Source organism: Mesorhizobium sp. P2_E6 (assembly GCF_056403835.1).
The window spans coordinates 162154-217902 of the sequence record NZ_JBFUEQ010000012.1; the positions used below are offsets into that span (position 1 = coordinate 162154).

A 55749-nucleotide genomic window follows, 5' to 3' on the forward strand; every position below is an offset into this window, starting at 1 on the left:
GGCCGGGCTGTGGATGTGGCCGGCATCGCCGGCGAGGAACACCCGGCCGATGCGGAAATTCTCGGCGACTCGATGATGCACGCGGTAGGTCGAGAACCAGTTGACCAGATGAACCTTGACGCCGGTGTCACGCTCGACATCGGCGCGGATCGTCTCGAAGGTGATCGACTCGTCGGCCTCATGCGCTTTCGGCACGATGCCGATCAGACGCAGGGAGCCCGATTGCCGGACCGGCATGACGATGGCGAAGCCATAGGAGCTGATGACAGTGTCCATGCCATTGCGTGTGACGTCGCCGCGACCGTCGACGTCGGCGACGTAGAAGGACTGTTCGTAGGTGCCGCCGGGAAAGCCGATGTTCAGCCCGTGGCGCACGGCGCTGCGAGCGCCATCGCAACCGGCCAGGTAGGCGGCACTGACCGTTTCAGTGCGGCCGTCCCTATTCAAGGTAACGACGACAGCATCGCCCTTGTCCTCCAAGGCGACCAGCTCCGTGTCGCGCTCGACCTCGACGCCGGCACGTTCCAGGTGCGTGATCAGCACGCGCTCGTGGATGTCCTGCGGCAACGCGAAAGCGAACGGGTAGGGGCTGATGCCGCGGCCGAAGTCGGGTGAGCGGCAACCTGGCTGCTATGCCGGCCGGCGTGTGCACGGTGAGCTGTTCGATCCGCACGCCGGCGGCGAGCACGTCCTCGACGATGCCGATCTGCCGATGGAACTCCAGCGTCCGTGCCTGGACGGCCAGCGCACGCGAGGTTTCGCCTGGACCGGACGCCTTGTCGAAGATGCGGACCGGCACGCCGAGTCGCGTCAACCAGAGCGCGAGCGTCAGCCCGGTCGGCCCGGCACCGGCAATGAGGACCTTGGTCTTTGACATGCTCATTTTTCTTCTCCTTGAACAGTGCGGACTTTTTCGCCAGCCGCATGGTCTTGCGATTTCGGGGCCGAAAAATCCCGATTCGTTTCTGAAAATTTTCCGATGTTTGGTTGAGTTGGTCGTCTGCTTGTGCAGGCATCGCCACCGCCTCGAGCTATCGGCGCGGCAAGGATCGCGGCACGGCGGGCCGGGAATGTTGCCTTGAGTGGACAGCCTCAGCAGAGCGTCGCTTGACAGCGCCAAGGGATACCCCGGTCAGTTTCATCGAATGCGCATCGAGCAAAGTCGAAACGAAGATGATCGGCCGATCCTGCAAGACGCCCATCTTTTGGGGGCGACGAGAATTGGGCCGGAAAAGGCTATCGAAGCGATTGCGCAAACGTTTCGATGGCCCTATTGTTTCCCAAAATCCGCCAAGACCAATGAGAGCGGACTGGAACGCATCATCAGGGAGGAGCGCTTGCCAGCACTCCGTTTGAGTCACCATGCCGACAATGGCTGAGGTCGCGCGCCGCGCAGGCGTGTCGGTTTCGACCGTTTCGCATGTTATCAACCGCACCCGCTTTGTCTCGCCGCAGAAGGCGCAGCTCATCAATGATGCGATCGCCGCCATGGGTTATCAGCCCAACGAGCTGGCGCGATCGTTGAAAGTGGCCTCGACCAACAGTGTGGGCTTGGCGATCTCGGCGATTTCCAACCCCTATTTCACCGACATCATCTGCGCGGTGGAGGCCGAATGCGCGCGCCTTGGCCTCATGGTCTTCCTCTCTGATACGCAGGAGGATCCCGACCGCGAGCTTTCGGTGGTGCGGGCCTTCCACCAGCGGCGGGTCGACGGCGTCATCCTGGCGCCGTCGGGCGCGCCGCAGCGGGCCATCGACTATCTGGCAGAGAAGAAGCTGCCCTGCGTGCTCATCGACCGCTTCGCCGACGACCGCTTCGACCAGATCGGCGTCGAGAACCAGTCGTCGATGCGCGCGCTGATCGATCACGTCGCCTCTTTCGGCCACAAGCGCATCGGCTACATCGCCGGCCAGCCGGATCTGGCGACGACGCGCGAACGCATCGACGCCTTTCGCGAGTCGCTGGCCGCCAATGGACTCGAGTGCCTGCCGCACTATGTCTCGCCGGAGAACGTCGACACGGCGGGCGCAACGGCATCGACCCACGCTATCCTGTCATTGCCTTCGCCACCTACGGCATTGGTCACCGGCAACAACATGACGACGATCGGAGCGGTGCGGGCGATCCGCGAACGAGGCCTTTCGATCCCGGCGGACCTTTCGCTTGCAGGCTTCGACGATTTCGAATGGGCAGACTGCTTCGAGCCGCGCCTGACGCTTGTCGCGCAGCCCTGTACCGAGATCGGACGACAGGCGGCTGCCTTGCTCTGCGCCCGCATCGCATCCACCGGTTTGGAGCCGCAGGCGGTGCGGCTGCAGGCCGCGCTGCAGGTCCGTCAATCCTGCGCGAGGCCGGCATGAGTGCGCCGCTGCTGTCGGTCACCGGCGCGGTCAAGCGCTTTGGCGGCGTCCAGGCGCTGCGTGGCGTCGACTTCGACCTCAAACCCGGCGAGATCCATGCGCTGCTCGGCGAAAACGGCGCCGGCAAGTCGACCCTCATGAATCTGTTGTCGGGTGTCTATGCGCCGGACGAGGGCACCATCCAGATCGACGGCAAGCCAGTGCGCTTCAACAATCCGCGTGAAGCGCAGGCGGCCGGCATCGCCACCATTTTCCAGGAGCTCGACCTGGTGCCAACGCTCGACGTGGCGGCCAACCTCTTCCTCGGCCGCGAACTGATGCGGCCGGGCGGCTTCCTTGACGTGCCGGCGATGCGCAGCGAGGCCCGCAAACGGCTCGAAGCCATAGAGCTTGCCATCGATCCCGCCAGCATGGTGGCGAACTTGTCGATCGGCCAGCGCCAGGTGGTGGCGATAGTCAAGGCGCTTTCCTACGCCTCGCGCGTGCTGATCATGGACGAGCCGACGGCAGCGCTGACGGTGGGCGAGGTCGAAAGGCTCTTCGACATCATGCGCAAGCTCGCCGCCAGCGGCGTCGGCATCGTCTATATCTCGCATCGCCTGGAAGAGGTGCCGCAGATCGCCGACCGGGTTACGGTGATGCGCGACGGTCGCGTCGCCGGCGTCACCGAGCCACATGCGCCGCAGGCCGAGCTGGTGCGCCTTCTGGTCGGGCGACCGCTGGATGAGCTTTATCCCGAGCGCGCCAGGGAGGCTGGCAAGACGCTGCTCAGCCTGCGCAATGCGAGCTTCAGGCTCGCCCATGAAAGCGCTGGATGGCAGCCGCCGACAGGCATCTCACTCGACGTCAAGGCGGGTGAGATCGTCGGGTTGGCCGGCATCATGGGGGCAGGGCGTACCGAACTCTTGAGCGCGCTCTACGGCACCGGCCTTACCGGCCGCTGGGAGGGTGATGTCGCGGTCGACGGCCGCCCGGTAAAGCTCGATTCCATCAAAGCCGCACGCGACGCCGGCATCGCCTTCGTCACCGACGATCGGCGCGGCAGCGGCTTGATGCTGAGGATGGCGGTGGGCCTCAACCTGGTCATGTCGGTGATCCGACGCATCTCACCCTTCGGGCTGATGTCGGCGCGCCGGCAGGCGGACGCGGTGAAGCAGTCCTTCGGCCAGTTCGATATCAGGCCGAAGAATCCTGACATCGCCGTCGGCGCGCTTTCGGGTGGCAATCAGCAGAAGGTGGTGCTCGCCAAGGAGATCCTCGGCAATCCCCGGCTGCTGCTGCTCGACGAACCGACGCGCGGCGTCGATGTCGGCGCCAAGGGTGAGATCTACACGCGGCTGCGGCAACTGGCTGCACAGGGCCTCGGTATTCTGGTCGCTTCCAGCGAGATGCCGGAGCTGATCGGCCTGTGCGACCGCATCGTGGTGCTGCGCCAAGGGCGCAACGTGGCGGAATTCATCGGCGGCGTCGACGAGCACACGGTGCTTGACGCGGCAAATGGCAGGGAGGCCTGATGTCTGAGCAGAAGATTTCGGCGGCAAGCGGCCCGGTGGCCGCAGCACCGGTGCATCGTGATCCGCTAGCCTTGGTAGTGCGCTTCCAGAGCCTGATCGGCCTCGTCGTCGTGGCGATCGGCGGCGTCATCTTCTCGCCGCGGCGGCATGGCGAAATCTTGTTCCTCAATCCCGACAACATCGCCAACATCGTTCGCGCCGTGTCCGAGACCGGCATCATCGCCATTGGCATGACCTTTGTCATCATCACCGCTGGCATCGACCTTTCTGTCGGCGCTGTGCTCGGGCTCTCCAGCGTCGTCACGGCATCGATGATGATCTCGGGCGGCTTCGGGCTCATCCCCACCATCCTCGCGGTGCTCGTCATGGGCATCGTCTTCGGCGTCATCCAGGGCACCATCTCCAGCCGCTTCCGGCTCGAGCCGTTCATCGTGACGCTCGCCGGCCTGCAGGCGGCGCGCGGACTGGCGTTGGTCGTGTCGGGCAATCAGTACATCAACATTTCCTATGGCGACGGGCCGGGGCTGGCGCCACCGGTGTTCGCGGTGCTGGGTGAGCGGCTGTTCGACAACACCGTGCCTGTGGCGACGATCGTGTTCATCGTCTTTGCCGCGATCGCCACGATCGTGCTCAACACCACACGTTTCGGCCGCTATGTCTTTGCCGTCGGCGGCAACGAGCGCGCGGCGCGTATTTCCGGCGTGCCGGTGTCGATGGTCAAGATATCGGTCTACGCCATCACCGGCTTTGCCGCCGCACTTGCCGGCATCGTGCATGCCGGCCAGTTCAATTTTGGCAGTGCCAATGACGGCATGGGCTACGAGCTTACCGCGATTGCCGCCGTGGTCATCGGCGGCACCAGCCTGTTCGGCGGCGCCGGCTCGATGGTCGGCACCGTCGCCGGCACCATTATGCTCGGCGCGCTCGCCAACATCCTTCAGCTCAACAACATCACCCCCGCCATGCAGCTGCTCGCGACCGCCGCGATCATCGTGCTGGCGGCAGTGCTTCAATCCCTCGTTCGTCGCCGCGAGGGTTTGGGTCGTTAGGAGGTTGGCGGCAGGAAGTCGAAGTCAACCAAGGTCTGGCCCCGGCCCGACGAGGAGGAGAGTGAGTATGAAAACCACAAGACAAAGGCGTGCCCTCAAGGCCGCGCTTCTGGCAGGCGCTGGCCTGTGCATCGCGGGAGCCGCCCAGGCTGCCGATCCCATGGTCAAGGCCTGCGCCAAGGACGGCCAGTTCATCATCGGCTTTTCGCAAGCCAACAATGCCGAACCCTATCGTCAGCACGTCAATGACGAGCTGACCGCGGCGGCCAAGGAAGTGCCGGGCTTCACGCTGCAGATCGCCGACGGCGCCGGCAACGTCAACACGCAGACCTCGCAGGTCGACAATTTCATCACCCAGAAGGTCGATTTGCTGTTGATCTCGCCCTTCGAGGCGGCACCGCTGACGCCGGCGGTCAAACGCGCCATGGATGCCGGCATCCCGGTCATCGAACTCGATCGCAAGACGGTCGGCGATCCCGGCAAGGACTACACCGCCTTCATCGGCGGCGACAATTACAAGATCGCGCTCGAGGCGGGCAAGTATACCGCCAAGACCTTGCTGCCCGATGGTGGCGAAGCAGCCGTGCTCGAAGGACTGCCAAGCTCTACGCCCGCAGTCGAACGGCTGAACGGCTTCAAGGATGGCGTCAAGGAGAATGCCAAGATCCAGGTCGTCGCCGAACAAGCCGCCGACTGGGTGCCGGACAAAGCCCAGACCGCCTTCTCGGCCATGCTGCAGGCGCACCCCGACATCAAGGTGCTCTATGCCTCGAACGACATGATGGCGGCTGGCGCGCTGCTCGCTGCCAAGGGTGCCGGCAAGGACGTCAAGATCATCGGCACCGACGGCTTGCCGGGACCTGCCGGCGGCATCGAGGCGGTGGCGAAAGGCGACTGGGCCGCGACCTTCACCTATCCGACCGGTGCCAAGGAAGCGATCGAGATGTCGAAGAAGATCCTGCTCGATTGTGCCTCATCGGTGGATTCGACCGTCACCGTCGACACCACCGCGATCACGCCCGAGAACGCCAAGCAGCTCGCCGGCAAGTAAGCTCTTGTAGACTGTCCAGGGCGGGGTCCAGACCCCGCCCTGCGCGCGTTCGCAACCCTCACCGGCAAGTCGACCGGCTCTGATCGCGGTGGGCAAGAGTTCGCTGGATCACACGGGGCGCGTGACGTCACGGACGAAGATAGCGATATCGCTACGACGACTGTCCGGAGGAAGGGTGTGTGTCACCCCTTCTGCCTCGTCAGCCGCTCCAGCGCATCCACGATCAAATCGCAGAATTTTTGATGGTCGAGCTTCATCGCAACGGTGTGGCGGAAGTCGACCTGCTCGCTCGCCGTGCCGCCGAAATGGTGCATGCCACCCATCTTCTCGAAATTGCAGACCGTCATGCCCTTGGTCCAACGGCCGGCAAGCTCGACGCGGATGTCGGCCTTCTCGGTGGTGAAGACGGTCGGGTCGATCATCGCCGCGACGCAGCACGCGTCATGGATGGCAGGATACTCGATCTGCAGGAGGCCCCCATGCGTGGTCGCAATGAACTCCCAGATATCGAGGATGAACTTGGCCATCGGGCCGCCGACGGCGCGCACCCTGTCCTGAAGTCCCTTGGTGGCCAGCGCCTGGTGCGTGAGATCGAGCCCCACCATGGTGACGTCCCAGTTGGCCCGGAACACCACGTCGGCGGCTTCCGGGTCGGCATAGACGTTGAACTCCGCCGCCGGCGTGATGTTGCCTCTGGTATAACTTCCCCCCATCGCGACGACCCCTTTCACCCGCTCGACGATGCGGGGGTCCTTGCGCACGGCAAGTGCAATGTTGGTGTACGGACCGACCGGCACCAGCGTGATCGTCTTCGGCTCATGCGTCATGACTGTGTCGATGATGAAGTCGACGGCATGGCGCTTGTCGAGTTCGAACGAGGCGGGCGGCAGTACGGGGCCGTCGAGCCCGGTTTCGCCATGGATCTCGATGGCCAGCACCTGATCGATGAGGAGCGGACCGGGAGAGCCCTTCGCCACCGGCACCTTGATGCCGTAGGCGGTGCATACCGAAAGGGCATTGCGCGTGGTGTTTTCGACATTGTGGTTGCCCGACACCGTGGTGATGCCGAGGAGATCGATCCGTGGATTGCCTGCCGCCAGCAGGATGGCGATAGCGTCATCATGCCCAGGGTCGCAGTCCAGTATGATCTTTTCCATGTGGCACCTCTTTTGCCGGCCGAGCCTGTCGGGACAAGAGACTGCCGCACCTACGCCGTCAAGCGTCTGGCGCTCAGCCGACCCAGCGTAGAGTTTCCAAACAGGCGCTCACACCGTCCAGAAATAGCGCACGATGTGAAAGAAGACCGGGGCAGCGAAGACCAGGCTGTCGGTGCGGTCCATCATGCCGCCATGACCTTCGATCAGATGGCCCCAGTCCTTGACGCCCTGGTCGCGCTTGATGGCCGAGGCGACCAGTCCACCCAGAAAACCCATCGAGCAGGCGACGAAGGCCACGGCTGCCGCCTGCAGCGGCGAGAACGGCGTCACGAACGACAGCAGCGCGCCGAGCAGGCTCGCCGACACCAGTCCGCCGATCAGGCCTTCCCAGGTTTTCGAAGGCGAGACGTTCGGCGAAAAACGGTGTTTTCCGAACAGCTTGCCGAAGATGTATTGCAGCACGTCGCTGCCTTGCACGACGATGATCAGGAAGGCGATCAGCAACAGGTTGCGGCCTTCGAAGCCTGGCACATTGAGGGTTAGCAGCGCCGGAACGTGGCTGACGCAATAGACCGAGATCATCACCGCCCATTGCTGGGCGGCGATCCGCTCGAGAAAGCGTTCGGTGTCGCCATGCAGCGCGGTGATGGCCGGCATCAGCAGGAAGCAGTAGACCGGAATGAAGATGACAAAGAGCCCGTACCAGGCGGTCCACACCAGCCAGTATTGAAACGGTATGATGATGCCGAACATGCCGAGCAGCACCCAATGGTCGCTGCGGCTTGTATGCGTCAACGTCACGAATTCGCGCAGCGCCGCAAACGAAATCAGCGCGAACAGGATGGTCATGCCGTCGCGGCCGAAGAAGAAGGCGACCGTTATCAACACCACCATCACCCACCAGGCGTTGATGCGCTGGGTGAGGTTGACCAACGTTGAACTGAGCGGCTTCGGCGCCCGCGCCGAAAGTATGGCGGCGACGATGCTGGCGGTGGTCAGCACCGCCAGCAGGCCGATGATCAGAATGGAGATTTCGTGGCGCATCAATCGTCTCGCTCGGGGCGCGGGTTGAGCGCCAGAAGCGTGGCGTGGGCGCGCTCGAGAAAGGCGCGGCGTTCTTCGCCTGGAGCCACAGCCACCGGCGCGCCGAAGACGACGCGGCACAGCAGCGGCACCGGCAGGAACTGGCCCTTGGGCAGCACGCGCGACATGTTCTCGATCCAACAGGGGATCAGCTCGACCTCAGGCCGTGCCATCGAAAGATTGTAGAGCCCCGAGCGGAATGCCAGCAGCGGCTCTTCGGTCATGTTGCGCGTGCCCTCGGGAAACAGGATCAGCGAATGGCCCTGGTCGAGAACGGACAGCATGATCTCGATCGGGTTTTCTTCGGGTCTCGTCCATTGCCGGTTGATGAGCACCGACGACAGCATGTCCTCGGCGATGAAGCGGCGCAGCCGCGACTTTCCCCAGTATTCGCCGGCGGCAACCGCGTGAGTGACGGCGCGCTCTTTCTCGCTCAGGCAGGCCGACAGCAGGATGAAGTCGCCGTGGCTGGTGTGATTGGCGAAATAGATGCGCTGCCGGTCGGACGGCAGGCTGCCATTCCAGATCGGACGCACCCCGGTCACCACCCAGGCCAGCGCCGAGAGGCCGACGGAGGTTACCGTCTGCAGCAAGGTGAAGGTCGTGAGCGAAAGCTTGCTCATCGCGGCGCCCAAAACCCCGCCGCCAGAAGCGCTGCGGCAAACAGGGCCAGCCCGGCGCGCTGCTTGAACAGCAAGCGACGGGTGCCGGCCATGCGGTCGTCGAGCGGGCGTGTCGTGGAGGGCGAAGTTTTCAGGCGCATGCGCGCCAGTATGTCATCCACCGCGGCGCCACCGGAAGCCTCGTCGTGGCTGGCCATCAGCCGGAACAACAGCGCGTCGAACACCAGGAGCGCCGACAGCGCCAGCACGGCAACCGCGCTCGCGGCTGTGACCGACAGCGCAATGGCCGCAGGCAAGGTCTCGAAGGCGCCGCGCGTCGAAGCAGCCAAAGGCGCAAGGATATTTGCCGCCACCACAGTCGCAGCCGGCCATGCGGCTTGCTTCATCAGCATGCGGGCGAAGCGATCGGCCCGTTCCTGGTCGGCATTGCCCGTCATGCCGCCCGTTCCTCGGCCTCGGCAAGATGAACCGGCCGGCCGGTCGCCATCAGCATCTCGCGGGCAAGCTTCGGCGTCCTGGCCCTGCCGGTCGCCACCAGCCATTCGGCGACAACGCCGGCGCTGCGCTGGAAGCCGAGCGCGCAGCAGACCAGCACGGTGCCGTCGCGGCGCGCGCTCTCCAGCGCGCTGGCTGCCTGCTCAAGCATCGTCACGGGCGGCGGCAACAGGTCGATCATCGGAAAGCTGATCCAGCGGCAATCTGCGGCCGCCGGCTTTTCAAGTTCGGCGGCGAGGTCGATCACTGTGCCGAAGCCGCTGGCCTCGCTTGCCGTCGGAAAGCGGCCGAGAAAGACACCGTCACTGACGGCCACGAACGGCGGGAGATTACGCGTCCAAATCGCGGCATTCACCCCAGCGCCCAGCCGGTAGGGCCAAAGCAGGACGCAGCTTGCCAGGGACACATGACCTTCCGCAGTTTTCTGGAACACCTTTGCGCCGGCCCCGGCATAGCCGAAGGCGACGATGGCCAGTGCAAGTGCCGGCCAAAGCAGGATGAGTGCCGTGGCGGAAAAGAAGGCGCCAAGCGCGGCTCCGGCCAGCGCAAGGACGGCGCCCAGCGCATAGAACAGCGCCAACCGGCGCGCCTTGGTATCGCTGGTCAGCCGGGCGCCTGAAAACGGCAACTCGCCGGCGCGCGGAAACAGCCACAGGGCAAAAAAACCGAGCAGCGCGCCGGTCGGGATGTCGATGAAATGATGTTGCCAGGTCGTCAGCACCGAGGCGCCGATCAGGAAGCACCAGCCATGCCAGAGCGGCAGGAGGAGGCCGCCGAGCCGGTGGCGCCAGTGATCCCAGATGATCACCAGCAGTGCGATATGCAGTGACGGCGCCTGGTTGAACGGCTTGTCGAAACCGCCAAGCACGGCAAACAGGAAACCCGGCAGGCCGCTCGTTGCAGGCCGCACGAACGTCAGCGTCAGCGGGAAGAGGATGAAACAGGCAACGGCGACGATCTGCGCGGTGAGATAACGTCCGGCCAGGCGGTCGACCCCTTGCCTGGTGTCGTTGAGCAGCAGCGACAGGCCGTAGAACAGGTTGATCGACCAGTAGGGCACGATGGTCCAGGCGAGGAAGGGGATGCTGTGTTCCCAGGCGAACACGATGCTGCCGACGTCGTCGCGCCGCGACGCCAGCCAGTTGGCGAAGCCGTAGCTGAGGTAGAAGAACGGCGCCAGGAAGGCCAGCCAAAGGGCTGCCCTGACGACCACCCGGCCATAAGGTTCTGCGCGCACCGTGGATGCAAGCGATGACGCCATCCTGTTCAGCGGCGCCGTGCGACCGAGACGGTGAAGATGCCCCATTGGTCGATGCGCTGCTCGAGCTTGTCGAAACCGGCGGCTTCGACGAGCTGGTCCATCTCGCCTTGCGTGCGCCGGCGCATCACCCAGGCCTGGCCGCCGCGATGCGAGGTCAGGCTGCGGGCGATCATCTCAAGCTGCGGATGCCAGGGCTGGTTGGTGTAGAGCAACAGGCACCCCGGCTGCATGGCGTTGGCCAATCCACCGAGCGAGCGGGCGATCATCGCGTTGTCCGAGAACAGTTCGTAGAGGCCGGAAACGATGGCGAGGTCGGGCGCCGGATCGATCGAGGCGAGCATGTCGGCATCGAAAGCGTCCGCGCGCTGAAACGAGACGCTCGCCGGCAATTGCCGTTCGGCGATCAGCTTGCGGCCAAGCTGGACATTGAGGTCGGAGTAATCCTGCAGGCGCACGCTCGCCGGCTGTTCGGGGCTTTTCACGATGGCGTCGAGAACATAGCGGCCATGGCCGGCGGCGATGTCGAGAATGTGGGCTGGCCGCCCAGTGGCCTTGAGCGCCGCCAGGCAAGAGCCGATCAGCTCTTCGAGATGCAGCTTGCGCTGGCGGATGCCGCGCCAGCCGATGGCTTCCAGGAAGATTCGGTCGACGAAGCGGCCAAGCGGCGTAAGACCGCGCGCGTCGTTCTCGTAGACATAATCCAGCGTCGAGCCGGAATCGAAGCCGGTGGTGACGCCCGCCTTCATGCCCGACGAGACCCAGGCGCCCATGCGGATGGAGGCACGGCTGAATGCCCAATAGAGGCCCTTCGGCGACAAGAGGTCGAGCGGCGACGCAAGCCTGTCGGCCTCATCGCGCGTATACCCGGCGATATCAGCCTGCTTCAGGTCGACAGGCGCATCCGGCGAGGCGAACTGCTTTTCCAGGAACGGCCGGATCAGGTCGAGGGCCTGCGCCCGGTCGCGTTCGCCCAGCGTGTCGTGGAAGAACCCCGGCAACACGTGGCGTTCCTTTGTGCGGCTGCCGAGATTGACGAAAAACGCGTGCTGCGGGCCGTGGCGCACCACCCAGTCGCTGCCGGAAAGCAGAAGCTGCGTCGGCACGGTGATGGCGCGGGCGTCCGCAACGATGCGTGCTGCGTGCTGGTAGAGTTCGACCAGGATGTTGGAGGCGATCGGCCGCGTGATCAGCGGATCGCTCTCGAAGGACGCAATGCGCACGGGATCGTGGGTCAGGAACTTCGCCTTGACGTAGGAATTGACGAAGAAGCGGCCCTTGATGTTCTGCCAGAACGCGATGCCTTCCTTGGCGAAGGGCACGTAGAGTTTGACCGAAAAGGCTGGTGAAGCCAGCACCATGGCGCGCAGTTTCGGTGCATAGTCGTGCACCCAGGCCGCAGTGAGCACGGCGCCGAAGGATTGCGCGATCAGTGCAATATCCTGCGTGGCGAAGCCATCCCGGGCGGCGATCTCGCGCATGAAACAGTCGATGTCGCGCACCAGGGCCGAGAAGGAAGGGGCATAGCCGCGCTCGCCGGACGAGCGGCCATTGCCGCGGGCATCCCAGGCATAGAAGGCGTGGTCCGGCATCCGCAGTTCGTCGACGAGATGGGCCATGCGACCGCCATGCTCGTGGCCGCGGTGGAAGAGCACGACCGCGCCCTTGGCATTGGCGGAAGCTGCCGGCCAGAAGCGGTAGAAGATCTCCGTCCCGTCATGGCTGCGGAAGACACGCTCTTGCGCTTGCCGCTCAAAGCTTTCCGCGGCGATCGGTTCGTGCATCATGGTCTCTCCCTCGGGCGGCATGGCGAAGCCTCGATGCTTAGCTGGCGCTGCCAATAAGGCCAGCGCGTATCCGGTTTATGGCGGTCAACAGTGAAAGCGTTGCCATGGCCGGAAACACAAGCGGCGCGATGGAAGCCGGCCAGAGCCCGGCGGCGCACAACACTGCGACCACGCCCAGCGCCAGAGCCCTGTCGCTCTTGCCGAACGGCCCGGCATAATTTCGCCCGATCCCGGCAGCGATGCCGAGCACGCCGGCGAATTCGGTCAGCACGGCGGTGAGGGCGAAGGCGACGACGCCCCATGGGCTGAACTGTGGAAAGACGGCGAAAGGCAGGATCAGCGCAAGGTCCGAAACGACGTCGCAAAGCTCGTTCAGATACATGCCGAGCGTCGAAGCCTGCCCGTGTTCCCGCGCCAGCATGCCATCGACGGCGTTCAGCGCCATTCGCACGAACATCACGACGGGAACGAGCAGCAGCGAGCGCCATTCATGCAAGATCGCGATGGCCGTCCCGGCCGCGATCGACATCAGGGCGGCAAGGATGGTTATGCTGTTTGCTGTGACCCCGATCGCCGCCAGCCGATTGACCAGCGGCCGCAGCCTTCCCTGGAAAGCTGGCTTGAGAGCGTAGAGCGTCGGCATTTGGTTGATCCCCCGATCCTGACAGCGGCTGTACATCAATCTGTCACACTCGACCAGCGGCACGAAGCGGCGCCTCTCTAGCGCGCACATCCTGATGTGGTGGATGCGGTCATGCCGACTGCCATGGCCACCGACCAGACGTTCACCACCCGCTAACCATGATTGCGAAGCACGGCCGTCATGCACATTTGCCGGTTTCTGGTGCAACCCGGCATCTTGAATAATAAGCACGCTTATTATATATGCCGCTCATGGTTTCTGATGGCATAGACAGATTGGGCTTCTTGATCCACGACGTGCAGCGCCTGATGCGCAAGCGCTTCGAGGCGAGGGCCAGTGGCTTGGGGCTTTCTTCGGCGCAATGGCGGCTTCTGGTCCGCGTTGCCAAGGAAGATGGTGTCGCGCAGGCGCGGCTGGCCGAACTTCTTGAAATCGAGCCGATCAGCGTTTCGCGCCTGGTTGACCGCATGGAGGAGGGTGGCTGGATCGAGCGCCGCCCCGACGCAGCCGATCGCCGCGTCCGCATGATCTTCCTGACGCCCAAGGCGAGCGACGCCTACGCCGTGATCAAGAGCATTGCGGGAGAAGTCTATGAAGAATCGCTGGTCGGCGTGAAACCGGAAGCCCGTCGCGTCCTGATCGAGGGACTTGAGGCGATGGTCCGCAACCTGACTGACGACGAGACGCCGTCCGTTGAAAAAGTGAAGAGTGCAGAAGGCGCAGCAGCATGAACGCGGTAGCCAAGATAGACGAGAAGGTGACCGAGCTGGAAGTGGACGCGCCGGCGCAGCCGGCCGCGGCCCCGGTGGCGGTTGCTCCTCCGATGCAGCCGGCCCCGGCGCCGGTGAAGAAGAAGCGCCGGCTGGGCCGCTCCCTGCTGATGGTTGCGCTGCCTGCGGTGCTAGCTATCGGCGGCGGTTACGTCTGGGTCACCGGCGGCCGCTACCAGGAGACGGAGAACGCCAATCTGCAGCAGGCCAAGGTGTCGATCGCTTCCGACACGGCCGGTCGCATCGTTCAGGTCGACATCGCCGATAACCAGCTGGTCAAGCAGGGCGATGTGCTGTTTGCCATTGACCCGGAGCCCTACCGGATCGCGCTGGCCCAGGCCGACGCGGCGGTGGCGGGCGCGCGTCTCAATGTCGAGCAGTTGCGCGCGGCCTATGGCCAGTCGATGGCACAGCAAAGGTCCGATGCCAGTGAGGTCGACTTCGCCCAGTCGCAATTCGACCGTGCCGCGGACCTTGCCCAGAAGGGCATCAACGCCAAGTCGTCGCTCGACCAGGCCAAGAACGATCTCGACAAGGCCAAGCAGCAGCTTGCCGTTGCCGAGCAAGGCATCATCAGCGCCAAGGCGGCCCTTGGTGGCAATCCCGACATCGAGACCGACAAGCATCCGACCGTGATGGCCGCGCTCGCCGCGCGCGACAAGGCGGCCTACGATCTGGCGCAGACCACGGTCAAGGCGCCTGCCGACGGCGTCGTCAGCCAGGCCTCGTCGTTCAAGGTCGGTCAGTATGTCGGCTCCGGCACACCGTTGTTTTCGCTGGTCGAGACCGGCGACACCTGGATCGACGCCAATTTCAAGGAAACCCAGCTGACCCACATGAAGCCCGGCCAGAAGGCCGAGATCATGGTCGACACCTATCCGGGCAAAACCTTCGAGGCGACGGTCAAGGCGATCGGCGCCGGCACGGGAGCCGAATTCTCCCTGCTGCCGGCCCAGAATGCCACAGGCAACTGGGTCAAGGTCACGCAGCGCATTCCGGTGCGCCTGGAACTGACCGATGCCGACGCCAAGATGGCGTTGCGCACCGGCATGAGCGCGACCGTTACCGTCGACACCGGCGTTGCCCGCGGGTTTCCCGCCATATTCGGCCACGCTACGGCGGGCTAGGCGGCGGAGTAATATCGGCGCAAGCCCGTGGGGAACCAAGCGGGTGTAAGCTGGTAGCAGGATTGGTCTGATGGGAGGAGTGGAAGAACCAGCGTTTGGTTGGAGCCGCGTCGCGGATCGACCGGAATCTGAAATCTTCGACACGGACCCCTCGGTCCTCATGTTTCCGGGCGGCAGGCATCCGCTCATCAGAGACTTTCGGTCGATGTAACCCCCACATCGGCCATCGCGTCCCACCGCGAATGAGGGTCTCTCAACGGAAGGCCATGCCGCCCGGAAACCTGTTCTACACGATTTTGTTACCTGCCGGAAGTTCCGCATCATGAGCACGCCCGAACCCTTCAAAGAAGTGCCGCATCGTGGCCTGATCACGGTCGCGCTCATGCTGGCGACGATCATGCAGGCGCTCGACACGACGATCGCCAACGTTGCGCTGCCGACCATGACCGGCGATCTCGGCGCCTCGCCGGACAACATCAACTGGGTGCTGACGTCCTACATCGTTGCCGCCGCCATCATGACGCCGGTCACCGGCTGGCTGGCCGACCGCTTCGGCCGCAAGGAACTGTTCCTGACGGCGGTGGTCGGCTTCACCGTGTTCTCGATGCTGTGCGGCATCGCCTGGAGCCTGGAGAGCATAGTGTTCTTCCGGCTGATGCAAGGCGTGTTCGGCGCCGCGATCGTGCCGTTGTCGCAGACCTTCCTGCTCGACATCAACCCGAGGGAGCGCCACGGCCAGGCGATGGCCATCTGGGGCGCCGGCATCATGCTCGGGCCAATTCTGGGCCCGACGCTCGGTGGCTGGCTGACCGAGAATTTCAACTGGCGCTGGGTGTTCTTCATCAACCTGCCGGTCGGCATTGTCGCCTTCCTCGGCATGGCCGCCTATTTGCCGGCTGTTGCCCGGCGGGTGCGCGGTTTCGATTTCTTCGGCTTCGCCATGATATCGCTCGGCGTCGGCGCGCTTCAGCTGCTGCTCGATCGCGGCGGCGAGGTCGACTGGTTTTCCTCGAATGAGATCTGGATCGAGCTTGGTCTTTCGCTGACCGGCTTCTGGGTGTTCATCATCCACACGGTGACGGCCGAACATCCCTTCATCGATCCCAAGATCTTCCTCGACCGCAATTTCGTCACCGGCCTGGCGTTCATCTTCGTCATGGGTGTGCTCATCCTGGCGAGCATGTCGTTGCTGCCGCCAATGCTGTCGACCATCTTCGGTTATCCGACCATCACCATTGGCGTTGTCCTTGGGCCACGTGGTATCGGCACGATGATTTCGATGCTCGTCGTCGGGCGGATCATGAGCAAGATCGACGCCAGGATCCTGGTCGTCATCGGCTTTCTGCTGACCGCGCAATCACTCTACACCATGTCCAGCTTCACGCCTCAGATGGACAACTGGCTGATCATCAGCTCCGGCGTCATCCAGGGCCTGGGAATGGGAATGGTGTTCGTGCCGCTGTCGACCGTGGCCTTCGCCACGCTTGACGTGCGCTTCCGCACCGATGCCACGGCCTTGTTCAGCCTGGTGCGCAATCTTGGCTCGTCCATCGGCGTGTCTGTCGTGACAGTTCTGATGGTGCGCAACACGCAGGTCAATCACACCGAGCTTTCGGCCTTCATCAATCCGTTCAACCCCAATCTGTGGGCGGTATCGCCGGCGGCCGCAAGCGGCGATCCAATGGCGCTTTCGGAGGTGGATCGCATGGTCAATCTGCAGGCGATGATGATCTCCTACGTCAATGACTTCAAAATACTCATGGTGATGACGCTGATTTCCATTCCGTTTGTTTTCCTGCTGCGCAAGCCAAAACAGGCGCCCGCCGGTGGCGCACCAGCCGCACACATGGACTAGATGTCGTCGCCCTCGAAATTCAAGGCGACGACCTATCGGGGAGTGCCGCCTTACCTTCCCAGCACAAGGCTCCAGTAGCGCAGGGCGCCGTCGCGGCCGTCGCGCACATAGGCGAGGCCAAAGCGGGTGAAGCGTGGGTCGAGCATGTTGCGCCGGTGGCCGGGCGAATGCGCCCATATGTCGAACAGCTTCTGCAGGTCGAAACGGCCCTCGGCAATATTCTCTGCGGCGGCGCCGGCAATGCGATTGTCCTTGACGCGCGAGGCGAAATCCTTTCCCCAGCCGGTGGTGTGGCTCATGCGGCCACGCCGCGCCATGTAGCCGGCCTGCTGCAGGGCGGCTTGCTCGAGCTGCGGGTCGGCGACCAGCGGCGGAAGCCCGGTCGAGGCGCGTATGCTGGCCAGCGTGCCGGTGGCGGACGAGGAGACGCCGGCGCCTTCGCCGGTCGGCAGCGAAACTGTGCTGCAGGCGGCAAGCCCGGCCAGGGCTGCAAGGCCGACTGCCTTGAGCCATTTGCGCCTGTTCAAGTTCGCGATCTGCTCGTGTTCGATTCCCGTAGTGGTCATGCCTGCCTGAGATAGTCGCGATCATGGCTTTTGCCGGGCAGGGCGGTGGAAATCTGGAATCGAAACGGCAGTTGCCCGCTCATTTCACCAGAGTGATGAGGCGGCTTGCATACATCTCGCGATTTCCAAGCACGGCTGTGCAGTCGGTCTTGATGGATGAGTTGCCGGTCATCTGCACGGTCAGGCCAACAAGCCTCAGGCAGTCGCCTTGACCGCTCATATCTGAGTTGCCGGCAAAGGAAATGGGCGCGTCGGGCGCATAGACGAACCCGCTGATCACGGAATTTGCGCCGCCATTCAGCGTCAAGGCCGAAGTGTTGCCATGACTCTCGAAAATGGTAATGCCAGCGTATGGACCGCTGGTGGGAGGGGAAAGGTTCACCATTTCATTTGCATTTATGTAGGTCTGTGCGCCCTCCATGAGGAATATGGTCACGCCTTGGCCGTTCAGGCTGCCGTTGCCGCCCGGCTTTATGGTGGTGCCGCGCAGGATGTAGACACCTGGATTGAGCGTGATGTTTCCCGACAAGGTCTTGTCGCAATACGTGCCGGGCGACAGCGTGTAGGTTTTGCCGTTCGGCACGGGCAGGCACAATGTGTAGGGGGGTGGGACGACGTCCGCCAGTGGATCGAACGACGCATATTGATATTCGAGCGGCGCACCGCAGGTAAGATTGGCGTTGGGCGGCGAAAGTCCGGAAGTGCCGCCGACGGTCGAGACGCAGCCCGCCGACACCTGCGCCGAACCACCTAAGCTGGCAGCATCGGGCGCATCCGAGTTTGCCGCGATCACGCAACTGCTCATAGAGACATCGGTCGAGCCCTGCAGGCTCACGGCGGCCGACGCATGTGGATCGAGCGCCAGCACACAGGCCTGCGCGCCGGGATTCATCTTGACCGTGGCCGAGCGGTGGGCTGGCCAGGGGGCCGCGCCATTGATGAAGCTCGGACGGTTGATGCTGGACGAAACCGAGATGTAGTAGGCACTCGGGTCGCCGCTGGCGCTTGCCGAAAAGGCGGAGACACTGCCCGAATACTCCTGCTGGTCGGCGACACTCATATTGGCCGTAAAGAATGCCAGCCCAAGGTCCTGCACATCACTCGCGGTCATGCTGGGTAGGTACTTTGTGCCGACGGCAAGTCCAGCCGCGTCCAGCGAATTCTGCAATTGCGCAGCGTCGTCGCTCGTGCCTGTCAGATCGATGGTGCCGGCCACGACAAGCATTATCGGCAGCATTGCTATGGCGGTCGCCATGGCAAAGTTGCCGCGCTCCGAAGACCAGAAGCCCTTCAATACGAACATCGCCCCTCGCCAAAACCTGTAAAGCCCAAGTGATACGCCAGGGGTCTCTACGCGCTATTTCAGTAATTACTAAAATTTGTAATGCTTAAATGCAGCAAGATGGCCGACCAAAACGAAAGCCTGCCAACGCACGGCCATATGAGAGGTGACAGCGAGAGATGAGCACGAGGAGCAGCTTCAAGCTATTGACGCGGCGACAACCCCTGGCAAATCGGCTATGGTGCTACATCTACTAGTGGCAGCTGCGGGCGGCCATCCGGGCGGTGACCGTCCCCGACACACGGGAGGAAGGTTATGGCCGGCTTTCATGTCATGGCGGACGCACACGGGGCGCACGTACAGCCCACGGTGCGCAGCATCACCACAGCGGATCTCAGGGATGCGCTGCGCCTCGGCGCCGAGGATTTCTGGGCAAAACCATCGCACTACGTGTTCCTGTGCCTGATCTACCCCGTTGTCGGTCTGATCCTGACGCGATGGACGTCCGGCGCCAATGCCATCCAGCTCATCTATCCCCTGATGTCGGGTTTCGCGCTGGTCGGCCCGTTTGCCGCCATCGGTCTTTACGAGATCAGCCGCCGCCGCGAACTCGGCATGAACACCTCCTGGCGGCATGCCCTCGATGTGCGCCACTCGCCGGCGATTCCGTCGATCGCGGCGATCGGTATCATGCTGGTGGCGCTATTCCTGCTGTGGCTCTACACCGCGCAGTCGATCTACACCGGCCTGTTCGGCGACCAGCCGCCGGCATCGATCGGCGACTTTGTCCGCGAGGTGCTGACGACCGGCAAGGGCTGGACCCTGATCCTCGCCGGCAATGCCGCCGGTTTTGTCTTCGCCGTTGTCGTGCTCGCCACCACTGTGGTTGCCTTCCCGCTGTTGCTCGACCGAGATGTCGGCGCTGTTTCGGCCATCGAGACCTCGGCGCGAGCGGTGATGGCAAACCCGCTGCAGATGGCGCTGTGGGGGTTGATGGTCGCCGTGCTGCTGGTGATCGGCTCGATCCCGCTGTTTGCCGGGCTCGCCGTGGTCATGCCGGTGCTCGGCCACGCCACCTGGCATCTCTACCGCAAGGTGGTCGAGCCGGAGCGGGCGCAGCAAATCCGGCGGCCGATGTGACGACGCCGGAACGCCAAACAAAGAGCGCCTGACAAAGCCTGATATGTTTGGCCTGTCGGCGCCCTCTGTGGCCAGGTGACGGAGACTGACCGATGGCGTGGAAACTGTCGGGAGTGCTCAAGAAGATCGTCTGGCTGATGTGCTTTGGCGTTGCTGGCAATATCAATATTGCGCTGGCAAGCGCCGACCAGCCCGGTGCAACTCGAAAGCGCGTTTCTCGGGCTTTTCTGAAAGAAGTCTTCGGCTGCTGACGGCGGCGATCGCTGCTTGTACTTCCACTCTCAGCGCTGTGCGTCTGTCGCCATCTTCAGCGCGAGTGCCATCAGCACGGTGCCCATCATCCAGCGCTGGATGACCAGCCATAGCGGCCGGCCGGCGAGGAAGGTGGCTATCGAGCCCGCTGTCACCGCGATGATGGCATTGACGCTGAGGCTGATCGATATCTGTGTCGCACCGAGCACCAGCAGCTGCGACAGGACATGGCCTTTGTCCAGGCTGATGAACTGCGGCAGCAGCGACAGATAGAGCACGGCCACCTTCGGATTGAGCAGGTTGGTCATCAGGCCCATGGCGAACAGCTTGCGCGGCCGGTCCCGCGGCAGTTCGCGCACCTGGAACGGCGAGCGTCCCCCCGGCTTCACGGCTTGCCAGGCCAGCCACAGGAGATAGAGTACGCCGGCAAAGCGCAGCGCGTCATAGGCATAGGGCACGGCAAGCAGCAGCGCAGTGATGCCGAACGCCGCCGCCAGTACATAGAAGACAAAGCCGAGCGCGACGCCGCCAAGTGAGATTAGCCCCGCCTTTGGCCCCTGCGACAGGGAACGCGAGATCAGGTAGATCATGTTGGGGCCTGGCGTCAGCACCATGCCGAGGCAGACCAGCGCAAAGGCGAGATGGTTGGCGGTTTCGGGCATCTATTCGTTCCCCTGCGCACCCCGGTGCGGAAGCGAGCGGCCAATATCTGCCCGCACCGGCGGGCGTCCGCAAGGGCATGGCGCCGCCAGCCGTTGCGCCAGATGGCTGCCAGTGCCTCCGGATCAGCTGACGACGCGCAGGTTCGACAATTCGTTGCCGATTTCCTTGAAATCGTTCGACAAGGTGGCGCCGGTGGCGTTCCAGAACAGCTTGGCCGGCTTGCTCGGATCCGTCGGGTCCTTGCGGAAGCGCGAGTTCGACGAGCAGGATTTCAGCGCCGCGATCGCCGCCTGGTCGCTGGTTTTGGTCGTGGACAAGTCGAGCGCCACCGTCATCACCATGATGTTGGCTGCCTTGGCGTTGTTGCAAAGCGTCGCCATCTGCTCGTTGAGCGCGCTCGTGTAATTGCCGTTCGAATAGTCGAACTGGCCAATGGCGCTCGATGTCCCCAGAAACATGCGGCCGACCGAGGTACCGTTGTAGCCGGGGTTGAGATAGCCGTAGGACGCGTAGGTCGACTTCGAATCGGCGGGATCGGAATAGCCGAGCGACGCAGGCGTGTAGTAGGTGTTGGCGCCGTCGGTCAGCACGATCACGACCTTGTCGTTGCCTCTTTCTGTTTCCGGGCGTCCTTGCGTGAACGGCTCGCCGCTTGAGACCACCCGCCAGCCCCAGGCCATGCCCTCGGGAACGCTGGTGCCGCCATTCGGCTGCATCAGGTCGATCGCGGCCTTGATCGAGGTCAGTCCGTCGGTGACGCTGACATCGGTCAGCGGTGTGATCGGGTTGGTGGTGCAGCTGTAGTTCGGGCCGTTTCCGGCCGGCAGCGCCGGCGCATCGATCGGCCGCGGCTGGAAATATTTGGCCACGTTGCGCAGCCGGGATTGGCCGGTGCTGCTCGTCGGGTTGTCATTCCACCAGCTGTTCACGGCGCCATAGGTCGTCGGCATGGCCTCATCGGGATCCTGGGTGAGCTTCCAATGATTGCCGGGTTCGTCCGGGGCGAACATCGGCACGAACATCGTCGCTGGATCGCCGACCCCTATGCCGGTGTTCGACGAGCCGCCGGACGGCGGCGCGTCGTTGACATTGTAGGGGTAGGGCCGGGCTTCGACGCAGCCTTGCCAACTGGCGAACGGGCCATAGGAATCGATGTAGTCGTACTCGTCGTGGCTTCGTTTGCAGGTGTTGTTCGAGTTGTACTCGTCGCACACCACGCGTTTGCTGTTGGTGACGCGCTCGTGGTTGGTGACGACCTTCATGTCGCGGTAGAGCGAAAACCGGGTCAGCATCTGGCCTTCGTCGGCACCCCATCCGGAGCCGCGCTTGTACCAGATGCCGTTGGTCTGCTGGGCGTATTTGTTGGCCGTGTTCAGCGTCGACCAGTCGAAGTTCTCGTTCGATACCGGCGACAGGCCTTCGGTGTCCATCCACGATGCGTTGCCGTTCCCCGCACCGACATTGACCGAGGCAGCAAAGGGCACGAGGCCGAATTGCACCGGCCTGTCCACCTGCTTGATCATTGCCGCTTGCAGGGCCAGCGTGTCGACCAGCTGCTTGGCCGCAGTTTTGAGAAGATCGATGCGCTTTTGCCCCGAGCCGGTTCCGGTCGTGGTCATCGATCCGGAATTGTCGAGCACCAGGGCAACTTCCAGCGTGTTCTTCAGACGCACTTCCGAGGAGACGTCGAAGCTGATTTTCTGGTTCGCGTCGGTTTGGGATTTGCCGATGAGCTGGCCGAAGGCAGGAAAGAAATAGGGCTGGTAGTCAAGACGCGCGCTCATCTTGAGCAAGCCGCCGCCGTTGGAGTTGCTCGGCAAGGTGACGTTGAGCGTCGCGTTGGCGGGATCAACGCTGTTGAGGTTGGCGTTGAAGAAGTCGAGCGCATAGGCTCTCAACTGGTCGTCGGTCGCACCTTCCGTCAGCCGTCGCGCCGTGGCGAAGTTGGCGGCATCGAGCGCATTCAACACCGTCTGCTTTTCACGGTTCATCTCGGTGTAGTCGACCGCCATCGCCAGGCCGCCCGTCAGCGGAACCAGCGCAACGACCGTCATAAGAGCATAGTTGCCGCGTTTGTCGCGGCAGAACCGACGCCAGAGTTCATGCATGTCTTGCTGCGGCCCCCGCCGGCGGATTCTTGATCAGGCGCCAACTTTCCACAAAACGCTGAAGGACGGGTTTGGGAAACCGCTCGATTGCTTGGTCCGCGCTTCACCAACCGCTAACCAATCCGGCATCCGGGCGAAAGCTGGTGACAGGCCGGGGCGGTTCGGTTAATCGGAACCGGCTGCGGCGAACCGTCGGCCGCGGCGCTCGCAATGATCATGACTGAAGGAAACGGAATGGCGGATTCGCCTGAAATCATCGGCTCGCTCGAAGACGTGTCGAAGCCCTATTCGGCAATCCTGTGCGATGTCTGGGGCGTGGTGCACAATGGCGAGACGCACTTTCCTGTCGCGGCCTCGGCGCTGGCGAGGGCTCGCGAGGCGGAAATCCCCATCGTCCTGATCACGAATTCGCCGCGCAGAAGTGCCGATGTCGTGGCGCAGATGAACGCGATCGGCGTCCCGCCATCAGCCTACGACCGTGTCGTGACGTCAGGCGACGTGACCCGCGACCTGATAGCCGAAGGCCCCCGAAAGATCTTCCATATCGGCGCCGACCGCGATTTCACTCTCTACGACGGTCTCGACGTCGAACTTGTCGAGGAATTCGAGGCGTCCGGCGTCGTCTGCACCGGCCTGTTCGATGACGAGGTCGAGAAGCCCGAGGACTATACGGAGCTTCTGCGGCGGCTGCGCGCCAGGAACCTGCCCTTCATCTGTGCAAATCCCGATATCGTGGTCGAGCGCGGCGAACGCATCATCTGGTGTGCCGGTGCGCTGGCACGCGACTATGCCCAGCTCGGCGGCCGCACCTTGATCGCCGGAAAACCTTACGCGCCGATCTATAACGTCGCGATGAAGGAGGTTGCCGAGATTCTTGGCCGGCCGATCGAGCGTTCGCAGGTGCTGGCCATCGGCGACGGCATGATGACCGACGTGAAGGGCGCGGTCGACAATGGTTTCGACGTTCTCTACGTGTCCGGCGGCATCCATGCGCGCGACTATGGCGATGCATTACAACCCGATCCAGCAAGGCTGGCGACCTTCCTGGAAAAGCATGGATATCGTCCGGTGGCTGTCATTCCCAGACTGCGGTAGGTGACGATGGCGGCCCTCCAGCACATTTTGGCAACCGCGTCGCTGCCCGCCGATTTGCGTGGCGGCGTGGTGGCGATCGGCAATTTCGACGGTGTCCACCGCGGCCATCAGACGGTGCTCGAGCGAGCCCTGGCCGAGGCCGGTCGGCGCCAGGTGCCGGCCCTGGTGCTGACATTCGAACCGCATCCGCGCAAGGTCTTCAAGCCTGACATGCCGTTGTTCGTGCTGACGCCGCCGCCGATGAAGGCGAGGCTCCTGTCGTTGCTGGGTTTTGCCGCGCTTGTCGAGCAGCCGTTCACGCGCGACTTCGCCTCGCTGTCGGCGGAAGCTTTCGTGACCGACGTGCTGGAAAGGAACCTCGGCATTACCCACGCCGTGACCGGGTTCGATTTCCATTTCGGCAAGGACCGTCAAGGCGGCCCGGCCTACCTGATGGCGGCCGGCGAGCGTCATGGCTTCGGCGTCACGCTCGTCGACGCCTTTCGTGACGAGGGCCACGAGGTGGTTTCGTCGAGCCGCATCCGCGGCTTGCTAAGCGAGGGCGCGGTCGCCGAGGCGGCCGGATTGCTCGGCTATCGCTTCACCGTCGAAAGCGAGGTTGTGGGAGGCCAGCGGCTCGGCCGCACGCTTGGCTTTCCAACCGCGAACATGAGGCTTTCCACTGAAGCTGCGCTCAAGGAGGGCATCTACGCCGTCCGCTTTCGTCGCGCCGATGGCACGCTTCACGACGGTGTCGCCAGCTTCGGCCGCCGCCCGACCGTCGACGACAACGGCGCGCCGCTGCTGGAAACCTTCGTCTTTGATTTCTCAGGCGACCTCTACGGCGAGGTCTGCCAGGTTTCCTTCTTCGGTTTCCTGCGCCCGGAGGTGAAGTTCGAAGGGCTCGACGCGCTGGTCGCGCAGATGAAGCACGATGAAGCCGAGGCGCGCGCGCTGCTTGCCAGCGTCAGGCCGCTCTCCGAACTCGACGCGGCCATGGCCTTCTAGGCATGGTCCCGAAAAGTGGGAACCGGTTTTCGGACAAGATCATGCCCAGGCAAGAAGCATGGTCCCGAAAATGGGAACCGGTTTTCGGGCAAGATCATGCCCAGGCAAAATTTACTTTTTCAGCGCCAGGCCGACGGCGATGAAGGTCCAGCCCTGGAAGATCAGGTCGATCGCCAGAAACAGYCCGAGCACCCACAGGCTGTTGACGGGCCAGCCCATGGCGATGATCAGGCCGGCAAGCGCGCTGATGACGCCGGCGGCGACGATCCAGCCCCAGCCAGGTTCCGGCCTGTGGCTGTAGCCGACCCAGGCCCGGAGCACCCCGGAAGCGATCAGCGCGATCGCCAGCAGGAACGTCAATACCGCCGAAGCGAGCAACGGATTGTCGAAGGCGAAAAATCCGGCGATGGCATAGAGCAGTCCGCTGAGCAGCCAGTAGAAGAAGCGGCTCCAGGTCTTGACGCCGAAGGCATGCACGATCTCGATCACGCCGGCCATCAGCATCAGCCAACCCACGACATAGACCGAAGCCACGGTGGCGATGAACAGATTGCCGAAGGCAATGCCGCCGAAGATGAGCAGCAGCACGCCAAGCGCGACGAACCACCCCCATTTTGTCCGTGTCTGTTCCATCGCGGTTCTCAAGGCGTCGCCATGCAGGGTCATTGTCGCGGTCTCCATCTGGGGCTGCGGGATACTGCCAGGCGGAGGTTAATCCCGGCGCTTGCCAACGTCCAGTCGATGGCCGAAAGCTGCAGCGCTCCAACCAGCGATCGGACGTCTCGCATTTAAATCAAATTTTACCAAACGGCCTTCAAAGCTGTCATCGGGAAACAGTGCGCGTTGTGTTAGTGGAGTGGCCATGAGTCCGGTCGGAAGAATCTCTGTGGTGTTGGCCGCTGCGCTGCTGGGTGGCGCGGGCGCAGCCAATGCGGGCGAGGGCAGCTGGCTGTCCGGCGACTGGTATCTGACCGTTGGCGCAACCGGCATGATCGCGCCGGACTTCGAGGGCGGCAAGAAATACCTGCTCAGCGCCTCGCCGATCATCTCGCTGGGCAAGGCCGGACCGGCGGCCCGCTTCACGTCGCGCAACGACAACATCTCGCTGGCCTTGATCGACGATGGCGGCGTTCGCGCCGGCGTGACCGGCAAGTTCCTGTTTTCCCGTGATGACGACAATGCCGATGAACTGAAGGGCCTCGATCCGGTGCGCTGGGGCGGCGAGGTCGGCGGCTTCTTCGAATTCTATCCGACCGACTGGCTGCGCGCACGCGCCGAGCTGCGCCACGGCATCCGCGCCCATAACGGCTTTGTCGCCGATATCGCCGCCGACGCTTTTTATGATGTCACGCCAACTGTCCGGATTTCTGGGGGACCGCGTGTGTCCTTCGCCTCGGAAAAATATTTCGATGCCTATTATGGCGTCGACGCACAGGAGGCCGTGGCCTCCGGGCTCAGCGAATATCATCCCGGCGGTGGCCTGAAGTCGACCGGCCTCGGTGGCGCGATAACCTGGAAGGTGACGGAGCCGATGACCGCCAGCCTGTTCGGTGAATATTCGCGCCTGATGGGACCGGCGGCCGATTCCAGCCTGGTCAGGGAACGCGGCGACCGCAATCAGTTCATGATCGGCGTGTCGACCAGCTATCGCTTCGATTTTACGATGTAACGGAATCGAGCGAGAGACACTTTATTCCTGCGCCTATCTCCGCTAAAAGCCCACCGATGACGAGCTTTTCGCGCCTTCACGCGCTGACCATACGAATTACCGGCCCGGTGTTCCGGGCGGCCTGAGGGGTCGCCGGAGCCGCCGGGAATTTTGCGCGCGGCCTCTCGCGCTTTTTCCAGATCATCAACGCATATCGCCCAAAAGTGGCTTCGGTTTTGGGAAAACGATATGCGTCAAAGCAACGACCTCACGCCCGAGCCCTTCGCGGCCGGGTAATGTAGATGGCAGACCAATGACCGACAAAACGTCCAATAATTCAACAATCGACTATTCCAAGACGCTCTATTTGCCGCAGACGGATTTCCCGATGCGCGCCGGCTTGCCCGAAAAGGAGCCGCTGCTGGTCCAGCGCTGGCAGGACATGGACCTCTACCGCAAGCTGCGTGAGAGCGCGGCCGGCCGCACCAAATACGTGCTGCATGACGGTCCGCCCTACGCCAACGGCAACATCCATATCGGTCACGCGCTGAACAAGATCCTCAAGGACGTCATCACCCGCTCGTTCCAGATGCGTGGCTATGACTCGAACTACGTGCCGGGCTGGGACTGCCATGGCCTGCCGATCGAATGGAAGATCGAGGAGCAGTATCGCGCCAAGGGCAAGAACAAGGACGAGGTTCCGGTCAACGAGTTCCGCCGGGAGTGCCGCGAGTTCGCCGCGCACTGGATCACGGTGCAGGGCGGCGAGTTCCAGCGGCTCGGCGTTATCGGCGACTTCAAGAACCCCTATACGACGATGGCCTTCCATGCCGAGTCACGCATCGCCGGCGAGCTGCTGAAGTTCGCCATGTCGGGCCAACTCTATCGCGGCTCCAAGCCGGTGATGTGGAGTGTGGTCGAACGCACAGCACTTGCCGAGGCCGAGGTCGAGTACCAGGATTACGAGTCCGACACGATCTGGGTGAAGTTCCCAGTCGTCAGCCTGGTCCAGCCGGTCGATGACGGCGTGACCAAACTGACGGAAGGGGCGCTGGATCTGTTGCAGGCCCACGTCGTCATCTGGACGACGACGCCATGGACGATCCCGGGCAACCGCGCCGTTAACTACTCGCCTCGCATCAGCTATGGCCTCTACGAGGTAACAGCAGCCGAGAATGCGTTCGGCCCGCAGCCGGGCGAAAAACTGATCTTCGCCGACGCGCTGGCCGACGAGTCCGCTGCCAAGGCCAAGGTCACCTTGAATCGGCTTCGCAGTGTTTCGCCGCAAGAGCTTGGAAGGCTTACGCTTTCCCATCCGTTCAAGGGTTTTGGCGGCGGCTATGAGTTTCCCGTGCCGATGCTCGCCGGCGACCATGTCACCGACGATGCCGGCACCGGCTTCGTCCACACCGCGCCCGGCCATGGCCGCGAGGACTTTGACGCCTGGATGGATGCCGCGGCGGATTTGCGTGCGCGCGGCATCGACAGCGCCATTCCGTTCACCGTCGACGATGGCGGCTTCTTCACCAAGGACGCGCCGGGATTTGGCCCGGACCGCGAGGGCGGGGCCGCGCGCGTCATCGACGACAATGGCAAGAAGGGCAACGCCAACCAGGCGGTCATCGATGAGCTGATCAAGCGCAACGCACTGTTCGCACGCGGCCGGCTGAAGCACTCCTATCCGCATTCCTGGCGGTCCAAGAAACCGATCATCTTCCGCAACACGCCGCAATGGTTCGTCTATATGGACAAGGATCTCGGCGATGGCTCGACGTTGCGCAGCCGCGCGCTGAAGGCGATCGACGACACCCGTTTCGTGCCCGCCGCCGGCCAGAACCGCATCCGCGCCATGATCGAGGAGCGCCCTGACTGGGTGCTGTCGCGCCAGCGCGCCTGGGGCGTGCCGATCGCCGTCTTCGCCGATGCCGACGGCAATGTGCTGAAGGACGAGGCGGTGAACCAGCGCATCATGGACGCTTTCGAGCAGGAAGGCGCCGACGCCTGGTTCGCCGCCGGTGCCAAGGAGCGTTTCCTGGGCAACCACGATGCATCCAAGTGGAAGCAGGTGATGGACATTCTCGACGTCTGGTTCGATTCGGGCTCGACTCACGCTTTCACGCTGGAGGATCGCCCGGATTTGAAATGGCCGGCCGATGTCTATCTCGAAGGCTCCGACCAGCATCGCGGCTGGTTCCACTCGTCGCTGCTGGAAAGCTGCGGCACCAGGGGCAGGGCGCCTTACGACACCGTCGTCACCCACGGCTTCACCATGGATGAAGACGGCCGCAAGATGTCGAAGTCGCTCGGCAACACCGTCGTGCCACAGGACGTCATCAAGCAGTCGGGCGCCGACATCCTGCGCCTGTGGGTGGTGACGACCGACTATTGGGAAGACCAGCGTCTCGGCAAGAATGTGCTGCAGACCAACATCGACGCCTATCGCAAGCTGCGCAACACCATCCGCTGGATGCTGGGCACGCTTGCTCATGACGATGGCGAGGAGGTGCCGCTCGACAAGATGCCGGAGCTGGAACGGCTGATGCTGCATCGGCTGGCCGAGCTGGATGAGGTGGTGCGATCGGGCTACGACGCCTTCGAATTCAAGCGCATCACGCGCATGCTGCTTGATTTCATGGTGGTGGAACTGTCGGCCTTCTATTTCGACATCCGCAAGGACGCGCTGTACTGCGACGCGCCGTCGAGCGTTAGGCGCAAGGCCTCGGTGCAAGTGGTGCGTCATCTCTTCGATTGTCTGGTCAAATGGCTAGCGCCGATGCTGCCTTTCACCATGGAAGAAGCCTGGCTCGACCTTCATGCGGACGCCGTCTCGGTGCATCTCGACCAGTTTCCGCAAATCCCGGCGGACTGGAAGAACGAGGCGCTGGCGGAAAAGTGGCGCAAGGTGCGGCAGGTGCGACGCGTCGTCACCGGCGCACTGGAGATCGCGCGCGCACAGAAGGTGATCGGTTCGTCGCTGGAAGCGGTGCCGGTCGTCACCATCGACGATGCAGCGCTCGAAGCGGCGATATCCGATGTCGACATGGCCGAGATGGCGATCACCAGCGATCTGGTTATCGCGCATGGCGAGGTGCCGGCTGGCGCCTTCACGCTCGACGACGTCAGGGGTGTCGCCGTCGTGGTCGAGAAGGCCGAGGACCGCGGCCTGGTGAAGTGCGCGCGTTCCTGGCGCTACACCGCCGATGTCGGGCAGGACGTTGCGTTTCCCGACGTTTCGGCTAGGGATGCGGCGGTGCTGCATGAGTTGAAAGCGCTTGGCCGGCTTTGACAGGCCGGCCGGTCAGAATGGCTCTATCGGTGCACAAATGCCACGCCGGGCGCGCGAAAACCGCCCGCGCGTTGCCCTTAACGAGTGGTTGAGGTAAACACGCGAAACTCCGGAAGACAAATTGTCGCCGGATTTCCGTCGCAAGTGCTTGGACGATGGGGACCGGACACAGGGCCGGTGGCAATCGAGAGGCTGTCTAGAGTGGGACTTTTTGGCATGACCGAGAGATATAACGTGCGCCTGGCGCTGCTGGCGCCGCTTGTCGCATCGGGCCTCGCTCTGTCCGGCTGCATGAGCTCTCCGACCTATGGCACCGACAAGACCGCCGGTGAACAGCTGGCCGGCGATATTTCAAGCGCCTTTTCGATCGCGCCGAAGCAAAAGGAACGGATCGACTACAAACCGCGCCCGACGCTGGTCAAGCCGGCACCAGGCCAGAAGGAAGTGTTGCCGGCGCCGCAGGACAGCATCGAGACGGCGAGCGCCGAATGGCCCGAATCGCCGGAGCAGCGTCGCGCCCGCCTGCGCGCCGACGCGACCGCCCATCAGAACGATCCGGCTTATCAGTCAGAGATCGTCGACGACGTGCAGTCCGATCCAGCATCGATCAAGAAGGCAATGGCGGATTCAGGCTCGAGCCACCCGCCGGCGTGGAGCCCCGCGGATTCGGACAAGGGTCGTGCCGCCGAGATCCAGCGCCGCCTTGTCGAAAGCAAGCAGGGCGATCCGAACACCCGTAAATATCTGAGCGAGCCGCCGGTGCAATATCGCGTCGCCTCCGACACCGCGCCGCAGAACGAACTTGGCGAAGACGAGTACAAGAAGGAACGCCGGCTGAAGAAAGAGGCCGAAGGCAAGAAGGGCAGCGGCTGGTTCGACTGGCTGCCGTCCCTGTAAGAACGGGCCACGCTTCGTTGCCTTTGCGGTGCGCCCGGTTCAGTCGCGCCGCTCCCGGAAAAATCCTTTGAGCAGCAGGGCCGCTTCGGTCTCGCCCATGCCCGGATAGATGTCGGGCGCGTGGTGGCAGGTCGTCGAGGCGAAGAAGCGCGCGCCATTGATCACCGCGCCCCCCTTGTCGTCGGCGGCGCCGAAATAGAGCCGGCGCAGCCGGGCGAAGGAAATGGCGCCGGCGCACATGGCGCAAGGCTCCAGCGTCACATAGAGATCATGGCCGGTGAGCCGCTCGCTCGAGAGCTTGCGGCAGGCCTCGCGGATGACCAGCATCTCGGCGTGCGCCGTCGGGTCGGCAAGCTCGCGGGTGCGGTTGCCGGCGCTGGCAATGACTGTGCCGCCGCTGGCGATCACGGCGCCGACCGGCACTTCGCCGCGCAAGGCGGCGGCCTCAGCCTCTTTCAGCGCCAGCGCCATGAAATCCGGCCGCTTCACGCGATCTCCATTCCGATTATCTCCTCGTCACTCGCTGGAGCAAGTCCGCTTCCGAATGAACCGCACTTGCTCCAGGCTTTTGATTTTCGTTTGTCTTTTCGGAAAAAGCCGGTCTCCACTTTTCCCTGACAAACTCTGGTGATCCTGTTATTGAGCGCATAACCCCGAAAATCGGACTCGGTTTTCGGAAATGATCATGCGCCAAATCAAAAGTGCTACAGCGTTCGTTGCGCGCCCCAAAGGATGCGCCACGCTGTAGCAGCGCAAACGGACAAAGGCCACATGGACGACAACAACAAGAAATTCCGACCCAAAAAGGGTCCGGTCAGGAGCGGCTCGAAGGCTGCCGGACCGCGCAGCCGTGATGGCGCCGCCGACAAAGGCGGCAAGCCGTCCTTTGGTACCAAGAAACCTTACGCCCCACGCGGAGATCGGCCGATGGCTGCTGAGGGCGAGCGGCCGAAGCGCGACTTCAAGGGTGGTGACAAGCCATTCGGCAAGGGTCCGCGTCCCGAAGGCAAGCCCTTCGATAAGCGCGAGGGACCACGCAAGCCCTACGCACCGCGCGGCGACCGCCCGATGGCCGCCGAAGGCGAGCGCAAGCCGTATGAAAAGCGCGAAGGACCGCGCAAGCCTTATGCGCCACGTGGCGACCGTCCGATGGCGGCCGAAGGCGAGCGCAAGGCGTATGAAAAGCGCGAAGGACCGCGCAAGCCTTATGCGCCACGTGGCGACCGTCCGATGGCGGCCGAAGGCGAGCGCAAGCCGTATGAAAAGCGCGAAGGACCGCGCAAGCCTTATGCACCACGCGGCGACCGTCCGGCTGCTGCGGCGGCGGAGGGCGGCGAAAAGCGCTTCGACCGTCCCAAGCGCGATTTCAGCGATCGCGCGCCGCGCGACGCCGGCGATCGTCCGAAGCGCGACTTCGCTGACCGCCCCAAGCGCGATTTCGCCGATCGCCCCAAGCGTGACTTCGGTGGCGACCGTCCCAAGCGCGACTTCAGTGATCGGCCGCAAGGGGCATCGGGTGCCGGCTTCAAGCCGCGTCCGCGTTCCGCGGAAGTGACGGAAGAGGCAGGCGAGCGCATCGCCAAGCGGCTGGCCCGCGCCGGCCTTGCTTCGCGCCGCGATGCCGAGGAACTGATCGCTGCCGGCCGCGTCAAGGTCAATGGCCGGGCGCTGACCTCGCCGGCTTTCAACGTCATGCCCGACGACATCATCCACCTCGACGGCATGGAAATCCCGCCGATCGAGCGTACACGGCTGTTCCTGTTCCACAAGCCGGCCGGCGTCGTCACCACCAACCGCGATCCCGAGGGCCGCAAGACCGTCTTCGACGTGCTGCCGGCCGAATTGCCGCGGCTGATGACCATCGGTCGCCTCGACATCAACACCGAAGGCCTGCTGCTGCTCACCAATGATGGCGGCTTGTCGCGAGTGCTCGAACTGCCGGCCACCGGCTGGCTGCGCCGCTACCGCGTGCGCGTCCACGGCAAGGTCGAGGAAAGCGCGCTCGCCGGCCTGCGTGAAGGTATTGCCGTCGATGGCGTCTTTTACGGCGCCATCGAAGCGACGCTCGACCGTGAGCAGGGCACCAATGCCTGGCTGACGATCGGCCTGCGCGAGGGCAAGAACCGCGAAGTCAGGAACATCCTCGGTTCGCTTGGCCTGGATGTGACGCGGCTGATCCGCATTTCCTACGGGCCGTTCCAACTCGATGACCTCGCCGAGGGCCATGTGCTGGAGATCAAGGGGCGGGTGCTGCGCGACCAGCTTGGCGAGCGTCTGGTCGAGGAATCCGGCGCCAATTTCGATGCCGAGATTTCAAAGCCGTTTTCCAACAAGCCGGTGCGGCGCACCGAGATCCGCGAGCCGGAGCCGGAGCGGCCGAAGTTCACCAGAGATGGCGAGCGCCGGCCGATCGGCGAGGGCGGGCTGATCAAGAACCGCAAGCGCCGCGAAGGCAGCCGCGACGAGGCACTAGGCAAGCTGTCGACAAGTCCCGACAGAAGCGCCGGGCCGGAAAAGAGCTATGGTGAGCGCGGCCCGCGACCCGAACGCAGCTTTGGCGACAAGCCCCGTGGCGGCTTTGGCGACAAGCCGCGCGGCAGTTTTGGTGGCAAGCCGGGCGGTGGCAAGAAATCCGAGCGCGAGCAGCGGCCGATCGAGCCGCCTGGCCAGCGCAAGGCCAATGTCTGGATGGCACCGGGCGCGCGGCCGATCGGCAAGGGCAGGGCTGAGGCCGACGCCGCCAAGGCGGCCGACGCCAAGGCGCGCAAGGCGTCGTTCAAGCCGTCCTATGGCAAACCGGCAGGCGCCAAGCCGTTCGGCAAACCGCGTGGCGAGCGTCCGGGCGGCGCCGGTGGCGGCGAACGGCCGCGCAGCGGCCCCAGGGGTCCCAGGACGAAATGAGGCCCGGATTGGAATGAGGCCTAGCGCAAGATGAGAATCGTCGGCGGTGAGTTTCGCGGGCGTCCCCTGGCGACGCCCCGCAGCAGCGCTATCCGCCCGACGACCGATCGCACCCGCGAGGCCGTCTTCAATGTGCTGGCGCATCGTTTTGCGGAGCAATTGGACGGGGCGCGCGTGCTCGACCTGTTCGCCGGCACCGGCGCGCTCGGCCTCGAAGCGCTCTCTCGCGGTGCCTCCTACGGCGTCTTCATCGAGGAATCGGCGGAAGGCCGTGGCCTGATCCGCGACAATGTCGAGGCCTTCGGCCTGACGGGCCGCACCAAGATATTTCGCCGCGATGCCACCGGCCTTGGCGAGGCCGGCACGCTCGCACCGTTCGGCCTCGTCTTCGCCGATCCGCCCTACGGCAAGGGCCTCGGCGAGCGCGCCTTGAAGTCGGCCAGGGCCGGCGGCTGGCTTCGTCCCGGCGCGTTGTGCGTGGTCGAGGAGGCGGCTGTGGCGCCCTTCGAGCCGGGTCCCGGCTTTTCCGTGCTGGATGAACGCAACTACGGCGAGACGGTGATCCGGTTTATCGAGGTTGCGTGATGCACCTTGCATCGATGCCGGCCTCTTTGCCGCCGCCTTTGCCGGCAACATGACCAACAATTCACTATGCTGTCGCCAGCGCCTTGCCTATCGTCCTGCCTGGAAATCGGAGCCATTAATGACATCTAGGATTGAATGGCTGCGCGCAACACTGCTGGCGACATCGCTGGCTATCACTATGACCGGCCCGGTCCTGGCCGACAGCACCGTGTTGGCCAACGCGACACCGGACGCATTCAAGGTGACGGATTTCCTGCTCGACAACGGCATGGAGGTGGTCGTCATCCCCGACCACCGTGCGCCGATCGTCACCCACATGGTGTGGTACAAGATCGGCAGCGCCGACGAGCCGCCCGGAAAATCCGGCATCGCCCATTTCTTCGAGCACCTGATGTTCAAGGCGACGACCCACCATGTGGCCGGCGAGTTCGACCGCGCCATCTCCGACATCGGCGGCTCCAACAACGCCTTCACCTCCTACGACTACACTGCCTTCCACGAGACAGTGGCGCCGTCGGCGCTCGAGCTGATGATGAGTTTCGAGGCCGACCGCATGCGCAACCTCATCCTCACCGACGACGTCATCAAGACCGAGCGCGACGTTATCCTCGAGGAGCGCCGCTCGCGCATCGACAACAATCCCGAGGCCGTGCTGGACGAGGAAGTCGACGCCACGCTGTGGCAGAACCAGCCTTACCGCATCCCGGTCATCGGCTGGATGCAGGAGATGGAGCAGCTGAACCGCACCGACGCCACCGCCTTCTATGACAAATATTACCGGCCCAACAACGCCGTGCTGATCGTGGCCGGCGATGTCGAACCGGACACGGTGCGGGCACTGGCCGAGAAGACCTATGGCAAGGTGGCGCGCGGCCCCGATCTGCCGCCGCGCATCCGCCCGGTTGAACCCGAGCAGAACACCAAGCGCACGGTCACGCTCTCCGACGCCCGCGTCAGCGTGCCGAGTTTCTCCACGCAGTGGGTGGTGCCGTCCTATCACTCGGGCAAGCCGGGCGAGGCCGAAGCACTCGACCTGCTGGCCGAGATCCTCGGTGGCGGCACCCGCAGCCGGCTCTACCAGGCACTCGTCGTCCAGCAAGGCATCGCGTCCAACGCCGGCGCCTATTTCCAGGGCACCATGCTGGACGACACCAATTTCACCGTCTATGGCGCCCCGCGCGGCGACGCCAAGCTCGCCGATGTCGAAGCTGCGGTCGATGCCGAGGTGGCGCGCATCGCCAAGGACGGCGTCACGTCGTCGGAGCTTGAAAAGGCCAAGGACCGCTATGTCCGCTCGATGATCTTTGCCCGCGACAAGCAGGAGTCCATGGCCAACATATATGGCTCGACGCTGGCCACCGGCGGCAACGTGCAAGACGTCCAGCAATGGCCGGAGCGCATCCGCAAGGTGACAGCAGACGAGATCAAGGCCGTCGCCGCGCGCTATCTGGTGCTCGACCGGTCGACGACCGGCTATTTGCTGCCTCAAGTCAAGGCGGAGAACTGATTTGATGACGAACCAGCATCGCCGCTCTCTTTCTTTCCCCCTTGTGGGGTCCGAAGGACGGGGCGAGGACCGTGGCTCGCCCCAGGGCGGTGGCCGAGCGCAGCTCGGTCGGATGAGGGGTGCTCCCGCTTGGCACCGTCCGTACGCCGTCCAACACCCCTCAACCGTCTCGGCGCTGAGAGCCGATCCATCGTCTCCCGAAAGGGGAGAAGGAAAAGGCCGGCGCGCTGCCGCAGCGCTTGCAACCCTTTTCCTCTCCATCCTCTTCCTGATCCTGCCGGCACTCACCGCTCGCGCCATGGACATCCAGTCCGTCACCTCGCCAAAGGGCATCACCGCCTGGCTGGTCGAGGATTATTCGGTGCCGGTCGTCGCCATCCGCTTCGTCTTCGGCGGTGGCTCGACGCAGGATCCGGTTGGCAAGGAGGGCCTGGCCAATCTGATGACCGGCCTGTTCGACGAAGGCGCCGGCCCGCTCGACTCAGAAGCCTTCCAGATCAAGCTCGACGACGCCGGCGCCGAGATGAGCTTCGACGAAAGCCGCGACGGCATCTACGGCTCGATGCGCATGCTGGCCGAGCAGCGCGACGAGGCGTTCGACCTGTTGCGGCTGGCGGTCAACCAGCCGCGCTTCGACCAGCTGCCGATCGACCGTATCCGCGCCCAGATCCTATCCGGCATCATCGCCGGCGAGAACGATCCCGATACGGTCGCGCAGGACAAATGGGCGCGCGCACTCTATGGCGATCATCCCTATTCCCGCTCCGACCAAGGCACCAGGCAGAGCATCGCCACCATCACGCCGGATGATTTGAAAGCCTTGCACAAGGCGGTGTTCGCGCGCGGCGGCTTGCATGTCGCCGTGGTCGGCGCCATCGATCCCGAGACGCTGAAGAAGAAGCTCGACATGGTGTTCGGCGACCTGCCGCAGAACCAGGCGCTGAGGCCGGTGGCCGATATCGACCCGAAGCTGGCGCAGCATGTCGAGGTCGACTACGACCTGCCACAGAGCTCGCTGCAGCTCGCCTATCCCGGCGTGAAGCGCAAGGCGCCGGATTTCTTTGCCGCCGTGCTGATGAACGAGATCCTCGGAGGCGGCACCTTCACCTCGCGCCTTTTCCAGGAGGTGCGCGAAAAGCGCGGGCTGGCCTACAGCGTCAACTCCTCGCTGATCAACCAGGACCATGCCAACGCACTGGTCGTCAGCACCGGGACCCGGTCGGACCGGGCGGCCGAGACGCTGGGCATCGTCCGCGACGTGGTCAAGCAACTGGCCGAGGAAGGCCCGACCGAGGCTGAGCTGGCGGCGACCAAGAAATACATGATCGGCGCTTACGCCATCAACAATCTGGACTCTTCGAGTTCCATTGCCTCGACGCTGGTCGAGTTGCAGCTCGACGATCTCGGCATCGACTACATGCAGCGCCGCGCTGGCTATATCAACGTGGTGACGCTTGATCAGGTCAAGGCGGCGGCGAAAAAGCTGCTGTCGGCCGAACCGACCATCATGGTCATCGGACCGAAACTGGCCGGGGCCGGCAAGGGATGAGAGTCGGCCCGCATTTCTCTTTTGCGAGCGCCGGCGCTGCCCCTCACCTGCCTGCCGGCATCCTCTCCCCGTATAGTGACGGGGAGAGGGGCGCTGGCATCGCCGGTTTCGCCAATCACCAGCGTTGCAAAAAGAGCGCCTGGGTTGCGGCCAGCTTCCTTCTCCCCGTCACCATACGGGGAGAAGTGCCCGGTAGGGCGATGAGGGGCGGCGCCGATTTCGGCAATTGGCGGTCTCTGCCACGAGTTGGAAACTGTCATCAGTCGGTGGAGGCAGGAGTGACGCAAAATGGCGCCTAGCTTCGGCATCGCCTTCGGCGGCGGCGGCGCGCGCGGGCTGGCGCATATCCACGTCATCGAGGCGCTGGACGAACTGGGCATCAGGCCGGCGGTCATTGCCGGCTCGTCGATCGGCGCCATCATGGGCGCCGGCATGGCCGCCGGCATGACCGGCAAGGACATCCACGACTACGCCCGCTCGATCCTCGGCCGCCGCGCCGAAGTGGCGAGCCGCATGTGGCGGGCGCGGCCGGGCACCATCGCCGAAGCCATGCAGAATGGCATCCGCGTCAGCCAGTTCAACGTCGAGCGCATCCTGAAGGCCTTTTTGCCCGAGGCTATCCCCGAGACCTTCGCCGAGCTCAAGATCCCGCTCAAGGTGACGGCGACCGACTATTTCGGCCACAAGCTCGCCGTGTTCCATGACGGCGACCTGCACTCGGCACTGGCCGCCTCGGCGGCCATACCCGCCGTGTTCCGCCCGGTGACGCGCGACGGAAGGCTGCTGATCGACGGCGGCATCTACAACCCCGTGCCGTTCGACCTGATCGAGAACGATGCCGACATCATCATCGGCGTCGACGTGGTCGGCGCGCCGGAAGAAGCCGACCGCAAGCACCCGACCTCCGTCGACCTGATGTTCGGCGCCACGCAATTGATGATGCAGTCGATCATCGCCAACAAGCTGAAGCAGTGCAGCCCCGACATCCTGGTCCGCCCAGCAGTATCAAAATACCGCGTGCTCGATTTCCTGAAGATCGACGCTTTGATGAACGATACGGCCGACATAAAGGATCAGCTGAAGCGAGAGGTCGAGCGGGTGGTGGAGGCTAGGAATGGCGCTGCCGTCAAGGGCAGGCGGAGGAAGAAGGCTGGGTGAAGGCGCGCGACGTCGGCAATTGATCGTCTAATGCATGTCGCCCAAAAGTGGCCCCGGTTTTGGGACAACGACATGCATGAAAACAAGGGCTTAAAGTCGAGCGCTGTTGTCATCCACGAAGCCAACTACGACTTCGCCACCGGCACATATTCCAGCGCCACCACGCCGTTGCTGAACGGCGTCGCAGAAATCAGCTCGAGCGCCACTGGCTCGCCGACGGGGAACAGCGGCTTGCCCTGTCCGACGGCGCCGGGGTAGCTGAGCAGCCTGACGCGATCGACCAGGCCGTGGCGCAGCAGTTCCTGCGCGACGCTGAGGCTGCCATGCACATAGATGTTGCCGCCGCTGCCTTGCTTCAGCGCCCTGACCGCTTCCGGCAGGGCTCCCTTCAGCAATTCGGCCGGCTTCCAGTCGAGCGCCTTCAGGCTGGTCGACGCGACATATTTCGGCAGCGCGTTGAACCGGTCGGCGAAGTCTCCGGTTTCCTTGGGCCAAGAACCGGCAAAAATCTCATATGTCGTGCGCCCCAAAAGCATGGCGCCGCTGTCGGCAAGCTCGTCCTCCTTGAACCTGTTCATCTCGTCGTTCCAGGTCACGCCGGGCAGCTTCTCGACCTCGGCAATGCCATCGACGCTGATGAATTCGGTGACGATCAATTTTCTCATGGCGTTCTCCTTCTTCCATCAGAGGACGAACCATGCGGGCCTTGTGCGACACGCTGCATGAAAAATCGGGGCGCTTTGTCAGAAAGGCTTTCAGCGCGAGCTTACGAAAGACCGATACCACGGCCAGCGCGCCCGACGCCGGTACCTGATCATCGATGATAGCCCAAAGGGTTTGTGAGCGAAGGCGCTGTTCTCAGTCCTTCGCCCGCTCCACATAAGCGCCATCCGCCGTCATCACCACCACGCGGGTGCCGGGGGCGATGTGCGGCGGCACCAGCGTGCGCACGCCGTTGGAAAGTACGGCCGGCTTGTAGGACGACGAGGCCGTCTGTCCCTTGGTTGTCGGCTCGGTTTCCACCACTTCGAAGGTGGCGCGCTGTGGCAGCACCAGTGAAATGGCAATGCCATTGAACTGTGACAACTGCACGGCCATGCCTTCCAACAGGTAAGGCGCCATGTCGCCGACCACAGCTTCCGACACCGCTACCTGGTCGTAGCTTTCCGGATTCATGAAATGATAGCCTTCGCCGTCGGCGTAGAGGAAGGTGTGCTCGCGCTCTTCCACATAGGCGCGCTCCACCTGCTCGGTGGTGCGGTAGCGCTCCGACACCTTCACCCCGTCGCCGATACGGCGCATGTCGAGCTGGGTCACCGGCGTGCCCTTGCCTGGGTGGATGTTTTCGGCAAAGAGGATCACATAAAGCTTGCCGTCCTTGTCGACGACATTGCCTTTACGGAGCGAACTGGCGATGACTTTCACCACGGCTTACAATCCTGAAATGGTTGATTGGTACAAATCGGCTTCAGCAGCCGTCCGCTGCGAACTAGCGCATCTTGGCCGCAACCGCCAGCCCCCATTCCATATGATCTGAGCCCCATGAACGTTACGTCGCCCGATGCCTCGCCCTGGTGGACGCCGCATGTCCACGCCGACCGCCGCCCGCGGCTGATGCTGCGCAACGCTATCGCCGCCAGCCTGCGCGACTGGTTCGCCGCCGAAGATTTCGTCGAGGTGGAAACGGCGGCCCTGCAGGTCTCGCCCGGCAACGAGGCACACCTGGCGGCTTTCACCACGCAAGCGATCGGACCGGACGGCACGCGGTCGCCGCTTTATCTCCACACCTCGCCGGAATTCGCCTGCAAGAAACTGCTTGCCGCCGGCGAACAGCGCATTTTCAGCCTCGGTCCGGTCTACCGCAACCGCGAGCGCGGCCCTTTGCACCATCCCGAATTCACCATGCTCGAATGGTACCGGGTGGGCGAGGCCTATGAGAGCCTGATGCAGGATTGCGCGGCCATGTTGGCGCTGGCCGCGATAAGGGCAGGGGCGACGCGCTTTTCCTTCCGGGGCCGCGACTGCGATCCGATTGCCGAGCCGGAACGGCTGACGGTCGCGGATGCCTTCACCCGCTATGCCGGCATCGATCTGCTGGCCACGGTCGCCGCCGACGGCGCCACCGACCGGGACGCGCTTTATGCCGCCTTGGTCCGGGCCGGCCTGCGCACCGCAACCGACGACAGCTGGGCTGATTTGTTCAGCCGGGTGATGGTGGAAAAGATCGAACCGTTGCTCGGGCAAAGGCGGGCGACCATCCTGTGCGAATACCCGGCGGCCGAGGCGGCATTGGCGCGGCCGAGCCCCAGGGATGCGCGCGTCGCCGAGCGCTTCGAGCTCTATTGCTGCGGCGTCGAGCTCGCCAACGGCTTTGGCGAACTGACCGATGCCGATGAGCAGCGCCGGCGCTTCATCATCGAGATGGACGAGAAAGAGCGCATCTATGGCGAGCGCTATCCACTGGATGAGGATTTTCTCGCCGCCCTCGCCATCATGCCGCAGGCCAGCGGCATCGCGCTCGGCTTCGACCGCCTGGTGATGCTGGCGACGGGCGCGCAGAAAGTCGATGATGTCATCTGGACGCCCGTTGCGGCGTCCTGAACCACAGGCTCGCTGCCTGCCCGGCGCCTCAGTGCGCGAAAACCTGCTCCAGCGAGCGAAAGCCCTTGAATTCCAGCGCATTGCCGGAGGGATCGCGGATGAACAGCGTTGCCTGTTCGCCGGGCTCGCCCTTGAAGCGGACCATTGGCCGTTCCAGCCAGTCGATGTCGCCGCGCGCCTCCAGCCGCGTCGCCAGCCGCTGCCAGTCATCCATCAAGAGCACGGCGCCGAAATGGGGGATCGGCACGACGATGCCGTCGACCTTGCCGTCGCTGGCGGCTGGCGTGGCCTGTGGCCGCAGATGCGCCGACATCTGGTGGCCGTAAAGATCGAAATCGACCCAGGTCGCCGATGAGCGGCCGATCGCACAACCCAGCACCTCGCCATAGAAAAAGCGAGTTTCATCGAGATCACGGACCGGGAAGGCGAGATGGAAAGGCGTCATCGAAAATGCTCCGAGCGGGCTGCGGACCGGGTTGCCATGCCTCGGTTCGAGATCTGAACCGTGAACCGATGCATTTTGATTGAAGCCTATGCCATTGCACAAGCCGGACCGGAACAATAAATGGTGGCTGCGGCCAAAGCTCGCCGCGCCAGCAGGATCACGCGCATGACCGATATCACAGATGCAGCAAAATTGACCGACCGTGTCGCTGCTTTGGTCGAAGCTGCCAAGAAGGCTGGCGCCGACGCCGCCGATGCGGTGGCCGTGCGCAGCCGCTCGACCGGTGTGTCGGTGCGGCTCGGCAAGGTCGAGGGCACCGAATCGGCCGAGAGCGAGGATGTCTCGCTACGCGTCTTCGTCGATGGGCGTGTGGCCAGCGTCTCGGCAACCGCAGCATCCGATCCTGCAACCCTGGCCGAGCGTGCCGTGGCGATGGCGAAAGTGTCGCCACAGGACCCCTATCAGGGGCTGGCCGACCCGGCATTGCTGGTGAAACAGACGCGCGATCTCGACCTGTTCGACGCCACCGAGGTGTCGGCCGATCAAATGAAGGAAGCGGCACTTGCGGCGGAAGCGGCGGCCCTTGCCGTCAAGGGCGTGACCAATTCGGCCGGCGCCAGCGCCGGTGCCGGCCTCGGTGGCTTGGTGCTGGCCACCTCGCACGGCTTCCTCGGCCACTATGTCGGGTCGCGTTTCTCGCGCTCGGCCAGCGTCATTGCTGGCGAGGGCACCGGCATGGAGCGCGACTATGAATTCTCCTCGCGCCAGCATTTTGCCGATCTCGATGCGCCTGAAGACATCGGCCGCAAGGCCGGCGAACGTGCCGTGCGCCGTATCGGCGCGCGCAAGGCGGCGACCGGGCCGATCGACGTTGTGTTCGACCCGCGCGTCGCGCGCGGCATCGCCGGTCATCTTGCCGGCGCCATCAACGGCGCCTCCGTCGCGCGCAAGACGTCGTTCCTGCGCGACATGATGGGCAAGCAGGTGGCCGCCTCCGCGATCACCGTCACTGACGAGCCGCTCAGGCAGCGTGGCCAGGCCTCGCGTCCGTTCGATGGCGAAGGCATCGAGGGCGAGAAGCTGTTCATGGTCGAAAAAGGGGTGCTCAACCACTGGTTCCTGTCGACATCGGCCGCGCGCGAGCTTGGTCTCGTCACCAATGGGCGCGGTTCGCGCGGCGGCTCGTCCGTCTCGCCGTCCTCGACCAATCTCGCCATCGAACCGGGCGACCGGTCGCCCGAGGATTTGATCAAATCGCTCAAGACCGGCTTCTACGTCACCGAAGTGTTCGGCCAGGGCGTCGACATGGTCACCGGCGAATACAGCCGTGGCGCCTCCGGCTTCTGGATCGAAAATGGTGCGCTGGCCTATCCCGTCGCCGAGGTTACCATCGCCTCGAACCTGAAGACCATGTTCCTGAACATGGTGGCGGCTGATGACCTCGACCGCAATTTCGGCACCGCCGCCCCCACGCTTCTGATCGAAGGCATGACCCTTGCCGGAGCATGACCTGATCACTGCCAGTGCTACCGAGGATTTGCCTTTGCTGCGCGATGCCGCCCGCGAGGCCGGGGTCATCGCCATGCGCTATTTCGGCAACAACCCGCAAGTCTGGATGAAGGGCGGCACATCGCCGGTCAGCGAAGCCGACCATGCCGCCGACGCCTATCTGCGGCAGACGCTGCTTGCAGCACGGCCCGACTATGGCTGGTTGTCGGAAGAAACAACCGACGATCCGGTGCGGCTTTCGGCGCGCCGCACCTTCGTCGTCGACCCGATCGACGGCACGCGCGGCTTCCTGGAAGGCCAGCGCACCTGGTGCGTCAGCGTTGCCGTCGTCGAGCGTGGCCGCACGCTTGCCGGCGTGCTGGAATGCCCGGCGATGAACGAGACCTATTGGGCGCTGCCCGGACAGGGCGCTTTCCGCAACGGCAAGCGCATCGCGGTGCGCAAGCTGCCGGATACGGCCGAGATTTCCGGGCTGAAGCAGTTGACCGACCTGATGCCTGCCGACTGGCAGGTGCGACTGAAGCGGGCGCCCTACAGCCCGTCGCTCGCCTATCGGCTGGCCATGATCGCCAATGGCGCGCTGGATGCCACTTTCGTCAAGCCGAACGCGCATGACTGGGATATTGCCGCCGCCGGTCTCATTTTGCGCGAGGCCGGCGGCCAGTTGCTCGACCGGCATGGCCGCTCGCCGCTCTATGCCGGCGAGGTGACCCGCCACGGCGCGCTCGCCGCCGGCAGCGGTGAACTGCTGGCCGTGCTCGCCGCCGTCATTGCCGGGCTGGATAGGTGAAAGCGTTTTCGAAGGTTCCAAAGTCGACGGCTTTGGTCTAGACCTGTCACAAACTCACGATATGTGAAGGACCGACATGGCCGCGGAAGACGGAAAAAAGCAGCTTTTGCACCTGGTGTTTGGTGGCGAGCTGACGAAGCTTGGCGGCTCCGAGTTCCGCGATCTCGACGGGCTCGACATCGTCGGCATCTATCCGGACTATCAATCCGCGCACACGGCGTGGAAAGCCAAGGCGCAAGCCAGCGTGGACAATGCCCACATGCGTTATTTCGTCGTTCATCTGCACCGGCTGCTGGACCCCGACAACAAGGCTGTCGGTTGACCTCGATGGAGCAAGACCTGGCGAAAGAGCCAGCCACTGAACCCACGCCCGCGCGCAGGGGGCGCAGCCGCACGACTAAGGCTTTCTGGCGCAGGATTCGCGAACCGCTGGCGCAGTCGCGATTCGTCAAGAACGCCATCGCCAGCCTGTTCGCCCAGTTTGTGCGGTTGGTGCGCCTGACCAATCGCGTCGTCGATGGGTCGGCGCGGTTTTCGAGCAGCGCCTATGCCGAATTCGAGCCCGGCATCATCGCCCTGTGGCACGGCCAGCACCTGTTGACCCCAGCCTATTATCCCAGGCGCAAGCCGCTGGTCGCGATGGTCTCGCGCAGCGCCGATGCCGAGCTCAACGCGCTGATGCTGGGGAAGTTTGGCATCGAGGCGGTGCGCGGTTCGGGCGGGCGTGACAACGCCAGGCATCTCGACAAGGGCGGGGCAAAGGCGCTCATCGCCCTGAAAAAGTCGCTCGCCGCCGGCAAGAACGTCGCCATGATCGCCGACATTCCCCACGGCACGCCGCGTGACGCGGGGCTTGGTATCGTTCTTCTGGCACGCCTCTCCGGTCGGCCTCTGCTGCCCGTCGCCATCACCACTAGCCGCCGCAAGGTGCTGGAGAAGAGCTGGGACAAGACCACCATCAACCTGCCGTTCGGCCGCTCGTCGATCGTCATCGGCGCGCCGATCTTCGTGCCGATCGGCGCCGACGAGGCCGAAATGGAGCGCAAGCGCCAGGAAATCACGGTCGCGCTCAACGCCGCGACTGCCGAGGCCTACCGTCTCGTGGATGGTCCGCAATGAGCGGTCGCTGGGCGCGAACCATGTTGACGGCATACCGTTTCGCCGGTGCCGCCGCCTATCCGCTGGTCGGGCCCTATGTCGCCTGGCGCACCTCGCGCGGCAAGGAAGACCGCAGCCGCCGCCGCGAGCGCTACGGCGTCGCTGGCCGACCGCGCCCCGAGGGGCCGATGATCTGGATCCATGCGGCGAGCGTCGGTGAGACCCTGGCCGTCGTGCCACTGGTCGAAAGCATACTCGATTACGGCGTCAACATTGTGCTGACGACTGGCACGGTGACCTCGGCGCAGGTCGTCGACGAGCGGCTCGGCGATCGCATCATCCACCAATATGTGCCGCTCGACCTCAAGCCGGCGGTCAGCCGGTTTCTCGATCACTGGCAGCCGGATCTGGCGATCATCGCTGAATCCGAGATCTGGCCGATGACCATTCTTGAGCTTGGCGCGCGCCGCGTGCCGCAGGTGCTGGTCAACGGCAGGCTGTCCGACCGTTCGTTCACCTCGTGGAAGAAACGGGCCAACATCGCCGAGGCGCTGTTCGAGAATCTCGCCCACGTCGTTGCCCAGTCCGATGTCGATGGCGAGCGCTTCCTTGCGCTCGGCGCCCGCCCGGTGACCGTGTCGGGCAACCTCAAGGTCGATACCTTGCCGCCGCCTGTCGACGAACGAGTGCTGGCGACGCTGCGGCGTCAGATCGGCGCCCGCCCGACCTGGGCGGCGATCTCGACCCATGATGGCGAGGAGGTGGTCGCCGCCGAGGTTCATGCGACGCTGCACAAACGCCATCATGGTCTTCTGACCATCGTCGTTCCGCGCCATCCCGATCGCGCCGAGGCGCTTGCCGCACAGATTTCCGGCATGGGCCTGACGGTCGCGCGGCGCAGCACGGGCGACAGGATCGCCGCCGACACCGACATCCTGCTCGGCGACACGATCGGCGAGATGGGGCTCTATCTCAGGCTGACCGAAATCGCCTTTGTCGGCCGCTCGCTGACCTCAGAGGGTGGCCAGAACCCGCTCGAGCCGGCCATGCTGGATACCGCGGTTCTTGCCGGGCGCAATGTGCAGAATTTTCGCGAGGCTTACCAGCGCCTGCTCGACAGCGGCGGCGCCAAGCTGGTGCGCGACCGCGATATGCTGGCCGGCGCCGTCAATTTCCTGCTGACCAACGAAGTGGCGCGTCACGAGATGATGGCGGCGGGCGTGGCGACCGTCGACGAGATGCGCGGCGCGCTGGCGCGCACGCTAAAATCGCTCGAACCCTATATCCAGCCGCTGGTCATCAAGTCGCGCCTGAAGGGCGCGAACGGCCGCTAGGGTGGCTTCCGAAGCACCACCATTCTGGTGGGAAAAGCCGGACTGGCGGGTCCTGGCACTGTCGCCGCTGTCGGCCATCTATGCGCTCATCGCTGGCCGCGGCATGCGGCGCGCCCGGCGCGAGAAGATCGAGGCGCCGGTTCTGTGCATCGGCAACTTCACCGTTGGCGGCACCGGCAAGACGCCGGTGGCGATCGCCTTGGCCGAACAGGCCAAGCGCATGCAGCTCAAACCCGGTTTCCTGTCGCGCGGCCATGGCGGCTCGTTCGCGGAGCCGCATGTCGTCGATGCCCATCATGACAGCGCCAGGCATGTCGGCGACGAGCCACTGCTCCTGGCCGAACACGCGCCGGTGGCGGTGACGCCGAACCGCGCCGCCGGCGCCCGGCTGCTGCTGGAAAGGCATGGCTGCGATTTCCTGATCATGGACGATGGTTTCCAGAGCGCGCGCATCCATATCGATTATGCGCTGGTGGTCGTCGACGCGCGCTACGGCATCGGCAATGGCCGCGTCATTCCGGGCGGCCCGCTCCGGGCCAGGATCGTCGACCAACTGGTCTTCACCAGCGGGCTGTTGAAGATGGGCGAGGGCACCGCCGCCGACGCCGTGGTCCGCCAGGCGGCACGCGCCGCCCGGCCGATCTTTGAGGCCCACACCAAGCCAAGCAGCAAGCAGGGGCTTGCCGGCAAGCGGTTCCTGGCTTTCGCCGGCATCGGCCATCCCGAAAAATTCTTCGACACGGTGCGCGAGGCCGGCGGCGAACTTGCGTTGACGCGACCGTTTCCGGACCATCATTTTTATGGTGAGGACGAGCTTGCCGAACTGGCGGCGACGGCACGCGCCGAAGGGCTCGGCCTCATCACCACGGCCAAGGACGCGGCCCGGCTGCGGCATGGCGCCCCACAGGACTTTCTCGACCGGCTCGAGGTCCTGGCAATCGACACGGTTTTCGAGCTCGAACGCGTGCCCGAACGCATCATCGACGAAACGCTGGATGCCTGGCGTCAACGCAAGCTGAAGGGCTGACCTGTCGTCGTGAAGTGCGTTATCGGCTTGCGTAAACGACTCGCGCAAACATCAACGCCGGCTGCGTAGCTCCGGCTGCACTTCGATTTCGCGGCGCAGCGAAGCGGCAGCGTTGATGTAGGGCTCTTGCCTGGCGACGCTCCAGTATTTCAACTCATCAAGCGGGATGCTTTCGCCGGTCACCGCGCAGCGCACGAAAGCGCCCGGGCTGGTAACCTGGAAGTCGCCATCGAGATAGCGGATACGGGCTTCCTTGCCGCCAGGGCCTTCGAAACGGTTCATCATGCAGCGGCGCCGAGGTTCATGAGGATTTCATCGCCACAAATTGGCGGCTAGGTCAAGCATGTGACAAGCCTGAGACAATGCTGCCCCCTTAATCTTTCGCGGAAAAATGCTGTTGTCGGGGCACCATGGACATTTCCTCAGTTCGTCTTGCCGCCTTGCTCAGGGAAGCGATGACGCCGCAGGCCGTGCCGTCGGCAAAGGCCGATCCGGTCAAAACGGCACTGGTGAAGGCGCTGGTGGCGCCGCCGGCGCCTTCCGGCGCACCCGTGCGACCCGTGGCGACACCGGCGTTGCCGATGCTGTTGCAGGCGACAGCCGCAAGAGCGCAGCAGACGGCCTCGACCGAAATAATGCAGGCCTATCTGGCGCTCGCGCAACCGGACGACGAAACAGCCGCCGATGCCGCGTCGCTGGGCACTGCAGCGAGGAGACTAACTGACGGTGACGCTGCGCAACGTGGTCTGGCGCCGCCTCTATCAAAGGTCGAGGAGGGCGCCGCCGCAAGGCCGGCGACCTTGCCATGGCTCCCGCTTCTCGCATCTGAGCTGTTGCCGTTACGCCGCACCTCAGCCAGCAATGCCGTGGCCAGGCGAGAACGTGCAACCGCCGGGCCGAGCGAAGCGGCCAGGCCTGAAAACAGGCGGACGAGTGTCGGGCTGATGTCGCTGACTGCCGGGCTGCTGGCGGCGGCGGTCGTCGGGTTCGTTCTGGTGGTGCTGCGCTAACCCTCAGCCTCGATAAAGGCTTCCATCTTTTCCGATGCAAGTCCTGCCTGCACCGCGATACGGCGCGCCAGTTCTGCTGCTGCGGCGCGTGGCCGTCCCATCGGCCGGTCGAGCCAGTAGGACACCGGATTGAGCGCGGTGCGCTCGTCGACGGCGGTGATGCGTCCGGCCTTCAATTGATGCCCGGTCAGGGGTGGTCGCGCCAGCGCGATGCCGAGCCCATAGGCTGCGGCATCGAGCACCAGATTGTAGTCCTCGAAGCGCCGGTCCTGCGGGCGCGGGCGGTAATCCATGCCTTGCGCGGCAAACCATGCACGCCAGGCCGAAGCATCGGAATCGTTGATCAGTGGAAATTTGAGCAGCCGGGCAGGGTCGCCACGGCCGATCTCGCGGGCAAGCTCGGGCGATGCGACGGGAAAAACATGTTCCTCGAAAAGCTGCACCGAGACGCGACCCGGAATGCCGCCGCGTCCACAGCGGATCGACAGATCGATGCCCTCATCGGCAAGGTCGGCCTGACGGATATCGACGTCGAGCACGATGCGCAGCTTGGAGGGATTGTTCTCCAGCGCTGCCATGCGCGGCATCAGCCACAGCCCGCTGACCGAAGGGATCGAGGTCAAGCGCACCACCGCGGTGCCGCGCGGCTCGACCCAGCGGTCGGAATGGGTCGATATCAGCGCGAATGCTTCCGCCGTGCGCAGATGCAGCCTGTTGCCTTCGATCGTCAGCGAGACACCGCGCGCGCCGCGATCGAACACTTTCAGCCCCAGCCAGTCCTCGAGCTTGGCGATCTGCCGGCTGACGGCGCCGTGGGTGATGTTGAGCTTTTCAGCTGCTGCCGAAAAGCTGCCCGTCCGCGCCGCCGCGTCGAAGGCGCGCAGCGTTTCGAGCGGCACCATTGTGTCTGAGCTGTGATCCATAGTCACAGCTGATCCTCGATTTGGTCGTTTGTCAACTGGCCCGAAAAGGCGTTTTCTGCATTTCAGGGCACGAGAATCACGAGGACAGTGAGATGAGCGCAATGACCAGCACGTTGAATCCGACACAACGGATGGACACCACGGCAGCCATCGCGGTGGCGCTCACGGTGGTCGGCTGGGCCTCTGCCTTTCCGGCTATCCGCGCTGGCCTTGCCGCCTTCGGGCCGCTGGAACTCGGCGCGCTGCGCTTTGCCATCGCCGCGGTGCCGGCGGCGATCTTCCTCGCTGTCAAGCGTCCGGCGCTGCCAAGGCTGGATGAGTTGTGGCGCCTGGCCTTTGGCGGCGCCATCTTCGTGGCGCTGTACACGGCAATGCTCAATTTCGGCGAACTGACAGTCTCGGCCGGCGCTGCCGGCTTCATCATCAATGTCAGCCCGATCTTCACCGCCATCATGGCGATGGCGCTGCTTGGCGAACGCTTTTCCGGCATGGCATGGGTCGGCACCGCCATTTCCTTCGCCGGCATCGGCATTATCGCGATTGGCGATGGGGATGGCTTGCATTTCAACGCCGGGGCGCTGCTGGTGCTGGGTTCGGCGCTTTGCTCGGCCGTCAACACCATCGTCCAGAAGCCGCTCTTCGCTCGCCACCACCCGCTGACCATTTCGGCGTCGAACATGATACTTGGCGCTCTCTGCCTGTCGCCCTTCCTGCCGAGCGGCCTCGCGCAGGCAGCGGTCGCCGACGCAGCCGGCCTCGGCGCCGTGATCTTTCTCGGCATCGTGCCCAGCCTGATCGCCTATGCCGCCTGGGCGACCGCGCTGTCGCGCCTGCCGGCCGCACGTGCGTCGAACTTCCTCTATCTGGTTTCGCCCATGTCCGCCCTGATCGGCTTCTTCTGGCTGGGCGAAGTGCCGACACTGCTTGGCATGCTCGGCGGCGCATTGGCGCTGGGCGGTGTGATCGTGGTGAATTTGAAGAGATGAATCAGACAGTTATAAGGATTGCTTGAGTCGAAAAGGGCCGCTGAAAAGTGGCCCTTGTCGTACCTTCCCCGCCAATCCACTTACCGCCTCCCAAACAGCCTCTCGATATCCGCGAGCTTGAGTTCGATATAGGTCGGCCGCCCGTGGTTGCAGGTGCCGGAGCCGGGCGTTGCCTCCATCTGGCGCAGCAGCGCGTTCATCTCCTCGGCCTTGAGCAGGCGGCCGGAGCGTACCGAGCCGTGGCAGGCCATGGTGGCCGCGATCTTGTCCAACCGCTCCTTCAGCGTGTCGACCGTGTCGTTGTCGGCGATCTCGTCGGCAAGGTCGCGCACCAGTTGCTGGACATTGGTCTCGCCCAGCATCGACGGCGTCTCTCGCACCGCGACCGCACCCGGGCCGAAACGCTCGACGCCAAGTCCAAAGCGGGCCAGCGTCTCGGAATGCATCGCCAGCCGTTCGGCGTCTTCTTCCGGCAGGTCGACGATTTCCGGCAGCAACAGCATCTGTGACGGCACGGCGCGCGACTGCAGCGCGTTCTTCAGCGCCTCATAGACCAGCCGCTCATGCGCCGCATGCTGGTCGACGATGATGAGCGAATCCCTGGTCTGCGCGACGATATAGTTCTCATGCACCTGAGCGCGCGCCGCACCCAGCACCGCGCCAAGCAGCGTCTCGGCCGCTTCGCTCTGCCCGGCGCGTGCATCGGCGCTGGCCAGCGGCCCGGCATCGAATGCCGCCTGCTCATTTTCGCGCAAGCCGCGCTGACCGGGGCCCTCGAAACCCGCCCCTTCGAACCCCATGTCGAGCGGCCGCTGCGGCGAGCGCGTCGGATCGAAGCCGGCTGGGCCGGAGGCATGGTAGGATGCTTCATAGCTGCGGTGGCCATTGGCGGGCCCGCCGTGGCCGTAGGATGCCGCACCAGGCCGGAACGCCGCCATCATGCCGGCGGCGCCGGTGGTGGCGGCGCGGATGCCGGCATCCGCGAGTGCTTGCCGGACAGCGCCGACGATCAGCCCGCGCACCAGTCCGGGATCGCGGAAGCGGACATCGGCCTTGGCCGGATGGACGTTGACATCGACGACGGCCGGATCGAGCGTCAGGAACAGCACCGTCACCGCATGGCGGTCGCGCGGCAAGACATCCGCGAAGGCGCCGCGTATGGCGCCGGCAATCAGCTTGTCGCGCACCGGCCTGCCATTGACATAGGCATATTGCTGCAACGCGTTGGCGCGGGTGAAGGACGGGATCGACACGTGACCGGTCAGACGCACGCCTTCGCGCATCGCGTCGATGGCAATGGAATTGTCCGGAAACTCGGCGCCCATCACCTGGGCGACGCGGCGCAGGCTGCCTTCCGGACTGTCGTCCGTCGCCGGCAATTCCAGGGTCGAGCGATCCGAACCCGCCAATGTGAAGCGCACGGCGGGGAAGGCGATGGCGATGCGCTTGACCACGTCGCTGGTAGCCGAGCTCTCCGCGCGCTCACCCTTCATGAATTTCAGTCGGGCGGGCGTGGCGAAGAACAGGTCGCGCACTTCGACCGTGGTGCCGCGGTTGGCTGCCGCCGGTCTGACGGGCAAGACGCGGCCGCCCTCGATGCCGATCTCGGCGGCGCTGTCGCTTGTCGCTGTCCGCGAACGGATCGACAGCCGCGACACCGAGCCGATCGACGGCAGCGCCTCGCCGCGAAAGCCGAGCGAGCGAATGTCGTTGATGTCCGCTGTGAGCTTGGAGGTGCAGTGGCGTGCGATCGCCAGCGCCAGCTCCGGCTCGGGAATGCCGGAGCCGTCATCGGTGACGCGGATCAGGTTCAGCCCGCCGCCGGCGGTGACGATCTCGACACGCGCAGCACCGGCGTCGAGGGCATTCTCGACCAGTTCCTTGACCACGCTTGCCGGACGCTCGATGACTTCGCCGGCGGCGATCTGGTTGATCATCGTTTCGGAAAGCTGGCGAATGGGCATGGATATACTATAGGCGGATTCGGGGGGCGCGGGAGGGGCAATATCGCGAGGGCGGTGGATCAGTGCGCCGCACGGATTTCACGCACGCCCTTGTGCAGCCGCCGACGCAACAGATTGCGCAGCGTCACCCCGTCGACATAGCCGACCTTCGCGGCGATGTCATCGACACTGTCGGATGTGGTCTTCAACAAATGGACAGCCTGCTCGACCCGCAGATCCTGAAAATAGGACAGCGGTGTCTTGCCAAGCACATCGTTGACCCGCCGCGACAGCGTGCGCTTGCTGGCTCCCAGTGCCGCAGCAGCTTCGTCTAGGTTGAAGCCGGCGGCGAGATGGCCGCGCGCCCATCGCTCGAAACGCTCGACCAGCGGGTTCGAATGGGCGAGATGATCCGAGATGGCATAGGCCGACTGCAACGGCCGGCTGTCGACGATCAGATATTTGGCGGTCAGCGCCGCAAGCTCCGGGCTTGTCTGGCGAATGACCATCAGAGCGAGGTCGATGTGGCCGAGTGCTGCTCCGGCGGTTGCGAACTGCCCGTCATTGATCAGCATGCGCGAGGCATCGAGCCGCACTTGCGGGTAACGTTGCCGGAACATCGGTGCCAGCCACCAGGTCGTGGTTGACGGCCGACGGTCGAGCAGACCGGTTTCCGCCAGGATGAAAGTACCGATACAGGCCGCCCCGATGCGCGCGCCGGCATCGGCGGCAGCCCGCAATGCCTTGGTCGCCTTGGCAATGTCGCTTCGCTTCAGCGCCTCGCCAAGCGGGCCGGGCATCTTCTGGCCGATCGCGGGGATCACCAGCCAGTCGGGCTCGGGCTCGCTGCCCATCGAGACGACCGGCACCTGAAGGCCTTGCGCGGTGTGGACCATGTCGCTCACCCCGACAATGGTCACGGCCAAACAGCCGGGCGGGGATGCCAGCATCCCTGCCAGCTCATTGGCGGTGCCGAACACGTCGAGCATCGTGGCCAGCCCGGTGTCGAAGACGCCATCAAGCGCGAGGACGGAAATGTTCATGGCAATAATGATATCAAAGATGTCATTTTTGCCAATACGCTTTCCGGTTCGATGCTGCGACTGTTGTTTCGACGGCCGCCTTGGCCGCACAGCGACAAGGAGAAGACAAATGATCAAACTTGCATTGTTCGCACGCTTCGAAGCCAAGCCCGGCAAGGAGAAGGATGTCGCCGCGTTCCTCAACACCGGGCTGCAACTGGCCAATCAGGAAGCCAGGACCCCGATCTGGTTCGCCCTGCAGCTTTCGCCAAGTGTCTTCGGCGTGTTCGATGCCTTTCACGACGAAGCAGGGCGGCAGGCACATCTCACCGGCGAGATTGCCAAGGCGCTGATGGCCAATGCCGAAACGCTGTTCGTTGGCCCGCCGACCATCGACAAGATCGATGTGCTCGGCCTCAAGAACGACGGCTCGGTCTGATCCTTCAGCATGCGAAACGCAATCCGGTCAAGCGCCGGATTGCGCTGGCGAGCCTACGCCTGCGCCACCAGCCAATCCCTTACCTTGCGCGCATTGTCGCTGAGCTCGCGGTTCTTTGGCCAGATGACGTAGAATCCGATGCCGGTCCTCAGCACATGATCCGTCACCGGCACCAACAGGCCTGATGCCACGAGGCGCTCGACGAGATGCCGCCAGCCGAGCGAGATGCCTTGTCCCTCCATGACCGCCTGAATCACCAAGGCATAATCATTGATGCGCAACCCGCGCTCGGCATTACGGAGGCTGGTTCCGGCCGCGGCGAACCATTCGTCCCAGTTCGGGGCTTCGCGGTAGGGCTCCTCGAGATGGATGAGCCGATGCATGGCAAGTTCGGCGACAGTCTCTGGCAACCCAAACCTCGCCAGATAGCTGGGGCCCGCGACCGGGAAGATCTCCTCGTCTGCAAGCAACAGCGAATGATAGTCCGGCCAGTCGCGCGGCACGCCGCCGCGCACGCCGAGCGGGATGCCCTCGGCGATGATGTCGAGGTCGCGGTCTGCGGTCTGGATACGCAGATCAACGCCCGGCAGTTCGTCGCGGAATTGCTGTAGGCGCGGCATCATCCAGAACGAGCCAAAGGCGGTCGAGGCGGCCAGCGTCACATGGCCGCCGGTCGCCTGCAGGCGCAGATCCTCCGCCGACTTGCGGATATGCGACAGTCCGAGCGAGACGTCGGCGTGGAAGCGCTCGCCGGCCTCCGTCAGGAGAACCTGGCGGTGGCGGCGCTGGAAGAGCTTGGCGCCGAGCTGTTCCTCCAGCCCGCGCACGGCGTAGGATACGGCCGCCTGCGTCATGCCGAGCTCGCGCCCGGCGGCGGTGAAGCTCGACAGCCGGCCGGCCGCCTCGAAGACGATCAGACTGCCGGCGGAGGGCAGCAGGTGGCGCAGGCTTCGCATAAGGAGAGTTTATACAAGAGATCAGGATTTTCCAGCGTCACAGCTATATTCCGTCTCGCTAAGTTGACGGGCTGTTGGAGGGATGAGTGCCATGAATGAACCGGCCGTTGCAGTGACCGAACACGCCAACCGCAGAAGCGGCGGTCGCCTGGGGCGCAAGGCGATACGTGGCGCTCCCATAGCCTCGTTTCCTACGCTGGTGCGCCAGATCCCCGCCTATCAGATGGTGCCTGACGAGGCGGTGGAGTTGATCCACCAGGAATCGCTCTTGATCCTCGAAGAGGTCGGTTGTGAATTCCGCGACGATGAGGCGATCGCCCTGTGGAAGGCCGCCGGAGCCGATGTATCCGAGACGCGCGTCCGCATCGACCGTGCGCTCTTGATGGAGTTGGTCTCGAAGGTCCCGCCGGAATTCACCCTCAATGCTCGCAACCCCGAGCGTACCGTCCGCGTCGGCGGCAAGAATTCCATCTTCGTGCCGATGTATGGCGCGCCCTATGTGCGTGACCTCGACAACAACAGGCGGTACGGTTCGCTCGCCGACCTCAGCAATTTTCACAAGCTCGCCTACATGGCGCCGGCGCTGCACTCGTCGAGCTCGGTCATCTGCGAGCCGATGGAAATTGCGGTGCCCAAGCGTCACCTCCACATCATCCATTCGGCGCTGAAGCACTCCGACAAGCCGTTCATGGGCATCGTCACCTCGAAGGAACGCGCCGAAGACACGATGGCGATGGCCGGCATCGTGTTCGGCGAAGAGTTCGTCCGCGACAACCCGGTGCTGGTGTCGATCACCAATTGCAACTCGCCGCTCGTGTGGGACGCCACCATGCTTGACGCCATGAAGGTCTATGCGCGTAACAACCAGCCGTTGATCCTGGCGCCCTTCGCGCTGTGCGGCGCCTCGACCTCGGCCTCTGCCGTCGGCGCGGTGGCGCAAGTCAATGCAGAAGCACTCGCTGGCGTCGCCTTCACGCAGCTCCTGCGTCCGGGGTCGCCGCAGATCTACGGCCAGTTCATGGTGACGGTCGACATGAAGACCGGGGCGCCGATGGGCGGCACGCCGGAGGCCGCCCAGATGATGTACCTGATGGGCGCGCTGGCCCGGAAATACCGGCTGCCTTGGCGCACGTCCGGCTTCCATGTCGGCTCGAAGCTCAATGACGCCCAGGCCGGCTACGAGGCGAACATGCTGATGCACGCCGCCATCCTCGCCGGCGCCAACTACATCTGGCACTCGGCCGGATGGCTGGAGGCGGGGCTCACCTG

54 protein-coding genes (2 of these 54 cut by a window edge) are annotated in these 55749 nt (G+C 64.1%); 31 read left to right on the forward strand and 23 right to left on the reverse strand.

Annotated features, from left to right (window positions below):
• Positions 1 to 543 carry the 5' end (the start) of an FAD-dependent monooxygenase gene (locus tag AC1D08_RS26775; RefSeq protein ID WP_457150673.1) on the reverse strand. Its footprint begins 693 nt before the window's first position, so only the first 543 of its 1236 coding nucleotides appear in the window; the start codon lies at positions 541 to 543; its stop codon lies beyond the left edge, outside the window.
• The gene (locus AC1D08_RS26780; RefSeq protein WP_457150674.1) at positions 440 to 883 is read right to left on the reverse strand and encodes an FAD-dependent oxidoreductase; all 444 of its coding nucleotides are present in this window, start codon (positions 881 to 883) and stop codon (positions 440 to 442) included. Before AC1D08_RS26780 ends, AC1D08_RS26775 begins: the two co-directional genes overlap by 104 nt.
• Before the next feature lie 199 nt (positions 884 to 1082).
• Between AC1D08_RS26780 and AC1D08_RS26785 the strand changes: the two genes are divergently transcribed.
• The 5 genes from AC1D08_RS26785 (at position 1083) to AC1D08_RS26805 (ending at position 5975) form a co-directional block, all read left to right on the forward strand.
• The gene (locus AC1D08_RS26785; protein ID WP_457150675.1) at positions 1083 to 1379 is read left to right on the forward strand and encodes a hypothetical protein; all 297 of its coding nucleotides are present in this window, start codon (positions 1083 to 1085) and stop codon (positions 1377 to 1379) included.
• The gene (locus tag AC1D08_RS26790; RefSeq protein WP_457150676.1) at positions 1363 to 2361 is read left to right on the forward strand and encodes a LacI family DNA-binding transcriptional regulator; all 999 of its coding nucleotides are present in this window, start codon (positions 1363 to 1365) and stop codon (positions 2359 to 2361) included. Before AC1D08_RS26785 ends, AC1D08_RS26790 begins: the two co-directional genes overlap by 17 nt.
• Complete coding sequence (locus AC1D08_RS26795; protein ID WP_095086051.1) at positions 2358 to 3875, forward strand: sugar ABC transporter ATP-binding protein; 1518 nt, start codon at positions 2358 to 2360, stop codon at positions 3873 to 3875. The genes AC1D08_RS26790 and AC1D08_RS26795 overlap by 4 nt, the downstream gene beginning before the upstream one ends.
• Positions 3875 to 4924: an ABC transporter permease gene (locus tag AC1D08_RS26800; RefSeq protein ID WP_457151785.1), complete on the forward strand. Its 1050-nt coding sequence runs from the start codon at positions 3875 to 3877 to the stop codon at positions 4922 to 4924. Before AC1D08_RS26795 ends, AC1D08_RS26800 begins: the two co-directional genes overlap by 1 nt.
• Before the next feature lie 67 nt (positions 4925 to 4991).
• Positions 4992 to 5975, forward strand: coding sequence for a substrate-binding domain-containing protein (locus tag AC1D08_RS26805; protein ID WP_457151784.1), 984 nt, complete (start codon positions 4992 to 4994; stop codon positions 5973 to 5975).
• Positions 5976 to 6157: 182 nt separating this feature from the next.
• On the opposite strand, the gene AC1D08_RS26810 is transcribed toward AC1D08_RS26805, so the two are convergent.
• From AC1D08_RS26810 to AC1D08_RS26840, 7 genes are all read right to left on the reverse strand, one after another.
• The gene (locus AC1D08_RS26810) at positions 6158 to 7132 is read right to left on the reverse strand and encodes a nucleoside hydrolase (RefSeq protein ID WP_457151783.1); all 975 of its coding nucleotides are present in this window, start codon (positions 7130 to 7132) and stop codon (positions 6158 to 6160) included.
• A gap of 108 nt (positions 7133 to 7240) precedes the next feature.
• Positions 7241 to 8176: a phosphatidate cytidylyltransferase gene (locus tag AC1D08_RS26815; RefSeq protein WP_457151782.1), complete on the reverse strand. Its 936-nt coding sequence runs from the start codon at positions 8174 to 8176 to the stop codon at positions 7241 to 7243.
• On the reverse strand, positions 8176 to 8838 hold the full coding sequence (locus tag AC1D08_RS26820; RefSeq protein ID WP_457151781.1) for a lysophospholipid acyltransferase family protein: 663 nt from the start codon (positions 8836 to 8838) through the stop codon (positions 8176 to 8178). Before AC1D08_RS26820 ends, AC1D08_RS26815 begins: the two co-directional genes overlap by 1 nt.
• A complete protein-coding gene (locus AC1D08_RS26825) occupies positions 8835 to 9275 on the reverse strand; it encodes a hypothetical protein (protein ID WP_457151780.1) in 441 nt (146 codons plus the stop codon). Before AC1D08_RS26825 ends, AC1D08_RS26820 begins: the two co-directional genes overlap by 4 nt.
• Positions 9272 to 10594 carry a phosphatase PAP2/dual specificity phosphatase family protein gene (locus tag AC1D08_RS26830; protein ID WP_457151779.1) on the reverse strand — a complete coding sequence of 441 codons (1323 nt, stop codon included), beginning with the start codon at positions 10592 to 10594 and terminating at the stop codon, positions 9272 to 9274. Before AC1D08_RS26830 ends, AC1D08_RS26825 begins: the two co-directional genes overlap by 4 nt.
• A gap of 5 nt (positions 10595 to 10599) precedes the next feature.
• Positions 10600 to 12378 carry a bifunctional alpha/beta hydrolase/class I SAM-dependent methyltransferase gene (locus tag AC1D08_RS26835; protein WP_457151778.1) on the reverse strand — a complete coding sequence of 593 codons (1779 nt, stop codon included), beginning with the start codon at positions 12376 to 12378 and terminating at the stop codon, positions 10600 to 10602.
• A 37-nt stretch (positions 12379 to 12415) separates the two neighbouring features.
• Positions 12416 to 13021: a CDP-alcohol phosphatidyltransferase family protein gene (locus AC1D08_RS26840; protein ID WP_457151777.1), complete on the reverse strand. Its 606-nt coding sequence runs from the start codon at positions 13019 to 13021 to the stop codon at positions 12416 to 12418.
• A gap of 251 nt (positions 13022 to 13272) precedes the next feature.
• Between AC1D08_RS26840 and AC1D08_RS26845 the strand changes: the two genes are divergently transcribed.
• From AC1D08_RS26845 to AC1D08_RS26855, 3 genes are all read left to right on the forward strand, one after another.
• A complete protein-coding gene (locus AC1D08_RS26845; protein ID WP_457151787.1) occupies positions 13273 to 13752 on the forward strand; it encodes a MarR family winged helix-turn-helix transcriptional regulator in 480 nt (159 codons plus the stop codon).
• Complete coding sequence (locus tag AC1D08_RS26850) at positions 13749 to 14918, forward strand: HlyD family secretion protein (RefSeq protein ID WP_457151776.1); 1170 nt, start codon at positions 13749 to 13751, stop codon at positions 14916 to 14918. Before AC1D08_RS26845 ends, AC1D08_RS26850 begins: the two co-directional genes overlap by 4 nt.
• Before the next feature lie 322 nt (positions 14919 to 15240).
• Positions 15241 to 16773, forward strand: coding sequence for a DHA2 family efflux MFS transporter permease subunit (locus tag AC1D08_RS26855; protein WP_457151775.1), 1533 nt, complete (start codon positions 15241 to 15243; stop codon positions 16771 to 16773).
• Between the two features lie 50 nt (positions 16774 to 16823).
• On the opposite strand, the gene AC1D08_RS26860 is transcribed toward AC1D08_RS26855, so the two are convergent.
• Together AC1D08_RS26860 and AC1D08_RS26865 are read right to left on the reverse strand one after the other, a co-directional pair.
• Positions 16824 to 17339 (reverse strand): CAP domain-containing protein, encoded by a 516-nt coding sequence (locus AC1D08_RS26860; protein ID WP_457151774.1) that lies wholly within the window; start codon positions 17337 to 17339, stop codon positions 16824 to 16826.
• A 79-nt stretch (positions 17340 to 17418) separates the two neighbouring features.
• Positions 17419 to 18642, reverse strand: coding sequence for a TadE/TadG family type IV pilus assembly protein (locus AC1D08_RS26865; RefSeq protein WP_457151773.1), 1224 nt, complete (start codon positions 18640 to 18642; stop codon positions 17419 to 17421).
• Positions 18643 to 18936: 294 nt separating this feature from the next.
• Between AC1D08_RS26865 and AC1D08_RS26870 the strand changes: the two genes are divergently transcribed.
• Together AC1D08_RS26870 and AC1D08_RS26875 are read left to right on the forward strand one after the other, a co-directional pair.
• Complete coding sequence (locus AC1D08_RS26870) at positions 18937 to 19761, forward strand: DUF2189 domain-containing protein (RefSeq protein WP_477424443.1); 825 nt, start codon at positions 18937 to 18939, stop codon at positions 19759 to 19761.
• 92 nt (positions 19762 to 19853) lie between these two features.
• A complete protein-coding gene (locus AC1D08_RS26875; RefSeq protein ID WP_477424445.1) occupies positions 19854 to 20012 on the forward strand; it encodes a hypothetical protein in 159 nt (52 codons plus the stop codon).
• Between the two features lie 30 nt (positions 20013 to 20042).
• Here the strand turns inward: AC1D08_RS26875 and AC1D08_RS26880 are convergent, their stop codons facing one another.
• Positions 20043 to 20675: a LysE family translocator gene (locus AC1D08_RS26880; protein WP_095086701.1), complete on the reverse strand. Its 633-nt coding sequence runs from the start codon at positions 20673 to 20675 to the stop codon at positions 20043 to 20045.
• A gap of 123 nt (positions 20676 to 20798) precedes the next feature.
• The gene (locus tag AC1D08_RS26885) at positions 20799 to 22784 is read right to left on the reverse strand and encodes a TadE/TadG family type IV pilus assembly protein (RefSeq protein WP_477424446.1); all 1986 of its coding nucleotides are present in this window, start codon (positions 22782 to 22784) and stop codon (positions 20799 to 20801) included.
• Between the two features lie 234 nt (positions 22785 to 23018).
• On the opposite strand from AC1D08_RS26885, the gene AC1D08_RS26890 reads away from it, so the two are divergent.
• Together AC1D08_RS26890 and AC1D08_RS26895 are read left to right on the forward strand one after the other, a co-directional pair.
• Positions 23019 to 23879 carry a TIGR01459 family HAD-type hydrolase gene (locus AC1D08_RS26890; protein WP_167392152.1) on the forward strand — a complete coding sequence of 287 codons (861 nt, stop codon included), beginning with the start codon at positions 23019 to 23021 and terminating at the stop codon, positions 23877 to 23879.
• 6 nt (positions 23880 to 23885) lie between these two features.
• Entirely contained in the window at positions 23886 to 24866 is a 981-nt protein-coding gene (locus tag AC1D08_RS26895) for a bifunctional riboflavin kinase/FAD synthetase (RefSeq protein ID WP_457152029.1), read from the forward strand.
• Between the two features lie 111 nt (positions 24867 to 24977).
• On the opposite strand, the gene AC1D08_RS26900 is transcribed toward AC1D08_RS26895, so the two are convergent.
• Positions 24978 to 25532 carry an HdeD family acid-resistance protein gene (locus tag AC1D08_RS26900; RefSeq protein WP_457152030.1) on the reverse strand — a complete coding sequence of 185 codons (555 nt, stop codon included), beginning with the start codon at positions 25530 to 25532 and terminating at the stop codon, positions 24978 to 24980.
• 196 nt (positions 25533 to 25728) lie between these two features.
• Between AC1D08_RS26900 and AC1D08_RS26905 the strand changes: the two genes are divergently transcribed.
• The 3 genes from AC1D08_RS26905 (at position 25729) to AC1D08_RS26915 (ending at position 30697) form a co-directional block, all read left to right on the forward strand.
• On the forward strand, positions 25729 to 26535 hold the full coding sequence (locus tag AC1D08_RS26905; protein WP_457152031.1) for a MipA/OmpV family protein: 807 nt from the start codon (positions 25729 to 25731) through the stop codon (positions 26533 to 26535).
• Between the two features lie 292 nt (positions 26536 to 26827).
• Positions 26828 to 29800, forward strand: a complete 2973-nt coding sequence (ileS, locus tag AC1D08_RS26910) for an isoleucine--tRNA ligase (protein WP_457152032.1) — start codon at positions 26828 to 26830, stop codon at positions 29798 to 29800.
• Between the two features lie 216 nt (positions 29801 to 30016).
• Entirely contained in the window at positions 30017 to 30697 is a 681-nt protein-coding gene (locus AC1D08_RS26915) for a hypothetical protein (protein WP_457152033.1), read from the forward strand.
• Between the two features lie 39 nt (positions 30698 to 30736).
• Here AC1D08_RS26915 and AC1D08_RS26920 read toward each other — a convergent pair whose 3' ends face one another.
• Positions 30737 to 31186 (reverse strand): nucleoside deaminase, encoded by a 450-nt coding sequence (locus tag AC1D08_RS26920; RefSeq protein ID WP_095085992.1) that lies wholly within the window; start codon positions 31184 to 31186, stop codon positions 30737 to 30739.
• A 282-nt stretch (positions 31187 to 31468) separates the two neighbouring features.
• Here AC1D08_RS26920 and AC1D08_RS26925 point away from each other — a divergent pair, with 282 nt between their 5' ends.
• The 5 genes from AC1D08_RS26925 to AC1D08_RS26945 all read left to right on the forward strand — a co-directional run bounded on the left by AC1D08_RS26925 (position 31469) and on the right by AC1D08_RS26945 (position 38397).
• On the forward strand, positions 31469 to 33598 hold the full coding sequence (locus tag AC1D08_RS26925) for a pseudouridine synthase (protein ID WP_457152034.1): 2130 nt from the start codon (positions 31469 to 31471) through the stop codon (positions 33596 to 33598).
• A gap of 30 nt (positions 33599 to 33628) precedes the next feature.
• Complete coding sequence (rsmD, locus tag AC1D08_RS26930; protein ID WP_477424449.1) at positions 33629 to 34183, forward strand: 16S rRNA (guanine(966)-N(2))-methyltransferase RsmD; 555 nt, start codon at positions 33629 to 33631, stop codon at positions 34181 to 34183.
• A 118-nt stretch (positions 34184 to 34301) separates the two neighbouring features.
• Positions 34302 to 35690 carry a M16 family metallopeptidase gene (locus AC1D08_RS26935; RefSeq protein WP_457152036.1) on the forward strand — a complete coding sequence of 463 codons (1389 nt, stop codon included), beginning with the start codon at positions 34302 to 34304 and terminating at the stop codon, positions 35688 to 35690.
• A 298-nt stretch (positions 35691 to 35988) separates the two neighbouring features.
• Entirely contained in the window at positions 35989 to 37239 is a 1251-nt protein-coding gene (locus AC1D08_RS26940) for a M16 family metallopeptidase (protein ID WP_477424451.1), read from the forward strand.
• A gap of 288 nt (positions 37240 to 37527) precedes the next feature.
• Entirely contained in the window at positions 37528 to 38397 is an 870-nt protein-coding gene (locus AC1D08_RS26945; protein WP_457151743.1) for a patatin-like phospholipase family protein, read from the forward strand.
• A 125-nt stretch (positions 38398 to 38522) separates the two neighbouring features.
• Here AC1D08_RS26945 and AC1D08_RS26950 read toward each other — a convergent pair whose 3' ends face one another.
• Positions 38523 to 39062: a dihydrofolate reductase family protein gene (locus tag AC1D08_RS26950; RefSeq protein WP_457151742.1), complete on the reverse strand. Its 540-nt coding sequence runs from the start codon at positions 39060 to 39062 to the stop codon at positions 38523 to 38525.
• Positions 39063 to 39255: 193 nt separating this feature from the next.
• Entirely contained in the window at positions 39256 to 39825 is a 570-nt protein-coding gene (gene efp, locus AC1D08_RS26955) for an elongation factor P (RefSeq protein ID WP_095085972.1), read from the reverse strand.
• A 114-nt stretch (positions 39826 to 39939) separates the two neighbouring features.
• Between efp and epmA the strand changes: the two genes are divergently transcribed.
• Positions 39940 to 40998 (forward strand): EF-P lysine aminoacylase EpmA, encoded by a 1059-nt coding sequence (gene epmA, locus AC1D08_RS26960; RefSeq protein WP_457151741.1) that lies wholly within the window; start codon positions 39940 to 39942, stop codon positions 40996 to 40998.
• Between the two features lie 28 nt (positions 40999 to 41026).
• On the opposite strand, the gene AC1D08_RS26965 is transcribed toward epmA, so the two are convergent.
• Positions 41027 to 41443 carry a VOC family protein gene (locus AC1D08_RS26965; protein ID WP_457151740.1) on the reverse strand — a complete coding sequence of 139 codons (417 nt, stop codon included), beginning with the start codon at positions 41441 to 41443 and terminating at the stop codon, positions 41027 to 41029.
• A 165-nt stretch (positions 41444 to 41608) separates the two neighbouring features.
• On the opposite strand from AC1D08_RS26965, the gene AC1D08_RS26970 reads away from it, so the two are divergent.
• The 6 genes from AC1D08_RS26970 (at position 41609) to lpxK (ending at position 47201) form a co-directional block, all read left to right on the forward strand.
• Complete coding sequence (locus tag AC1D08_RS26970) at positions 41609 to 42952, forward strand: TldD/PmbA family protein (RefSeq protein ID WP_457151739.1); 1344 nt, start codon at positions 41609 to 41611, stop codon at positions 42950 to 42952.
• Positions 42939 to 43742, forward strand: coding sequence for a 3'(2'),5'-bisphosphate nucleotidase CysQ (locus tag AC1D08_RS26975; protein WP_477424453.1), 804 nt, complete (start codon positions 42939 to 42941; stop codon positions 43740 to 43742). Before AC1D08_RS26970 ends, AC1D08_RS26975 begins: the two co-directional genes overlap by 14 nt.
• 76 nt (positions 43743 to 43818) lie before the next feature.
• Positions 43819 to 44064 (forward strand): DUF4170 domain-containing protein, encoded by a 246-nt coding sequence (locus AC1D08_RS26980; RefSeq protein WP_457151737.1) that lies wholly within the window; start codon positions 43819 to 43821, stop codon positions 44062 to 44064.
• Between the two features lie 5 nt (positions 44065 to 44069).
• The gene (locus AC1D08_RS26985) at positions 44070 to 44861 is read left to right on the forward strand and encodes a lysophospholipid acyltransferase family protein (protein WP_457151736.1); all 792 of its coding nucleotides are present in this window, start codon (positions 44070 to 44072) and stop codon (positions 44859 to 44861) included.
• Positions 44858 to 46174: a lipid IV(A) 3-deoxy-D-manno-octulosonic acid transferase gene (gene waaA, locus AC1D08_RS26990; RefSeq protein ID WP_184871010.1), complete on the forward strand. Its 1317-nt coding sequence runs from the start codon at positions 44858 to 44860 to the stop codon at positions 46172 to 46174. Before AC1D08_RS26985 ends, waaA begins: the two co-directional genes overlap by 4 nt.
• Position 46175: 1 nt before the next feature.
• A complete protein-coding gene (gene lpxK, locus AC1D08_RS26995; RefSeq protein WP_457151735.1) occupies positions 46176 to 47201 on the forward strand; it encodes a tetraacyldisaccharide 4'-kinase in 1026 nt (341 codons plus the stop codon).
• A 51-nt stretch (positions 47202 to 47252) separates the two neighbouring features.
• Here lpxK and AC1D08_RS27000 read toward each other — a convergent pair whose 3' ends face one another.
• A complete protein-coding gene (locus AC1D08_RS27000) occupies positions 47253 to 47486 on the reverse strand; it encodes a DUF2093 domain-containing protein (protein WP_095085946.1) in 234 nt (77 codons plus the stop codon).
• 125 nt (positions 47487 to 47611) lie between these two features.
• On the opposite strand from AC1D08_RS27000, the gene AC1D08_RS27005 reads away from it, so the two are divergent.
• On the forward strand, positions 47612 to 48211 hold the full coding sequence (locus AC1D08_RS27005) for a hypothetical protein (RefSeq protein WP_457151734.1): 600 nt from the start codon (positions 47612 to 47614) through the stop codon (positions 48209 to 48211).
• Here AC1D08_RS27005 and AC1D08_RS27010 read toward each other — a convergent pair.
• The gene (locus AC1D08_RS27010) at positions 48208 to 49134 is read right to left on the reverse strand and encodes a LysR family transcriptional regulator (protein WP_477226393.1); all 927 of its coding nucleotides are present in this window, start codon (positions 49132 to 49134) and stop codon (positions 48208 to 48210) included. The genes AC1D08_RS27005 and AC1D08_RS27010 overlap by 4 nt on opposite strands.
• A 92-nt stretch (positions 49135 to 49226) precedes the next feature.
• On the opposite strand from AC1D08_RS27010, the gene AC1D08_RS27015 reads away from it, so the two are divergent.
• Positions 49227 to 50120: a DMT family transporter gene (locus AC1D08_RS27015; RefSeq protein ID WP_457151732.1), complete on the forward strand. Its 894-nt coding sequence runs from the start codon at positions 49227 to 49229 to the stop codon at positions 50118 to 50120.
• Positions 50121 to 50200: 80 nt separating this feature from the next.
• Here the strand turns inward: AC1D08_RS27015 and mutL are convergent, their stop codons facing one another.
• Together mutL and AC1D08_RS27025 are read right to left on the reverse strand one after the other, a co-directional pair.
• The gene (gene mutL, locus AC1D08_RS27020) at positions 50201 to 52084 is read right to left on the reverse strand and encodes a DNA mismatch repair endonuclease MutL (RefSeq protein WP_457151731.1); all 1884 of its coding nucleotides are present in this window, start codon (positions 52082 to 52084) and stop codon (positions 50201 to 50203) included.
• A gap of 59 nt (positions 52085 to 52143) precedes the next feature.
• Entirely contained in the window at positions 52144 to 53106 is a 963-nt protein-coding gene (locus tag AC1D08_RS27025; RefSeq protein WP_457152314.1) for a GlxA family transcriptional regulator, read from the reverse strand.
• 109 nt (positions 53107 to 53215) lie between these two features.
• Between AC1D08_RS27025 and AC1D08_RS27030 the strand changes: the two genes are divergently transcribed.
• Positions 53216 to 53524 carry a putative quinol monooxygenase gene (locus AC1D08_RS27030; RefSeq protein WP_457152315.1) on the forward strand — a complete coding sequence of 103 codons (309 nt, stop codon included), beginning with the start codon at positions 53216 to 53218 and terminating at the stop codon, positions 53522 to 53524.
• Positions 53525 to 53577: 53 nt separating this feature from the next.
• Here the strand turns inward: AC1D08_RS27030 and AC1D08_RS27035 are convergent, their stop codons facing one another.
• Positions 53578 to 54480 carry a LysR substrate-binding domain-containing protein gene (locus AC1D08_RS27035; protein ID WP_477226399.1) on the reverse strand — a complete coding sequence of 301 codons (903 nt, stop codon included), beginning with the start codon at positions 54478 to 54480 and terminating at the stop codon, positions 53578 to 53580.
• Between the two features lie 91 nt (positions 54481 to 54571).
• On the opposite strand from AC1D08_RS27035, the gene AC1D08_RS27040 reads away from it, so the two are divergent.
• Positions 54572 to 55749, forward strand: the 5' portion of a protein-coding gene (locus AC1D08_RS27040) for a trimethylamine methyltransferase family protein (RefSeq protein WP_477226400.1). The gene runs 373 nt beyond the window's last position; 1178 of the gene's 1551 nt are visible here — the first part of the coding sequence; it begins with the start codon at positions 54572 to 54574; the stop codon falls past the right edge of the window.

Coding starts and splice junctions, on each gene's coding strand:
- AC1D08_RS26780 (WP_457150674.1), bottom strand. CDS start 883: ATGAGCATGTCAAAGACCAAGGTCCTCATTGCCGGTGCCGGGCCGACC.
- AC1D08_RS26790 (WP_457150676.1), top strand. CDS start 1,363: ATGCCGACAATGGCTGAGGTCGCGCGCCGCGCAGGCGTGTCGGTTTCG.
- AC1D08_RS26795 (WP_095086051.1), top strand. CDS start 2,358: ATGAGTGCGCCGCTGCTGTCGGTCACCGGCGCGGTCAAGCGCTTTGGC.
- AC1D08_RS26800 (WP_457151785.1), top strand. CDS start 3,875: ATGTCTGAGCAGAAGATTTCGGCGGCAAGCGGCCCGGTGGCCGCAGCA.
- AC1D08_RS26805 (WP_457151784.1), top strand. CDS start 4,992: ATGAAAACCACAAGACAAAGGCGTGCCCTCAAGGCCGCGCTTCTGGCA.
- AC1D08_RS26810 (WP_457151783.1), bottom strand. CDS start 7,132: ATGGAAAAGATCATACTGGACTGCGACCCTGGGCATGATGACGCTATC.
- AC1D08_RS26815 (WP_457151782.1), bottom strand. CDS start 8,176: ATGCGCCACGAAATCTCCATTCTGATCATCGGCCTGCTGGCGGTGCTG.
- AC1D08_RS26820 (WP_457151781.1), bottom strand. CDS start 8,838: ATGAGCAAGCTTTCGCTCACGACCTTCACCTTGCTGCAGACGGTAACC.
- AC1D08_RS26825 (WP_457151780.1), bottom strand. CDS start 9,275: ATGACGGGCAATGCCGACCAGGAACGGGCCGATCGCTTCGCCCGCATG.
- AC1D08_RS26830 (WP_457151779.1), bottom strand. CDS start 10,594: ATGGCGTCATCGCTTGCATCCACGGTGCGCGCAGAACCTTATGGCCGG.
- AC1D08_RS26835 (WP_457151778.1), bottom strand. CDS start 12,378: ATGATGCACGAACCGATCGCCGCGGAAAGCTTTGAGCGGCAAGCGCAA.
- AC1D08_RS26840 (WP_457151777.1), bottom strand. CDS start 13,021: ATGCCGACGCTCTACGCTCTCAAGCCAGCTTTCCAGGGAAGGCTGCGG.
- AC1D08_RS26845 (WP_457151787.1), top strand. CDS start 13,273: ATGGTTTCTGATGGCATAGACAGATTGGGCTTCTTGATCCACGACGTG.
- AC1D08_RS26850 (WP_457151776.1), top strand. CDS start 13,749: ATGAACGCGGTAGCCAAGATAGACGAGAAGGTGACCGAGCTGGAAGTG.
- AC1D08_RS26855 (WP_457151775.1), top strand. CDS start 15,241: ATGAGCACGCCCGAACCCTTCAAAGAAGTGCCGCATCGTGGCCTGATC.
- AC1D08_RS26860 (WP_457151774.1), bottom strand. CDS start 17,339: ATGACCACTACGGGAATCGAACACGAGCAGATCGCGAACTTGAACAGG.
- AC1D08_RS26865 (WP_457151773.1), bottom strand. CDS start 18,642: ATGTTCGTATTGAAGGGCTTCTGGTCTTCGGAGCGCGGCAACTTTGCC.
- AC1D08_RS26870 (WP_477424443.1), top strand. CDS start 18,937: ATGGCCGGCTTTCATGTCATGGCGGACGCACACGGGGCGCACGTACAG.
- AC1D08_RS26875 (WP_477424445.1), top strand. CDS start 19,854: ATGGCGTGGAAACTGTCGGGAGTGCTCAAGAAGATCGTCTGGCTGATG.
- AC1D08_RS26880 (WP_095086701.1), bottom strand. CDS start 20,675: ATGCCCGAAACCGCCAACCATCTCGCCTTTGCGCTGGTCTGCCTCGGC.
- AC1D08_RS26885 (WP_477424446.1), bottom strand. CDS start 22,784: ATGCATGAACTCTGGCGTCGGTTCTGCCGCGACAAACGCGGCAACTAT.
- AC1D08_RS26890 (WP_167392152.1), top strand. CDS start 23,019: ATGGCGGATTCGCCTGAAATCATCGGCTCGCTCGAAGACGTGTCGAAG.
- AC1D08_RS26895 (WP_457152029.1), top strand. CDS start 23,886: ATGGCGGCCCTCCAGCACATTTTGGCAACCGCGTCGCTGCCCGCCGAT.
- AC1D08_RS26905 (WP_457152031.1), top strand. CDS start 25,729: ATGAGTCCGGTCGGAAGAATCTCTGTGGTGTTGGCCGCTGCGCTGCTG.
- ileS (WP_457152032.1), top strand. CDS start 26,828: ATGACCGACAAAACGTCCAATAATTCAACAATCGACTATTCCAAGACG.
- AC1D08_RS26915 (WP_457152033.1), top strand. CDS start 30,017: ATGACCGAGAGATATAACGTGCGCCTGGCGCTGCTGGCGCCGCTTGTC.
- AC1D08_RS26925 (WP_457152034.1), top strand. CDS start 31,469: ATGGACGACAACAACAAGAAATTCCGACCCAAAAAGGGTCCGGTCAGG.
- rsmD (WP_477424449.1), top strand. CDS start 33,629: ATGAGAATCGTCGGCGGTGAGTTTCGCGGGCGTCCCCTGGCGACGCCC.
- AC1D08_RS26935 (WP_457152036.1), top strand. CDS start 34,302: ATGACATCTAGGATTGAATGGCTGCGCGCAACACTGCTGGCGACATCG.
- AC1D08_RS26940 (WP_477424451.1), top strand. CDS start 35,989: ATGGACATCCAGTCCGTCACCTCGCCAAAGGGCATCACCGCCTGGCTG.
- AC1D08_RS26945 (WP_457151743.1), top strand. CDS start 37,528: ATGGCGCCTAGCTTCGGCATCGCCTTCGGCGGCGGCGGCGCGCGCGGG.
- AC1D08_RS26950 (WP_457151742.1), bottom strand. CDS start 39,062: ATGAGAAAATTGATCGTCACCGAATTCATCAGCGTCGATGGCATTGCC.
- epmA (WP_457151741.1), top strand. CDS start 39,940: ATGAACGTTACGTCGCCCGATGCCTCGCCCTGGTGGACGCCGCATGTC.
- AC1D08_RS26965 (WP_457151740.1), bottom strand. CDS start 41,443: ATGACGCCTTTCCATCTCGCCTTCCCGGTCCGTGATCTCGATGAAACT.
- AC1D08_RS26970 (WP_457151739.1), top strand. CDS start 41,609: ATGACCGATATCACAGATGCAGCAAAATTGACCGACCGTGTCGCTGCT.
- AC1D08_RS26980 (WP_457151737.1), top strand. CDS start 43,819: ATGGCCGCGGAAGACGGAAAAAAGCAGCTTTTGCACCTGGTGTTTGGT.
- AC1D08_RS26985 (WP_457151736.1), top strand. CDS start 44,070: ATGGAGCAAGACCTGGCGAAAGAGCCAGCCACTGAACCCACGCCCGCG.
- waaA (WP_184871010.1), top strand. CDS start 44,858: ATGAGCGGTCGCTGGGCGCGAACCATGTTGACGGCATACCGTTTCGCC.
- AC1D08_RS27000 (WP_095085946.1), bottom strand. CDS start 47,486: ATGATGAACCGTTTCGAAGGCCCTGGCGGCAAGGAAGCCCGTATCCGC.
- AC1D08_RS27005 (WP_457151734.1), top strand. CDS start 47,612: ATGGACATTTCCTCAGTTCGTCTTGCCGCCTTGCTCAGGGAAGCGATG.
- AC1D08_RS27010 (WP_477226393.1), bottom strand. CDS start 49,134: ATGGATCACAGCTCAGACACAATGGTGCCGCTCGAAACGCTGCGCGCC.
- AC1D08_RS27015 (WP_457151732.1), top strand. CDS start 49,227: ATGAGCGCAATGACCAGCACGTTGAATCCGACACAACGGATGGACACC.
- mutL (WP_457151731.1), bottom strand. CDS start 52,084: ATGCCCATTCGCCAGCTTTCCGAAACGATGATCAACCAGATCGCCGCC.
- AC1D08_RS27025 (WP_457152314.1), bottom strand. CDS start 53,106: ATGAACATTTCCGTCCTCGCGCTTGATGGCGTCTTCGACACCGGGCTG.
- AC1D08_RS27030 (WP_457152315.1), top strand. CDS start 53,216: ATGATCAAACTTGCATTGTTCGCACGCTTCGAAGCCAAGCCCGGCAAG.
- AC1D08_RS27035 (WP_477226399.1), bottom strand. CDS start 54,480: ATGCGAAGCCTGCGCCACCTGCTGCCCTCCGCCGGCAGTCTGATCGTC.